Genomic DNA, 57,671 nt, shown 5'->3' with positions numbered 1-57,671 from the left:
GGGTTCAGCCGTCCTCATGGGAGGCCACCCCGGCGCCGGCAAGAGCACTCTGCTGCTGCAGGCGGTATGCCATCTGGCGGCCAGCGTGCCGGCACTGTACGTGACCGGTGAGGAGTCTCTGCAGCAGGTTGCCATGCGCGCCAAGCGCCTGGGGCTGCCCACCCGAGATCTGAAGATGCTGTCCGAAACCAGCGTCGAGCGAATCATCCAGGTGGCGGAAGCCGAGCAGCCGCGGATTCTGGTGGTGGACAGTATCCAGGTAATGCACGTGGCGGACATCGAATCCGCGCCGGGCTCCGTCTCCCAGGTGCGCGAGAGTGCCGCGTTCCTGACCCGTTTTGCCAAACAGACCGGCACCATCCTGCTGCTGGTTGGGCACGTCACCAAGGACGGCAGCCTGGCCGGTCCCAAGGTACTGGAGCACATGATCGACTGCTCGGTGCTGCTGGAAGGCTCCAGCGACAGCCGTTACCGAACCCTGCGGGGCATCAAGAACCGGTTCGGCGCAGTCAACGAGCTGGGCGTGTTCGCGATGCTGGAGCAGGGGCTGAAGGAGGTCCGGAATCCCAGCGCCATCTTCCTCAACCGTGGTGAGGAGGCGGCACCGGGCAGCGTGGTCATGGTGGTTTGGGAAGGCACCCGCCCCATGCTGGTGGAAATTCAGGCCCTGGTGGACATGGCCCAGGGCGGCTATCCCCGGCGCGTGGCCGTGGGGCTGGACCAGAACCGGCTGGCGATGCTGCTGGCGGTACTGCACCGGCACGGCGGCCTGCATGTTTCCGATCAGGACGTGTTCGTCAACGTGGTGGCCGGAGTCAAGGTGGGCGAGACCAGTGCCGATCTGGCCCTACTCGCCGCGGTCGTATCCTCCTTCCGGGACCGGGCACTGCCTCAGGATCTGGTGATCTTCGGCGAGGTTGGACTGTCCGGCGAGATCCGACCCGTGCCGAACGGCCAGGAACGCATCTACGAGGCCGCCAAGCACGGTTTCACACGGGCTCTGGTCCCCAAGGCTAACGTGCCGCGTAAACCGGTCGACGGCATGCAGGTGATTCCAGTCACCCGGCTGGCGGATGCACTGGCGGCACTGGAGTCGCTCTGACCCGGGCCGCGACGGGCTATTCCAGCAAGTGGGCGAATTCGCGCTCCAGCAGTGTGGGATCGCCCAGATTCAGCTCCACCAAGCGCTTCAAGTGGGAGGCGCTTTCCAAGTCGATATATCGACACTGGAACCCCAGGCGATGCGGTTCCACATGGCGCAGCTCCACCGCCATGACGATTCCCGTTTGCCGCTCGTCCAGATGAACCACCACCTCGCAGGGTTTGTGCAGGGGCACGTCCCAGTCCTCCGGCCGTCGCACCAGCACACCTTTCAGGCAGATGTCGAGCACTTCGGTCGTCCAGACCCGATCCTCGCAATGGAGCTCGCAGGGGGCATCGAATTCAATGCGGTGAAATCGACGTTTGTCGGTGGCTGGGGATGGCACGGCGGACCTCCGGTCGTTCGCTCTTGTTTGTCTATGACTATAGACCGCACCGGAGGCCCGGCCAAGGGGCCAGCTCAGCCGTGATACTCCGGGCTCAACGCCACCACCGCCTCGATGAAGGCCCGCGCGTGCTCCGGATCAACATCCGGCGTGATGCCATGCCCGAGATTGAAAACATGGCCGGAGCCCGCGCCGTAACGCCTCAGGATGTCCGCCACTTCCTGACGGATCCGGGCCGGAGGCGCGTACAGCATGGCCGGATCCATGTTGCCCTGCAGGGCCACCCGGTCGCCCACGCGGGCGCGGGCCTGGCCAATATCGGTGGTCCAGTCCAGCCCGACCGCGTCGCATCCGGAATCGGCGATGGCCTCCAGCCACTGGCCGCCGTTCTTGGTGAACAAGATCACCGGTACCGCCCGGCCTTCATGGTGCCGGATCAGACCGTCGACAATCTTGCGCATGTAGCGCAGGGAGAATTCCTCGTAGGCCCAACTGCTCAGCACCCCGCCCCAGGTGTCGAAGATCTGGACCGCCTGGGCACCGGCTCGGATCTGGGCATTCAGGTAGTCGGTCACGGCGTCCGCCAGATGATCGAGCAGCCGGTGCATGACCTCAGGCTGACCGTACATCAGTTTCTTGGCTTCCCGGAAGTCTTTGGAGGAGCCGCCTTCCACCATGTAGGTCGCCAGGGTCCAGGGGCTGCCGGAAAAGCCGATCAGGGGCACCCGGCCGGCCAGCGCGGCGCGAATGGTGGCCACGGCCTTCATGACGTAGTCCAGGTCCACCGCGGCATCCAGCTTGGGCAGAGCGGCCACATCGGTTCCGGAACGAATCACATGACGGAATTTCGGCCCTTCGCCGGTTTCAAAGTACAGCCCCAGCCCCAGTGCGTCGGGAATGGTCAGGATGTCCGAGAACAGGATGGCCGCATCCAACGGAAAGCGCTCCAGCGGCTGGAGCGTGACCTCGCAGGCCAGCTCCGCATCCTTGCACAGGCTCAGAAAGTCCCCCGCCCGCGCCCGGGTCGCTCGGTATTCCGGCAGGTAGCGGCCGGCCTGGCGCATCATCCACACCGGGGTACGGTCCACGGGCTGGCGCATCAGGGCACGCAGGAAGCGGTCGTTTTTCAGCTCGGTCATAACAGTTCCAGCAGTCGGCTCTTTGGAAATCGAAGGGGAGAATGATACCGCGTTCACACAAATAAAAAAGGCGGCGTTCCATCGGAAAGCCGCCTGCCTGACACCGGTCAAAAGGTGCCGGGGTCAGACTTCCAGAAAGTCCAGGATTCCCTGGGCCGCCTGCCGGCCCTCCCAGATGGCGGTAACCACCAGGTCGGAGCCTCGCACCATGTCACCGCCCGCAAAGATCTTCGGATTGGCGGTCTGGAACGGGAACGCCCCCCCTTCCGGCGCGATGACCCGACCGGAATCGTCGGTCTCGACCCCCACCTCGTCAAACCAGTCGGCCGGGCTTGGCCGGAAGCCGAACGCGACAAGAACCGCATCGGCCGGGATCACCTCTTCGCTTCCCGGCACCACCTGGGGACGACGGCGACCGTTCTCGTCCGGCTCGCCCAGTTCGGTGGTGACCACTTTCACCCCTTCCACTTGGTCCTCGCCGATGATGGCGATGGGCTGGCGGTTGAACAGGAACTTGACGCCCTCCTCCTTGGCGTTGGCCACCTCACGCCGGGAGCCCGGCATATTTGCCTCGTCCCGGCGATAAGCACAGGTGACACTCTCAGCCTGCTGCCGGATGGACGTCCGGTTGCAGTCCATCGCCGTATCACCACCGCCCAGCACCACCACCCGCTTGCCCTTCATATCAATGAATTCGGACTCCTTCTTCTGGAACCCCAGGCGACGGTTGACGTTGGAAATCAGGAACGGCAGGGCGTCGTATACACCCGGCAGGTTCTCCCCCGGGAACCCCCCCTTCATGTAGGTATAGGTACCCATGCCCATGAACACGGCATCGAATTCGTTGAGGATGGTCTGGAGCTGAACATCCTTGCCCACCTCGGTATTCAGCCGGAACTCAACGCCCATCTCCTCGAACACCTTGCGACGGCGAACCATCACGGATTTTTCCAGCTTGAACTCGGGAATGCCGAAGGTCAGCAGCCCACCGATTTCTGGGTAGCGGTCGAAGACCACCGGTTTGACGCCGTTGCGCACCAGGATGTCGGCACACCCCAGACCCGCCGGCCCCGCGCCGATCACCGCCACTTTCTTGTCGGTCCACTTCACCTTGGACATGTCCGGCTTCCAGCCCAGAGCAAAGGCCGTGTCGGTGATGTACTTTTCCACCGAACCGATGGTAACGGCGCCGTAGCCATCGTTCAGGGTACAGGCCCCCTCGCACAGGCGGTCCTGCGGACACACCCGGCCACAGACTTCCGGCAGGGAGTTGGTCTGGTGGCACAGTTCCACGGCCTTCAACACGTTGCCCTCGGACACCAGCTTCAGCCAGTTGGGGATGTAGTTGTGTACCGGGCACTTCCACTCGCAGTAGGGGTTACCGCAGGCCAGGCAGCGATGCGCCTGGGAAGCGGCATGGGTTTCCGTGAACGGGTGGTAGATTTCCGCAAATTCTTTCTTGCGTTTCTTGGCGGGGACCTTTTTCGGGTCGACCCGGCCTACCTCGACAAACTGAAAGTCATTGTTGAGACGTTCTTTCATAGTGATCTCTCATCAGCACGATTTCGACGGAAGCCGGATCTTGCGCCCGGCCCCCAAACCCAGTGAATGGCCAGCTTACTCCGGGCGCGCCCGGGTGCTTGCCAGCAGGCTCCGCAGGTTCGCCGCCTTGGGTTTCACCAGCCAGAAACGGCCGATGTAGTCGTCGAAATCTTCCAGAATGTGTTCTGCCCAGACACTTCCGGTTTCCGAGATGTGTTCACGGATGATACCTCGCAGATGGTTGCGGTAGGCTTCCATATCCTCCCGGGAAATGCGCTGGATCTCGACCAGTTCGTGGTTGTACTTGTCCACGAAGGTGTTGTCGAGGTCGAGCACGTAGGCAAAGCCGCCGGTCATGCCGGCACCGAAGTTGTAACCGGTGTGACCCAACACCGTAACCAGCCCGCCGGTCATGTACTCACAGCAGTGGTCGCCGGCCCCCTCCACGACAGCATGGGCGCCCGAGTTACGAACTGCGAAGCGCTCACCGGCGGTACCGGCTGCAAACAGCTTGCCGCCGGTCGCGCCATACAGGCAGGTGTTGCCCATGATGGCAGTCTCCTGGGTTTTGAAACTGCTGCCCCGGGGCGGGCGCAGGACCAGCTTGCCGCCCGTCATGCCCTTGCCGACGTAGTCGTTGGCGTCGCCTTCAAGAATCAGGTTCAGGCCTCCAACGTTCCAGACCCCGAAGCTCTGGCCAGCGGTCCCAGTCAGATCAAGGGTGATGGGCGCATCGGCCATGCCTTGGTTGCCGTGCCGCGCGGCGATCTCACCCGACAGCCGGGCGCCGATGGAGCGGTCACAGTTGGTCACGCGGTAGCTCCAGGCGCCACCGGTCTTTTCGATGATGGCGGTCAGGGTGTCCTTGACCATCCGCTCCGCCAAGGCGCCCTGGTCAAACGGCCGGTTGCGCTCCTCCTGGCAGGTTTGCGGCTTGTCCGCCGGAATCTGGTCATTGTGCAGCAGGCGGGACAGATCCAGCTTGCGTTGCCGCGGAGTATCCCCCGGCAGCCGCTCCAGTAGGTCGACCCGCCCCACCAGCTCTTCCAGGCTGCGCACGCCCAGTTTGGCCAGCCACTCCCGGGTTTCCTGAGCAACGAAACGGAAGAAGTTCATGGCCGCCTCGACCGTACCCTTAAAGTGCTCCTCGCGCAGGTAGTCGTTCTGGGTGGCGACACCGGTGGCACAGTTGTTGAGGTGGCAGATACGCAGGAACTTGCAGCCCAGCGCCACCATCGGCGTCGTACCGAAGCCAAAGCTCTCGGCCCCGAGAATCGCCGCTTTCACCACATCCAGGCCCGTTTTAATACCACCGTCGGTTTGCAGGCGGATCTTGCCACGGAGATCGTTGGCACGCAGCGCCTGCTGGGTTTCGGTCAGTCCCAGCTCCCAGGGGGAACCGGCGTAGCGGATGGACGTCAGCGGACTGGCCGCGGTCCCGCCGTCGTAGCCCGACACGGTGATCAGGTCAGCGTAGGCCTTGGCGACCCCCGCAGCGATGGTACCCACCCCAGGCTCGGACACCAGCTTGACGGAGACCAGTGCCTCCGGGTTGACCTGTTTCAGGTCGAAGATCAACTGCGCCAGGTCCTCGATGGAGTAGATGTCATGGTGCGGCGGAGGCGAGATCAGGGTGACCCCCGGCACCGAGTAACGCAGACGCGCGATCAGATCATTGACTTTGCCGCCAGGCAACTGGCCGCCTTCCCCGGGCTTGGCGCCCTGGGCGATCTTGATCTGCATGACATCGGCGCTGCGCAGGTACTCCGCGGTCACACCGAACCGACCGGAGGCCACTTGTTTGATCTTGGAGCGTTTGTTGGTGCCGTAACGGGCCGGATCCTCACCGCCCTCGCCAGAGTTGGAGCGGCCACCAAGGGTGTTCATCGCCACCGCCAAGGCCTCGTGCGCTTCCGGCGACAGCGCGCCCAGGGACATGGCGGCGGAGTCGAAGCGGGGGAAAATACTCTCCACCGGCTCCACCTCGGCCAAGTCGATCGGTTTGATATCGGAGCGGAAAGTCAACAGATCCCTCAGGGTCGCCACCGGCCGCTCGTTGACTAGGGCCGCGTATTCCTTGTACTTACCGTAGTCACCACTGGCTACGGCCTCCTGCAACCGGCCCACGACGTCCGGGTTGAAGGCATGGTACTCCTGGCCGTGGACGTACTTGAGCAAGCCCCCCGGGGAAATGGGTTTGCGCGGTTTCCAGGCCACGTCCGCCAGTTTTTCCTGATCTTCCTGAAAGTCGATGAAGCCGGCGCCCTGAATGCGGCTCGGGACCCCCTTGAAGCACAAATCCACCACCTCGTCCGCCAGACCAATCGCCTCGAACAGCTGGGCGCCGCGATAGGAGGTGATGGTGGAAATCCCCATCTTCGACAGGATCTTCAACAGCCCCTTGTTGATGCCCTTGCGGTAGTTGTTCTTGGCCTCGATCGGATCCATCAGCAGCTCGCCGGTGCGGATCATGTCATTCATGACCTGATAGGCCAGGTACGGGTAGACAGCCGTGGCGCCAAAGCCGAACAGCACTGCGAAGTGGTGGGGGTCCCGCGCCCAACCGGTCTCAACGATGATGTTGGAATCACAACGCAGCCCCCGGCTGACCAGATGATGGTGCACGGCACCGGTCGCCATCAGCGCGTTGACCGGCAGCTCGCCTTCCACCAGATCCTTGTCGGTCAGCACCAGCAGGACCTTACCCTCACGCACCGCCCGCTCCGCCCGGTCGCAAACATCGCGAATGGCCTGTTCCAGACCCTGCTCGGGCCGGTAGCTCATGGCAATCCTGGCCACCTCGAATCCCGGACGGTCATTGTTGGCAATCTTCAAGAATTTGGCCGGCGACAGCACCGGCGTGCTCAGAATGATTCGGTTGGCGTGCTCCGGTGTTTCCTCGAAGACGTTACGCTCGGCGCCCAGGCAGGTTTCCAGGGACATGACAATGGATTCCCGCAGCGGGTCGATGGGCGGGTTGGTCACCTGGGCGAACTTCTGGCGGAAGTAGTCCGCCACGTGCCGGACTTTGCTGGACAGCACCGCCATGGGGGTGTCGTCCCCCATGGACCCCACAGCCTCCTGGCCCTGCTCCGCCAGCGGACGCAGCACCTGGTCCCGCTCTTCGTAGGAGATGTTGAACATCTTCTGGTGCACCAGCAGCTCATCCGCGTCCATCAGCTTGAACTCAGGCGTTTCCTGGTTCAACGTGGTCTCGACCCGAAGCGCGTTCTCTTTGAGCCAGCGCTTGTAGGGTTGGGCTTTCTTCAGCCGCTGATCGATGTCCCGGGTATGGAGGACTTCCCCCTTTTCGGTATCCACCGCCAAAATCTGGCCGGGGCCGACCCGCCCCTTGGCGACCACGTCATCCGGTTGGTAGCCGTAGGTACCGATCTCGGATGCCAGGGTAATGAAGTCGTCCCGGGTGATGACCCAGCGGGCCGGACGCAGGCCGTTGCGGTCCAGCATGCACACGGCGTAGCGTCCGTCGGAAAGCACCAAGCCAGCGGGACCATCCCAGGGTTCCATGTGCATGGAGTTGTACTCGTAGAAGGCCCGCAACTCCGGGTCCATGGTATCCACGTTCTGCCATGCCGGAGGAATCATCATGCGCACCGCGCGGAACAGGTCGACACCGCCTGCCAGCAGGATCTCCAGCATGTTGTCCATGCTGGAGGAGTCGGAACCGGTCAGGTTGACCAGCGGCTGGAGGGTTTGCAGGTCCGGCAGATCCGGCGAGCTGAACTTCGCCGCACGGGCGATGGCCCAGTTGCGGTTACCCTCAATCGTGTTGATCTCGCCATTGTGCGCGAGGAAACGGAACGGCTGAGCCAGCGGCCACCGAGGCATGGTGTTGGTGGAAAAACGCTGGTGGAAGACGCAGATGGCTGTCTTCAGGTCCGGGTCCCCCAGATCCTTGTAGAAGTTGGCCAGATCGGCCGGCATCATCAGGCCCTTGTAGGCCAGGGTCCGGTGCGACAGGCTGCACACATAAAACTCGGGGTCGTCGGCCAGGTCCCGCTCGGCGTAGCGGCGAGCGAGGAACAGGCTGATACCGAAGGCGTTCTCATCCTTGCCGGCCGGCTCAACGAACACCTGTTCGATCCGGGGCATGCAGTCGCGAGCCATGGGCCCAAGACAGCCGTCGTCGACCGGTACTTCCCGCCAGCCCAGGACATCCAGGCCCTGCTCGGACAGGCGACGCTCCAACGCGGCACGCCCGGCATCGGCCTTGGCCGGGTCCTGAGACAAAAAAACCTGGCCGACCGCAAACAGGTCGCCAGGTTCCTTGCCAAAAGCCGACTTCGAGGCTTTCCTGAGAAAAGCCTCTGGACTCTGGATCAGCAGGCCACAGCCATCGCCAGTCTTGCCGTCTGCAGCGATACCACCGCGATGGGTCATGCAGGTCAGCGACTCGATGGCAGTTTGCAACAGCTTGTGACTGGCCTCGCCCTTCATATGGGCAATCAGGCCAAAGCCACAGTTGTCCCTGAACTCATCAGGATGATACAAGCCTGTCATCATAACCGTTCTCTCGCGAATAAATGCTTTCCAATCAGCGAGCTACCGCACTAAAGCGGTGCGCAAAATCCGCTGACTCCGAAAAAGGGGGGAAGCGATTTTACACACGTAAAACTACGTATACAAATTTTTGTCGATCCTGATCCCGAAATTGCACCATTTCAGTGCGCATTGAAGCTGGCCAGAGAGCGGACCCACGGGTCCGACACTCCGAACCGGGAGGACAGCTGCCGAGCCGCCGCCTGCGCCGCCTCCCGGCTGGGATAACGGCCATACAACACCATGAACCAGGGCTCTCCCTGACGCTCTCCCAGGGTATACCGAAGGGCGCCTCCGTCGCCCTGCCCTCGCTCCAGCATGTTGAGCGCCGTCCGCTCCAGCCGGCCGGCCACCAGCTGGATGGTCCAGCCGTCCTCCTGACTCAAGCTGGCGAGGGGAACAAACGCCTCAGGCCGGGCTGGCGTGAACGCCAGCGACGCCACTGCGGCAGGCGACTCGGGCCCAGAGGCAGCCACGGGTGCAGGCGCAGGTTCAGGTGCAGGTTCAGGCGCAGCCACGGGTGCAGGTGCAGGTTCAGGTTCAGGTTCAGGTTCAGGTTCAGGTTCAGGTTCAGGTTCTGCGAGAGGTTCCCGCTCCGGCACCGGAGGAACCAATGCCGGTGCTGGCCGCAGGTGTGCGGGCTCCGGATCGCTCCGCTCTCCATCAACGGCGTCCCCGGGCATTTCGGGCGAAGGCTCGGCCAATGCCCCGGGCCCGATGGTGACACTCTTGCGGACAGGCGCCGCCGGCGCGGTGTCCCGGGCCTGCTGATCAGAGACCGAGTGTTCGTATTGTGCCGACACAAACCACCACGAAACCGCCAACAAGGTCAACGCAATCCCGGGCCACAACAGCGCACCAACGTTCAGGCCACGCCCGACCCGGGCGACCCGAGGCTCAACCAGCCCCAGCCAGACTGCGGGGGCGGCTCGTCGGATGCCGGTAAAGCTGCCCCCACTCAGAGCATAAATCTGAGCAAGACGCCTGGGAGTCAACAGCTGGCCCACCGGACCGCCGGCCCTCTGGACACGAGGCTCAAGGTACGCCGCAATATCTTGGGTACTCAACGCAGGAAGGTGAATGGGGTGCAGTCCGGCGGCATCCTCCTCCACCCCGAGCATGGAAACCAGGGCATCCGTTCCGGCAAAGACCGGAACCGCCGCACGAGCCGGATCCGAGGCCAGAAACCCCGCCAACAGCAGCCGTAGGACCTCCGGCGCAGCACGGTCGGCATCATCGATCAGGAGCACCATTCGCTGCCCTTTTCGCGTCCGCCCCTCCGACCACCGGAAAAAAGCATACACCGTTTCCCGGGGCGAGCCGCCCTGATCCGTCGGCGAGCGGGAAATCGCGGCCAAGTCCCGTGCCAGGGGCAAGGCACTGGTCAGCGCGGCGGCGGGGATCCGATGAAAATCAAGCCGGGCGGACTCCGCCCGCACCAGCTCCGACAGGATACGGGTCTTTCCCATGCCGGGAGCCCCCAGCAGCAGCAACGCCAAATCACCAAAACCACACAGGTGGCGCAGCGTTTCCAGCGCGTGCTGACGTGCCGCGTCAGGGTAAAAAGGCGCCTCCATTTCCAAGGGATCGGCACGCAAGCCATACCGCTGTTGCAAACGAGGGAACAGGCCACCGTCGTCCCGGGCATTCAACCCCTTATCCATGCCGCCCCCTGGCCCATACGGTCAGCACCTGCTAGGCATCTTCACAAAAGGCCGACAGGGTGGCCGCCAGATTTTCCGGCCGGATGTCCGCGGTCACCACCGCTGCCCCGAGCGCCTTGAGCAGCACCAAGCGCAGCTGGCCATCGACGTTTTTCTTGTCCACGGCCATCCGTGTCATGAAGTCATCGGGGGTCATGCCCGCAGGCGGCCGCTCAGGCAGCCCGGCACGGCGCACCAGCGCCACCACCCGCTCAAGATCCCCGGACGAGATCATGCCCTCCCGGAGTGAAAGGTCGGTGGCCATGACCATACCCGTACCGACAGCCTCGCCGTGTAACCAGTTGCCATACCCCGCGAAAGCCTCGATGGCATGGCCGAACGTATGCCCCAAGTTCAGGATGGCCCGGAGCCCTCCTTCCCGCTCGTCCTTGGCGACGACTTCGGCCTTGCAGGCACAGGAGCGATGGATGGCCTCGGACAGGGCCTCAGGCTCAAGTGCCACCAAACGGTCGACGGCACCCTCGAGCCAGTCCAGGAAGTCACGCGCCCGAATCAAGCCGTATTTGATCACTTCCGCCAGGCCGGCAGACACCTCCCGTGGCGGCAGGCTCCGCAGCGAGTCCGTATCAATCAGCACGGCCCGAGGCTGATGAAACGCGCCGATCATGTTCTTGCCCAGAGGGTGGTTGATACCGGTCTTGCCCCCTACGGACGAGTCGACCTGGGACAGGAGGGTGGTCGGTATTTGGATGAACGAGACACCTCGCTGGTAACAGGCCGCGGCAAAGCCAGTCATGTCGCCGACCACTCCGCCCCCAAGGGCCACCAGCGTCGTTTTTCGGGTATGGCGCTGTTCCAGCAGCCCGTCAAAGATCCGGTTCAGTGTTTGCCAGTCCTTGAACTTTTCCCCATCCGGTAGCACGATCGAGTCCACCACCTTGCCCGGAAAACACCGAATGGCCTGTTCCAGATAGAGGGGCGCCACGGTCTCATTGGTTACGATCATCACCTGCGAGCCCGTGACGTACGGTGACAGGTCATACTCACCCAGCAGGCCTGGGCCAATCAGTATGGGGTAACTCCGATCACCCAGTTCCACGGTCAGTTCACGAATATTCTCAGCCATGTTGACGACTTTCCTTTCGAAGCTGGCGCCTGTGCCGGGGCGTTCTGGGGTTGATCCGGTTCACCAGTTGCCTGACCACGAGGCGAGGACTTTTACGATCGGTCTGCATGACAACATCCGCAAGCTGCTGATAGATCGGATCCCGGATTGCAAACAGCTTGCGCAACACCGCTTCCGGGTTGTCATTCTGAAGCAGCGGACGATTACGGTCCTTGCGCGTCCGTTCTACCTGCTGTTCCAGGGAGGTTCTCAGATACACCACCATGGCGTCCTGTTTCAGCAATGGGAGGTTTTCCTCCCGCATCACGGCCCCCCCTCCCGTGGCCAGTACGGTACGAGGTTCCTGGGACAACTCCCTCAACATCGCGGTTTCACGCTGCCGGAAGCCGTCTTCCCCCTCGACGTCGAAAATCCAGGGAATGTTGGCACCGCATCGCTCCTCAATGATCCGGTCGGTATCCAGAAAACGATACCCCAACTCGCGGGCAAGCATACGCCCGATGGTGCTTTTCCCCGCGCCCATGGGGCCAACCAGGACAATGCGTTTGGGCAAGGACATAGTTTCCGCTCAACAGGTGTCAGGCGGTTGAGAATATCACAAAAAAAGCCGCCGGTTTGAGCCGGCGGCTTGCTGCTGCAGCCTCACGAGAATGGCTACTTGAGAAGGTCGTTCTTGACGATTTTAGGCGTAATGAAAATCAGCAGCTCGCTACGCTCGTCGATATAGTCGGTGCGCTTGAACAGGCGTCCCAGGTAGGGGATATCTCCCAGGAACGGCGTCTTGGTGATCTGAGTGGATACCTGAGACTGGAATATCCCTCCCAGAACCACAGTCTCTCCATTGCCAACCAGTACCTGTGTCGCGACTTCATTGGTATTGATTGAAGGGACCCCCGCCGTCTCCTCACCACGAGAATCCTGATTGACCACCAAGTCCATGATGATCTTGTCATCCGGAGTAATCTGCGGCGTCACCTCCAGAGACAGGACCGCCTCCTTGAATGACACCGAGGTGGCACCGCTGGAGGACGCTTCCTGATAAGGGATCTCTTCGCCGGACTTGATGGTCGCCGTCTGACGATCCGCCGTTACCACGCGCGGCTGGGATACCAGCTCAGCCTTGCCATCGCTCTCCAACGCCGAGATTTCCAGATCGACTAGAAAATCATCACTGCCCCAACCGATGGCAAAGCTGGAGGTGCCTTCGTCCGTCACCCCAAGGTCAACGGCCAAGGCATCCGGGAAGCTGATGGTGGTGCTCGTGCCCGCCGCGGCCTGACGCGCTTCCTCCAGCGTGGACAAGGAGCCACCGACAGAAAAAACGTTATCGCCGCTCACGTTATAAGCAGCCCCCCCCCAGCGCACCCCGAGATTCTCCGCCACGTTGGTCTGAGCGCGAACAATACGGGCCTCGATGGAGACCTGCCGCACCGGAACATCCCAAGTGGAGACCAGACGTCGGATCTGCTCCAGCTTATCCGCGGTTTCTCGCACGCTGATGGTGTTGGTGCGCACGTCGGACGAGACGAATCCCCGGTCGGAGATCAACTCCTCGTCCGCCTTGATCAGTTCGACGATGTCAGCCGCTTTGGCGTAGTTGATCTGAATAATGTCCAGGCGCACCGGAGCCAGCTCGGCAATCTGCTTGTTGGTTTCCAGCTCAAGCTTCTCGCGGGCGGCAATTTCGTCAGCCGGCGCCACCAGCAGGACATTCCCGATCTGGCGCTTGTCCAGCCCCTTGGTCTTGAGAATGAGGTCCAGAGCCTGATCCCAGGGCACATTTTGCAGGCGCAGGGTAATGCTGCCGCTGACGGTGTCGCTGGCAACCAGGTTCAGACCGGTGAAGTCCGCTATCAACTGCAGCACGGAGCGCACTTCAATATCCTGGAAATTCAGGGACAGTTTCTCACCGGTATACGGGAACTTTTCTTCCCGCCTAGCTTCCGCTTCTTCCTCACTCAGCCGCTCTACGCTGACCGTAAACTGACTGCCGGACTGATAGGCAATGTAGTCATAGCTGCCCTCAGGGCGAATCTCGACAATCGCCTTACCGTCTTCGACGAAGGTGTCGACGCGGGTTACCGGCGTAGCGAAGTCGGTTACATCCAGACGGCGCCGCAGATTTTCGGGGACCGTCAACTCTGGCATGGTCAGACGAATCTTGCCGCCCAGTTCAGACAGGTCCACCGGCGTGCTGGCGGAGCCCAGGTCAATTACCACTCGCCCCTCGCCGTCCTTGCCGCGACGGAAATCGACCCCGGCCAGGGTTTTGCCCGTCTCAGCCACCGGCGCCGCAGTGGAGGCCGGAGCCCCGGAGGAGGCAGCGGCCAGTTCAGCTGCGGAGTCGCCACCAATCACCATGACCAGTTCATTGCCGCTGCGGGCCGTGCTGTAGGGCACCAGCTCGACAAGGTTGAAGATCAGGCGGGTACGATCCTTGGTTTCTACCACCGTCATGCTCTGGGCATTGCCGTTACCGAGCGGGATGCTCCGGCTGTTCAGGCCGCTGGTGGTATCCCGCAGATCGACAGCGATCCGGGCCGGGCGGTCGATGGTATAGCCCGTCGGCTCGGGCGGCTGGCCATCGAACTTGAGCGTAACTTCCAGGCGCTCCCCCGGCAACGAGGACAGGGACACGTCCTCCAGAGTGACCGCGCTGGCCAGACCGGACCACAGTCCGAAAGCAATCACGCCGACGTATACATTGAGTTTTTTGAACATCGCTAGCCTCGACCCCAAACCGTTTTCTTCGTACATAGTTCGTCCAGTCATCATTACGCCGCTCCTTAGCCTTGTTCTTCGTCCAGGGACAGGGAACGGGGACGCTCGACCCATCCGCCCGAGCCATTCGGAACGATCTCGATCAATTCAACCCGGGTCTCGCTGACTCCGACAATACGGCCGTAGTTCTGCCCCATGTAATTCCCGGTACGTACCCGGTGGATGCCACCGGAACTGTCCCGAATCAGGGCATAGAGGTCCCCGGAGGGACCCTGGAGGGTGCCCACCATGCGCAGGTCTTTCAGGTCGAAGTTCTCAAGCGCTTCCCGGGGCCGGTCCAGATCCGGCTGCACATTGTTTTCCTGAGGCTGTTCAGCCATGGTCAGCTGAACCTCCACCGGCGGTTCGAACGGTGAGCGACGATCGGCCGCCGAATAGGTAAACGCCTCATACGCCTTGAACTCAGGCAGCGGTTCGACGTGCCCACGGGGCTTGGCGCGGGTCTCATCCATGAAACGGTCCAGATCCGCAAAGCCACGGTCCTGGGAACACCCAGCCAACAGAGACACAAGAATGACACTCAGCCAGGCCCTACGTGCATGTTTTCCCGCCATGCTCACTCTCCAGCCCGGTAGCGGTAGGTACGAGCAACAACCTGCATTTCAAGCCGTTCTCCATCTCCGCCTGTTGGTTTGATGGTTAAATCGTGTAGCGTCACAATCCGTGGCAGACTTGCCACACTACTGACGAAACTTGCCAGCTCGTGGTACGAGCCGGTAACCCGGATATTGATCGGCAGTTCCGCATAGAAGTCACGTTTCTGCTCCGGCAGCAGGGCAATCTCCTGAAGCGCCAGACCACTGCCCAGAGCGGTGTTGGTGATGTCCTCCAGCAAGCCGGGAACCTCGGTTTCACTGGGCAACTGACGCACCAGCGCGCCAAAGGTTTCCTCCATTTCCGCCATTTGCGCTTTGAAAACCTCGAGGTTCGCCACCTGATAGGCTTTTTCCTCGTACTTTTTGCGCAACTCCTGTTCCGTTTTCTGAACGCGCTCCAGCCGGGCGTACTGATCTTTCACCACGAACCAGTAGCCGCCGCCCAGAATCAGCCCAAAGATCAACAGGACGACGATGAACTTGATCGGCGCGGGCCAGATACCGGCATTGTTGATATCCAGATCATTGATATCAAACTCATTCAGGCTTTTGAGAGAGTCCGAAAGGCTCATTTTGCGTCCTCCCCTTGGGGCTCGGGGGTTTTCTGCATAACAGACAAATTGAATTGGCTGTAACCGGCGCGACTCTTGTCAGCGGCGGACACATTGGACAGACTCGGCTCTGAGAACCAGTCGGAACGCTCAAACGACCTCATCAGCTCGGAAATCCGGTTGTTGGACTCTGCCATACCGACGATACTGATCTTGTCACCGGCTTTCTTCAGGTCGGTGTAGTACAGTCCGTCTGGCAACGTCCGCACCAGTTCGTCGAACACCCGAACAATCACCGGCCGCTTGCCCTGAAGGTCCTGAATCACCTTCATCCGGGCCAGCAGCTCGTCCCGCCGGCGCTTGAGGTCCTCGATTTCCTTGGCCTGGGCGTCCAGTTTCTTGGTCGCGGTTTCGATATAAGCGTTCCTGGACTGCTGATAGGCAATGCGGCGATCCATGTCCGATTTCCAGAGGAACACGAGGCCGGCAGCAACAATCGCAGCCCCGACGATCATGACGACGAACTGTTTCTGCTTCTCCGCCCGGAGCTCTTCCCGCCAGGGCCTGAGGTTAATCTTTGCCATCAGTCGAAGCTCCTCATCGCCAAGCCACACGCAATCATGAGCGAAGGCGCATCGTTGCTAAGCGCCGATGCATTCACGCGGGAGCCGACTGACATATCCGCAAACGGGTTCGCCACCAAGGTGGGCGTCCCGGTCTTTTCCTCCACCATTTCCGTCAATCCCTGAATGGAAGCCGTGCCACCGGCCAGTACCACGTAGTCGACGGCGTTGTACTGGCTGGCCCCGAAGAAGAATTGCAGAGCCCGGGCCACCTGCTGTACCACCGCCTCGCGGAACGGGGTCAGCACCTCTGCCTCGTAATCGTCGGGCAAGCCGCCCTGCTTCTTGGCCAAGCCGGCCTCTTCCAGAGAAAGACCGTAGCGACGCTGGATTTCCTCGGTCAGCTGCTTGCCCCCAAAAATCTGTTCGCGGGTATAGACGGTCTTGCCCCCGGCCAGGACACTGAGCGTGGTCATGGTGGCGCCCACGTCCACGATGGCGACCACCAGCTCCTCGCCCTGGGAGTCGAGTTGAGGCTCAATCAGCGTGTAGGCCCGCTCCAGGGCGTAGGCTTCAACATCGACAATCTTGGCGGTCAGGCCCGCGATTTCCAGGGCATCTTCCCGGATATCCACGTTTTCCTTGCGGCAGGCCGCCAACAACACGTCGACTTGGTCGGGGTTGGTTTCGGAGGGCCCCTGAACCTCGAAGTCGATGGCCACTTCGTCGAGGGGATATGGGATGTACTGGTCGGCCTCGAGGGCGATCTGGTCTTCCATCTCGAACTCGTTCAGGCCACCATCCATCTGGATGACCTTGGTAATCACCGCGGAACCCGAGACGGCAACGGCGGCTTGCTTGACACTGGTACGAGACTTGGAGGCCACGCGCTTGAGCACTTCGCCCACCGCTTCCACATCCGTGATGTTTTTCTCTATGACAGCGTTGGGCGGCAGAGGCTCAACGGCATAGCTCTCGACCTTGTAGCGACTGCCCTGCTTCGACAGCTCGAGGAGTTTGACGGAGCTGGAGCTTATATCCACCCCCAGCACCGCACTGGATTTCTTTCCAAACAATCCGAACACGCGCTCACCCTATACCTGGTTACCAGCACCCGGTCACGTTACATATGTGTTTTTTATGTAAGAGAATTTCTTCTGCTTTCCGTCTACAATGCCAGTTCTTCTTCGGTTGGGAAGCCTTGCAGATCGGTAAAGTGGCTCATCCTTCCTAAAGCAATTTCTCAAATGATAGACCTATATCCAACAGTTGTCAGAAAAAAATGTCTCATTTGTTGCGTACATCTCGCCTTTTCGCCTGGTTCTTTTTCACCGGCCTGAGCCTGGCTGTCATTACCGTCTCCGGCTTTTACCTTTACCTGCGCCCCGGGCTTCCACCGGTGGAGCAGCTGCTGGACATCAAGTTGCAGACCCCTCTTCGGGTATATAGCAAAGACAACAGATTAATAGCAGAATTCGGCGAAAAGAGAAGGACACCAATCACAATCGAACAGATCCCAACAATTCAGTTACAAGCCTTCCTGGCCGCCGAGGACGCCCGCTTCTACGAGCACTTTGGCGTTGACATCAAAGGCCTGGTGCGGGCTGCCGTCGAGCTGATCTCCACCGGTTCAATCCAGTCCGGCGGCAGCACCATCACCATGCAGGTTGCAAAAAATTACTTTTTGTCACGCGACCGGACGTTTATTCGGAAGTTCAACGAGATACTCCTGGCACTTCAGATTGAGCGTGAGCTGGACAAGGACAAGATCCTTGAGCTCTACCTGAACAAGATTTACCTGGGCAACCGGGCCTATGGCATTGCGGCGGCCGCCCAGGTTTACTACAACAAACCGGTGAACGAGCTGTCACTGGCACAAATGGCGATGCTGGCAGGCCTGCCCAAGGCCCCCTCCGCCTACAACCCGCTGGCCAACCCGCAACGTGCACTGGTTCGCCGCAACTGGATCCTGGGCCGCATGAAGGAGCTCGGATACATCACCCCGGACGCCTACGAACTGGCGGTGAACGCGCCCCTAACCGCCAGTTACAATGCCATCGAGAGCGAAGTGGACGCCGACTACGTTGCGGAAATGGCACGCACGGAAATGGTCCGCCGCTTCGGCGAGGATGCCTACACCGACGGCTACTCGGTTCGCCTGACCGTCGAGAGCGACAAACAGCAGGCCGCCACGAAGGCCCTTCGGGCTGGCCTCGAGGCCTATGACCAGCGACACGGGTACCGAGGCCCCATCGGCCAGTTGAGCGAGGATGACCTGCGCGGGGCCGACCTGGAACGGCTGATCAAAAATTACCCGCGAATCGAATCCCTGATCCCCGCCATCGTCACCGCCGTCGACGACCCCCAAGGCGAAGCCCGAGTCTACGCCCGCGACTTAGGCCCTGCCGTTCTGCCCTTTGAAACCATGACCTGGGCCCGGCGCTACAAAACCGAAGACCTCAAGGGCCCGACCCCGGACAAGCCTTCGGACGTGGTCGCGACCGGCGACGTCGTCTACGTAAAATTCCAATCTCCGGCCGACCCCCAGACCCTCGAGAGCAACAGGCCCGGCCTGCCGATCGTCGCCCTGAGCCAGCTGCCCCGCATCGAGGGCGCGCTGATTTCCCTGGACGCCAAGACCGGCGCCATCCAGGCACTTGCCGGCGGTTACAGCTTCAGCCAGAGCAAATACAACCGCGCCACCCAGGCAAAACGGCAGCTGGGCTCGACCTTCAAGCCCTTCCTCTATCTGACGGCACTGGAAAACGGCATGACGCCGGCAACCATCTACAACGACGCTCCCATCGTGGTAGACACATCGGAGCTGGGCGCCGCCTGGCGCCCCCAGAACTCGTCCGGCCAGTTCGGGGGACCGACCCGATTGCGTGAGGCCCTTTACCGGTCAAAGAACCTGGTTTCCATCCGGCTGCTGCGGGACCTTGGCATCCAGACCGCCCTGGACATGCTGGCACAACTGAAAATCCCCACCGATAACATGCCCAAGGACCTGTCCTTAGCCCTGGGCAGTGGCCTGCTGACTCCCATGGAACTGGCCCGCGCCCAGGCCGTGATTGCAAACGGCGGGTACGATGTCGAGCCCTACCTCATTGAGGAGATCACCGACATCCACGGCGATACTCTTTACCAAGCTCCGGAAACGCGCCTGTGCGACACCGACTGCGCCCCTCCGGCGACGCCCCCCGTGGCCGAGACACCGGTCCCGGAGATCGGAGAAACCGGCAGGGCGGCAGCGGCCGACGCCCCGCCTCCCCCCCGGATCATGCATCGACTCGCCGACGAGCGCTCGGTCTACATCCTCCACTCCATGATGCAGGATGTCATTCGACGGGGAACCGGCCGCCGCGCCCGGGTCCTGGGGCGCGATGACCTCGCGGGCAAGACCGGAACCACCAACGAACAGAAAGATACCTGGTTCGCCGGCTTCAACCACGATATCGCCACCACTGTCTGGGTCGGCTTCGATCAACCCGCCCCCCTGGGCCGGGGCGAGTATGGCGCCAGCACGGCGCTTCCGGTCTGGATCGACTACATGAAGGTCGCCTTGCAGGGGCGCCCTCCCGCCTTCATGCCCCGCCCCAATGGCATTGTCAACGTGCGGATCAACCCAGAGACCGGGGAACGCGCACGCCCAGGGGAAGAGGGTGTTTTCGAACTGTTCAAGGCAGAGCAAGCGCCGCCACTGCTCTCAGATGACGGTAACGGCAACGGCGGCACGGGCGGCGGCGATCTATCCCGCCAGCTATTCTGAGTCGAGACAAAAAAACCGGCGGGATCACCGCCGGTTTTTTTCTTACGGGGATCGCAAAATCGTCAGATGATGATGTCATCCAGCGATTTCAGCGGATAGTGCGCCGGATACGGATTGCGCGCGACGCCGGAATCCACCGCGGCCCGGGCAACCGCCGCCGGAACCACCTCCAGCAGGCGCACATCCATCGGCTTCGGAATGATGTAATCCCGGCCAAACTCAAACTTGTCGACACCGTAAGCCTCGCAAATCTCCTGAGGCACCGGCTCCTTGGCCAGTTTGCGAATGGCGTGAACCGCCGCGACCTTCATTTCTTCGTTAATCGCCGTGGCACGGACGTCCAGTGCCCCCCGGAAAATGAACGGGAAACCGAGCACGTTGTTCACCTGATTTGGGTAATCGGAACGGCCAGTCGCCATGATCAGGTCGTCACGGACCGAATTGGCCAGCTCAGGACTGATTTCCGGATCCGGGTTGGAACAGGCAAAGACAATCGGATTCGGCGCCATTTTCTTCAACTGCTCGGCCGACAGCAGATTCGGGCCGGACAGTCCAACAAACACGTCCGCACCGTCAATAGCATCATCCAGCGTGCGCTTGTCCGTCTCGCTGGCGAACATGGCCTTGTACTGATTCAGATCGTCCCGGCCAGAGTGGATCACACCCTTGCGGTCGAGCATGAAGATGTTTTCGGAACGGATGCCACAGCTGATCAGCAGTTTCATACAGGCGATGGCCGCCGCACCGGCTCCCAGACAGACAACGGTCGCTTCTTCGATCTTCTTACCCTGCAACTCAAGGGCATTCAGCATACCGGCCGCGGTCACAATGGCTGTGCCATGCTGGTCATCATGAAACACCGGCACACTGCACTTTTCAATCAGAGCACGCTCGATCTCGAAGCACTCGGGGGCCTTAATGTCTTCCAGATTGATGCCACCAAAGGTATCGGCGATGCGCTCAACGGTCTCAATGAAGGCCTGCGGGCTCTCGGAGTTGACCTCGATATCAAACACATCAATTCCGGCAAAGCGCTTGAACAGCACACCCTTGCCTTCCATGACCGGCTTGCTCGCCAGCGGGCCCAAGTTACCCAGACCCAGAATCGCGGAACCGTCAGAGATCACGGCCACAAGGTTGCCCTTGGCAGTGTACTTGTACGCATTCTCCGGGTCTTTTGCGATTTCGCGGACCGGTTCGGCAACCCCGGGGCTGTACGCCAGGGAAAGGTCGCGGGAAGTCCGGGTCGGCTTGGTGATTTCAACACTCAGCTTACCAGGCCGCGGCTTGGCGTGATATTCAAGGGCTGCTTCTTTCAGATCTTGAGACATTGCCACTGTTCCGTTTGTCACGTTTATAGGTAAACACCGCCAGGTCTCCCCCAACGGAGCGCGCCATTATGGCCCGCCCGACCCAAAACGACAAGTGGCAGGAGAGCAATTTGTGATCAGTCAATACGGCTAATTGCTTATGTACACGCCAGATACATAAGTTGAGACAGACACAAAAAAGCGCCATACGGCGCTTTTTTTCTGGGGCCAAAGCTCAATTCAAGCTTTCTTGCCGCCGATACGACCACCAAAGCGCTTATTGAAGCGATCAATGCGGCCCCCCGTATCCATCACCTTCTGCTTGCCGGTGTAGAACGGATGACATTGGGAACAGACGTCCAGCTGCAGGTCGTGACCAACGGTGGAGCGGGTCTTGATAACGTTACCGCAGGAACAAGTTGCGGTAATCTCTACATACTTCGGATGGATACCTTCTTTCATGGCGAACCTCAATCGGTCATGCCGCTACCCAGTCACAGCTCTTATTTTCCGCGCCGGGCACCGCATGTTTGAATCCAGACACAAGGCAAGGCAGAATCACGCCCTGCCCAAAATAGACCGCGAATCATACTGACTATACTGGTCACAGGCAAGCCCCGTCGGGCAGGCCCAGGCGTTCACGCCAACCGGCCGGCTCCGCCGGCCGGCAGCCAGCCTCTCACCCTGGAGTCCCGAGTGCCGCGAACCGCCCGAATTGCCCTGAACCGCCCCCTACGGAGACTGTTCGACTACCGGATTCCCGAAGACCTGACACTGGAGCCCGGGCAACGCGTACGCGTTCCCTTCGGACACCAGACGCTTACCGGCCTGGTCGTCGACACCGACACTCCGCCACCGGACGGTATCGAACTCAGGTCCATCGAGCGGGCCCTGGAACCCTGGCCCGTGCTGCCTACCGAAACCTTTCACCTGCTCAACTGGGCCAGCCGCTACTATCAACACCCGCTGGGAGAATGCCTATTCATGGCGTTGCCGCCGGCCCTGCGCCGGGGACAGCCAGCCAAGGAGAAGCACGAGTCATACTGGCAACCTGCTCCCGACGGTGAAGGGCAGGCACTGCCTGCCAATGCCCACCGACAACAGGCACTGCTGGCCTGGCTTCAGGAGCAACCCGCTCCGGCCAGTACCACGAGCATACGGGCAGCCGGCTTCACGACCAGCCAACTCAAGAGCCTGGCTGACAAGCAGCGGATCCGCCCGGCCGCTGCTCCAGCCTTCGCCGGCATCGCCGATGAACCCGAGCTGACACCCACCCTCACTCCCGCACAGTCAGCCGCGGCCGAGCAGCTCCCGACCCCGGCCGAGGGCTTCAACACCGCCCTGCTGTACGGTGTCACCGGCAGCGGCAAAACCGAGCTTTACATCCACCACCTGAAAACCCATCTTCCCAAAGACCGACAGGCCCTGGTTCTGGTCCCCGAAATCAACCTGACCCCCCAGACCGTGGCCCGGTTCCGGCAATATTTTGGCGACCGCATCGGGGTCTGGCACTCAGCCCTGAATGACGCAGAACGGCTTGCGGTCTGGCTCCGGGTGCGCCGGGGAGAGCCGCTGATTCTGGTCGGCACGCGTTCTGCGGCCCTCCTGCCCTTCACCAGCCTGGCGACCGTCATCGTGGACGAGGAGCACGACGGCTCCTACAAACAGGGGGACGGTTTCCGCTATTCCGGCCGGGACCTTGCCGTCTACCGAGCCAGACTGAACCGATGCCCCGCGATTCTGGGTTCCGCCACGCCATCGCTGGAGTCCTATCACAACGCCAAGCAAGGCCGATACCGCCTGATCCGCCTGGAGCAACGAGCCCAAAACACCACGCCCCCCAGCCTGCACCTACTGGACATTCGCAGCCGCCCCCTAGAAGGAGGGCTCTCCCGCCCTGCGATCCAGGCGATACGGCGCACCCTCGAGAACGGCGAGCAGGCCCTGGTGTTCGTCAATCGCCGGGGCTATGCCCCAGTCATGATGTGTTTTGACTGCGGCTACGTCGAGGAATGTCCCAGGTGCGACACCCGCCTGACCTATCACCGCCAGGACCGGGCCATGCGCTGCCACCATTGCAACTACCAGGCTGCGGCACGGGACCACTGCCCCAGTTGCCAGAGCGAAAACTTCAAACCCGTTGGCCAGGGAACGGAACGGGCCGAGGACACGCTCGCCGAGACCTTCCCCGACTACCCCGTCGTTCGGGTCGACCGGGACAGCACCCAGCGCAAGGGCAGCATCCAAGGTATTCTGCAACGCGTCAACAGCGGCCACCCCTGTATTCTGGTTGGCACACAGATGCTCGCCAAGGGGCACGATTTTCCAAACGTCACACTGGTGGTCGTCATCAACGCCGACGGCGGCCTGTTCAGTACCGACTTCCGCGCACCTGAACGACTGATGCAAACTCTGCTACAGGTCAGCGGCCGCGCCGGCAGGGCCCAGAAACCGGGACGCGTGCTCATCCAGACCTGCCACAGCGACGCCGCCTTGCTGCAGCAGCTCTGCCAGCATGACTACCTGACCATCGCGGACCAGTTGCTGGCCGAACGGCAAACCGGCGGTTTTCCCCCCTTCCGGCATATGGCGATCTTGCGGGCCGAGGCCGATACCATGGAGCAAAGCCTCACGCTTTTGAACACCGTCAAAGCGGATGCATCCTTCCCGAGCGAACTCACTGTCTGGGGGCCACTGCCAGCCCTCATCGCCAGGAAGGCCGACCGGCACCGCGCCCAACTGGTATTCCTGAGTGATCGCCGCAGCTGCCTCAATCAGGCATTGTCACAACTATGCACAATGCTCGAGCTCCGAAAACCATCGACTCGCCTCCGCTGGTCGATCGATGTTGATCCTATCGAGACTGGGTGAGGACTGGGCAGTTACAATCTTTTTCAGAAAACAGAGGTGAATCAACTTTACTAAGCACTTCCTGTGCTATGATTTTTCAAAAAATACTCGGGATCTTTGATTCCAAATTTACCTCAAACCACGCGCTCTGAAGACTTCCTCATGAAAGGATCGGGACAGGGGCGCACAAGGCATAAGGCGGTGCTAACTCTAGGAGCCGTCATAACGCCATCTATGAGCTTTGGAGAAAAACACAATGTCAGGGAATATCCTAGCGCGTGCATCTGCCCTCTCTCTCATCCTAATACTGGCTGCGTGTGGCGGCGACGAGAACTCAGCCCCGCTGGTTGGAACGGGGGGAAGCACCAATTCCGGAGGAGACTCTTCTTCGGGAGACGACTCCAGCAGTGAGCAAGAAGTCGTTCTGGAGCTGGGGTCCGGCAGCGGCTCCAACTTCGTTAGCGGCCAAATCATTGCTTCGGCTACAAACCTATCCGCAGGAGGCACCACGCGACTGGACTTCAACGTTGTCAACGCGGCGGACGGAAATGCCATCTATAATGCCGAATCCACAACCGTCAACATCTCTTCCCTGTGCGAAAGCGCCGTTTTCGATACTCCGCTCACCACAAGCACTGGGATATTCTCCACTACCTATGAGGCCGGCTGTGCTGGACAGGACACTATTACTGCACGGTTGGCTAATGGCGCGACCGCGTCAGTAACCGTCGATGTCGCTGCACCAGAGGTGGGCGAACTCGAGTTTGTCAGCGTCGACCCAGATTCCATCGCATTGAGCGGCAGCTCCAACAGCTCCCGCCCTAGCGTTTCTAAAGTCACCTTCCGACTCACAGACAAAAACGGTAATCCGATCACCACAGAGGAAGACATATCATTCAGCCTGTCGACAACCGTGGGTGGTGTTTCCCTTTCCCAGTCTTCCACGGTCACGGACCAGGAGGGACTCGCCACCACTCGAGTCAATGCCGGAACCGTCGCTACTGTAGTTAGTGTCACTGCCACCTATACGCCAGATAGCGGCTCTGCTATTCAGACAACCTCTGCACCAATTTCTATCAGCGCATCCATTCCAGACCAGAACAGCTTTTCACTGTCAATTGAGGAAAACTTCCTCCCCAATGCCCGAAACTATGATGGCGTTAGCGTTCCAGTCACGATTCGCGCGGCGGACAGGAATAACAACCGAGTCAGCGATGCAGTTGTGAATTTCCTGACGAACGGTGGGTCAGTGCAGAGCGAATGCATCCTCCAGGACGGAGCCTGCTCCATCGAGTGGATCAGCCAAGACCCACGCCCCGCAGACAGCGTTGTACAAATTCTCGCCAGAACAGTTGGCGAAGAAAGTTTTACAGACGTAAACAGTGATGGCAAGTATGTATCGGGTACGGATACGTTCAATCCGAGTGACGACAGGGGCGAAGCCTTTTTAGACGCCAATCGCAATGAGGCATACGACGCCAACGAGGTTTATTTCGACTACAACAGCAATGGCAGCTACGATGCCGGGAACGGTATATATAACGGCAGCGCCTGTTCCGGCAGCAACTGTACGAGCGATTTGCTGGAAATCAGTGAAACTGGACGGATTTTCATGGCCAGCGACAACATCAGCATCACATTCACGACCCCCACTCCCCTCGACATCCCCGGCCAGGCCTGTGCCACCATTGCGGGAGTTTTTTATAACAACGGAGTGCTTGTTGAAGGCCCGCCCCCAGGGGGAACCCAGATTGATTTCTCCACGACCAATGGCAACATTGTAGCCCCATCCAGCTTCAGTTCTCCCACAAACTATCGGGAAACCCCTGTCGAGTTCTGTGTCCTGCTTGAAGCAGACAGCACATCATCCTCTGGCATACTGACGGTCGAAGTCACGCCTCCCTCCCCATTCAGTGGGAATCCGTTCTACGAGCAAATAACTGTCCAGGACTGATCTGCCCGCCGACTCAAATCCGGACCTGCCGATACGGCAGGCCCGGATTTGAGAATGCCCCCCCTTTCCGCGATAATAGCCGCCTCCTGTTTTCACCGGGCCAGCCCCGACACACCCCGTTTCGAGCAAACCAAGAGTCACCCGACACGATGAAAGAAACCGTTTCCGACCTGCTCCAGTCTGCGCTTGCAGCCCTGCAGTCCGAAGGTGTCCTGCCCGCGGATCAAGCTTTTACACCGCAAGTGGGCAACACCAAGGACAAGGCGCACGGTGATTATGCCTGCAATATCGCCCTGGTCGCAGCCAAGGCGGCCGGCTACCCGCCCCGGCAACTGGCCGAGGCACTGGTTGCCCGACTGCCGGCTAGTGACGCGGTGGCGAACGTTGAAATCGCGGGCCCGGGCTTCATCAACTTTTTCATGAGTACCGCCAGCGCCTTCAGTGTCGTGAAAACAGTCCTTGAGCAGGGCGAGCGATTCGGCCACAACGACAGTGGCCAGGGAGAAAAGGTCCAGGTGGAGTTCGTGTCCGCCAACCCGACCGGCCCCCTGCATGTCGGCCATGGGCGGGGCGCGGCAATTGGCGACAGCCTCTGCCGCCTGCTCGAGGCAAACGGCTATGACGTGACTCGCGAGTTCTATTACAACGACGCTGGCGCCCAGATCAACAACCTGGCGCTTTCCGTCCAGGCCCGAGCCAAGGGGCTGACGCCGGAGGATGAGGGCTGGCCCACCGACGGCTACCGTGGCGATTACATCCTTGACGTGGCCAACGCCTACCTCGCCCGGGAAACCGTCACCGCCGACGACCGCGAAGTCACCGGCCAAGGTGACCCGGATGACCTGGATGCCATCCGGGAGTTTGCCGTGGCTTATCTGCGCCGGGAGCAAGACCTGGATCTTAAAGCCTTCGGCGTGCACTTCGATGTCTATTTCCTGGAATCCTCGCTGTATCGCGACGGCAAGGTCGAAGCCACCGTCCAGCGCCTGACGGAAAATGGCTATACCTACGAGAAAGATGGCGCCGTCTGGCTGCGAACCACGGAGTTCGGGGATGACAAGGACCGGGTCATGCGCAAGAAGGACGGAGGCTACACCTACTTCCTGCCCGACGTCGCTTATCACCTGGACAAATGGCAGCGGGGCTTCACCCGCGTGATCAACGAGCAGGGGGCGGACCATCACTCCACGGTGACCCGGGTACGCGCCGGACTGCAGGCCCTAAAAGCCGGCATTCCAGAGGGGTGGCCAGACTATGTCCTGCACCAGATGGTCACCGTGACCCGGTCCGGCCAGGAGGTGAAGATTTCCAAGCGGGCGGGAAGCTACGTCACCCTCCGCGACTTGATCGACGAAGTCGGCCGGGATGCCACCCGGTTTTTCTTGGCCGCGCGCCGGGTTGATTCCCAGCTGACCTTCGACATTGACCTGGCCCGCTCCCAAACCAACGAGAACCCGGTTTACTACATTCAGTACGCTCACGCGAGGATTTGCAGCGTTCTGCGCAAACTGGCCGCCGAAGGAGTGGAGCGTGACCGTAACGAGTGCCGGGGCGACCTGTCACGGCTGACACTCGACGAGGAAAAGGAGCTGGCCAATCAGCTGGCCCGCTTCCCGGAACTGGTGGCCAATGCCGCCGCCCAGCGGGAGCCCCACCATGTGGCCCACTATCTCCGCGAGTTGGCCGGCCAGTTCCATACCTATTACAACGCCCACAAGGTTCTGACCGAGGACACCGAGCTGCGTGATGCCCGGGTCAGCCTGTACCTGGCGGTCAGGCAGGTGCTGGCCAACGGTCTGGCGCTGCTCGGCGTCAACGCGCCGGAGGAAATGTAAGGTACTCCGATGGCCCGCGACTACGCCAGGAAAAACCGTCCCAGCGCCCCCCGGCCATCGGCCGCCCGGCGACCGGCCCCGCAGGCCAGGACCAAGCCTGCGCCCGGGCGGCACCAGCACGGCAGCCTGTCCCTGAAATGGATTGCCTCGCTGGCGGCCGTGGGCGGCTTTATCGGCTTCATTTTCTACCTGCACTCCCTGCCGACCGCCCCCAAACCGGAGCCGGTCCCCGCCCGGATTCAGGCGCCTGAGGCGAAAGCGGTCGCCCCTGCCCAGGCGCAGGAGAAAAAACCGCAGTTCCGGTTTTACGAGATGCTGCCAGAGTCGGAAGTGGTACCACCGGATGTCCAGGAGTACAGTCCCTCCCCCAAGGCTCAGGACTTCCAGTACCTGGTCCAGTCGGGCTCCTTCCGCAGCCGAGAGGACGCCGAACGCCAGCGAGCCCAGATCGCGTTTCAGGGTCTGAGAGCGAGTATCCAGCGCATTGACCTGGACAACGGAAGCACCTGGTACCGAGTCAACGTGGGGCCATTCGACTCCCGCAGCCAGATGAATTCAGCCATCGACAAGCTGGTGTCCCTGAATATCCAGCCGCTGATCCGCAAGGTTCCCAAGAACGGCTAGCCAACGACTCCCGGGCCAAGGCGGGGGGCCGTTTCGACCCTTGAAAACCCACATCACGCCTCCATAACAGCTGGATAACTCACTCGAACAGGCAAGTGGAGCCCAGATGACTACCATTCTATCCGTCAGGCGAGACGACGAAGTCGCCATGGGTGGCGACGGCCAGGTTTCCCTGGGAAATACCGTAATGAAGGGTAACGCCCGCAAAGTACGGCGGCTATACAATGGCCAGGTGATCGCAGGCTTTGCCGGCGGCACGGCGGATGCCTTTACCTTGTTTGAACGGTTCGAGGCTCAACTGGAAAAGCACCAGGGCAACCTCACCCGGGCGGCGGTCGAGCTGGCCAAGGACTGGCGAACGGACCGAGCACTCAGGAAGCTCGAGGCCCTTCTGGCGGTGGCGGACAAGACCGCATCGCTGATTATCACGGGTAACGGAGACGTCATCGAGCCGGAGCAGGGCCTGATCGCCATCGGCTCAGGCGGCCCCTTCGCCCAGGCCTCCGCCCGGGCGCTGCTGGAAAACACCGACCTGTCAGCCCGAGAGATTGTGGAAAAAGGCCTGGAGATAGCTGCCGATATCTGCATCTACACCAACCACAACCTCACCATCGAAGTCCTACCCAAGACCGACTGACCCGGAGCAACCATGTCCGCAATGACACCCCGTGAAATTGTCCACGAACTCAATAAGCACATCGTGGGCCAGGAAGAAGCCAAGCGGGCCGTGGCCATCGCGCTGCGCAACCGCTGGCGGCGCATGCAGCTGGACAGCCGCCTGCGGGACGAAGTGACGCCCAAGAACATCCTGATGATCGGCCCGACCGGCGTCGGCAAAACCGAGATCGCGCGGCGTCTGGCAAAGCTGGCGGATGCCCCGTTCCTCAAGGTTGAGGCCACCAAGTTCACCGAAGTCGGCTACGTGGGCCGCGACGTGGAGTCCATCATCCGGGACCTTGCCGACATGGCGGTCAAGATGATGCGCGAGAAGGAAATGAAGCGTCACGAAAACCGGGCACTGGACGCGGCGGAGGATCGCATCCTCGACGCGCTGCTGCCGCCTCCCCGAGATTTCACTGAAGACAGCCAGCGCGGCGGCCAGGACTCCTCCACCCGCCAGCTGTTCCGCAAGAAGCTTCGGGAAGGCGAACTGGATGACAAAGAGATCGAAATCGAGGTGCGCAGCGCCGGGCCGGGCGTTGAAATCATGGCGCCGCCAGGCATGGAGGAAATGACCAGCCAGCTGCAAAGCATTTTCTCTAGTCTATCCTCGGACAAGCGCAAGACCCGCAAGATGAAAGTGTCCGAAGCTCTGCGACTGGTCAAGGACGAGGAAGCCGCCAAGCTGGTCAATGAAGAGGAAATCAAGCAGAAGGCCATCCAGGCGGTGGAACAGAATGGCATCGTATTCATCGACGAGATCGACAAGGTCGCCAAGCGCTCCGAAAACACCGCCTCGGATGTATCCCGGGAAGGGGTCCAGAGAGACCTTCTGCCCCTGATTGAGGGCAGTACCGTCAGCACCAAGTACGGCGCGGTCCGGACCGATCACATCCTGTTCATCGCCTCCGGTGCCTTCCATCTGTCCAAGCCCTCGGACCTGATTCCGGAACTCCAGGGCCGGCTGCCGATCCGGGTGGAACTGCAGGCGCTCACGCCGGAGGACTTCAAGCGCATCCTGACCGAGCCGGATGCCTCCCTGGTTCAGCAGTATCAGGCGTTGATGGCGACCGAAGGCGTCAATCTGAGCTTTACCGACGAGGCCATCGCCCGCATCGCCGAAGTCGCCTGGAAGGTGAATGAAAGCACCGAGAATATCGGAGCGCGGCGGCTGCACACCGTGCTCGAACGGCTATTGGAAAGCCTGTCCTTTGACGCCGGCGACCGGATCACCGACCGCTTCGAGGTCACGGCGGACTATGTGGACGAAAAGCTCGGAGAACTGTCGGAGGACGAGGACCTGTCCCGCTACATCCTCTGACCGCCAACCGCACCGGCCCGCCAAGGAGCGGGTCGGTGCGCCCCTACTGGGCTCTGGAGAACAGCTGTGAGACGTTACCCAGGCCCGCCCCCTTCCGACGTCTGTCTGACGGGCGTTTCCTGTCCTTTGCCTTGGCCACGTACAGCGGCAACAGCTCCCCGTATAGACTGGTGCTGATGGTACGCTGCTCGTCTTCCAGACGGTCGCGCCGGAGCGTGATGCCATACTTCGCCAGCTTGGGCTCCAACTCGTCGGCCCGGAGCAGCAGGTCGCGCCGCGTCATCTGATAGGCATGTTCACAGACCATGCGCCGGCTCTGGAAACTGAACACATTGGAAAAGAACAGCTTGGCATCGTCCCGGGTGGGTTCGAACAGGAGAATGTCCTTGTCCGGGTAGTCACGGGCATACTGAGCAATGCCGGATTGCATCCGCGAGTACACCATGGTACGGAACATTTGGGAGAGGAGATTCGGCATCCCCGAGCGGGTCAGCTCGCCAGGCTTCATGGAACCGGCGCGTACCGCAGCACTGGCATCTATCGGCACCTGAGGGTTCACGGCAAAGACCAGGTCCGCGCCATCCTCGAAAGCCACCGACGCATGCAAGCCCTTGCGCAGGGTACCGTCCACATAGTAACGCCCGTCGATTTCCACCGGGACGTACAGTCCCGGAGACGCCGTGGTGGCCTGAATGGCCCTGGAAATGGGTACATGGTCAAACCCCGGGGCACCGAAGCACACAGCCTCGGTGCTTTCCACGTCCGCCGCCACCACGTACAGGCTGTGCTTCAGCTCCCGAAAGTCGTTGGTACGACCGAGCATGGTGAAAGCCCGACTCAGGTAGTCGTGCAGCCCCTCGTTGTCGAACAACCCCGCCGGCGCGGCCTGGGCCAGGATCGTCAGGGCCTCCAGAAAACTCTGGTCATAGGGGTTGTTGACGAAGCGCCCGATGGCAGTGGATACCAGGCCGGGAATTGCCAACAAACGTTGGCCGATTTCCCTGAACGCGGGACGGTAGAAGACCTCAGGATGGAACGGGTGGACCTCGGCCTCGTTACGCACGAAGATCCGGCACAGCTGGGCCGTCGTCATCTGGTTGGCCAGGTTGGCGGCCACAAAGGCGCCGGCGTTGACGCCCACATACACCGACAACCGATTGAAGTCGAGGCCATCGAGCGCCTCATCCAGCGCTCGCAGGGCGCCGATCTCGTAGATTCCGCCCAGGGGACCGCCCCCGCCCAGGGCGAGCCCGATGCGGGGTTGGCGCGGCGTCGAGGAGGCCGCCATCAGGACGCCGCCTGCTCGGAAAGCGCCAGGGAGGAGGTCTTGCCGGGTCTCAGGTAACGGCCAAAACCCGCGTTTCTCAACGCCAAGTCCACACAACTCTTGATCACATGAGGGGAGTCCAGCATTAACACGTCCTCCAGCAGCTGCATCGCCCATTCCCGGCTGACGCTGCGAATCACCGACTTCACCTTCGGCAGGCTGGCCGCGTTCATGGACAGCGAGTCGTACCCCATGGCCATCAGCAACAACGCACCACCAGGGTCGCCCGCCAGCTCGCCGCAAATGCCTGCGGGCTTACCCACAGCATGCGCGTCCTGGGCGATTCGCACAAGGGCCTGCAGCACCGCCGGGTGGTAGGAATGGTACAGCTGAGCCACCCGCGGGTTGTTGCGGTCCACTGCCAGCAGGTACTGAGTCAGGTCGTTGGAGCCCACCGACAGGAAGTCGACACGGTCCGCCAGCTCCCGGATCTGATACACTGCGGCAGGCACCTCCACCATCACACCCACCTTGGGCATGTGGATGTCGTACCCCTCCTCCCGGACCTCGTGATACACCCGGTAGATCAGGTGCAGCGACTCCTCGACCTCGGAGACGTTGCTGATCATCGGCAGCATGATCTGCAGGTTGTTCAGCCCCTCGCTGGCCTTGAGCATGGCACGCACCTGGACCAGAAAGATCTCCGGGTGATCCAAAGTGACCCGGATGCCCCGCCACCCCAGGAAGGGGTTCTCCTCATTGATGGGGAAATAGGCCAGCGCCTTGTCGCCCCCCACATCCAGGGTTCGCATGGTGACCGGATTGGGCGCGAAGGCTTCGAGCTGCTCGCGGTAATACTCCCGCTGCTCCTGCTCAGAGGGGAACCGATCCTTGATCATGAACGGCACTTCGGTCCGGTACAGGCCGATACCTTCCGCACCGTGCGAGAGGGAGCGCACCACGTCGGTCATCAGGCCCGTGTTCACCAGCAGCGACACCCGATGTCCGTCGGTGGTTTCACAGGGCTTGTCACGCAGCGCTTCCAGGCCTCGGACCAGCTCATCCTCCTCGTCACAGATTTCCTGGTAAAACGCGCGAAGGTCCGCGGACGGCGACGCGAAGATCTGCCCTTCGAAGCCGTCGACGATCAGCTCCTTGCCGTCCAATTGATTGACCGGAATGTCCACCAGCCCCATCACCGTCGGCACGCCCATAGCCCGCGCCAGTATCGCCACGTGGGAGTTGCTGGAGCCCTTGACCGAAACCAGCCCCACCAGCCGTCCCTTGGGCACTTCACCCAGCATGGCAGGCGTCAGCTCCTCGCTCACCAGCACCGTTTTCTCCGGATACACCAGGTGCCGCTGCTCCCCTTCCTGAAGGTGCGACAGCAGACGGCGCCCCAGGTCACGGACATCCACTGCCCGCTCCTGCAGATAGTGGTCGTCCATCATTTCGAAGTGGCGTACGTACTGCTGAACCACCTGCTTGAGCGCCCCCTGGGCCCAGATCCCCTCGCGGATCCGATTGACAACCTCCCCAGGCAGAGCCTCGTCTCCCAGCATGCGCAGATAGACATCGAACAGGGCCTGCTCCTCCGGCCGCAGCTGGCTCGCCAGCCGGTTGGCCACCCGCTCGATATCCTCCCGAACCGCTCGCACGGCGGACTGGAACAACGCAACTTCGCTCTCGATATCGTCGGTGGGTTTTTCCGGAACTGCGTCCAGGTCCGCGGCCGGATACACCACCACGCCGGTGCCAATGGCCACGCCGGGGGCTCCCGGCACCCCGTTGAAGGAGACGTCTCTGGCCTCGCGCCCGGTCAGCGACATGCCGCTGATGGCCCCGGTCGCCTCGCCGTGGGCGATAACGCCCGCCAGCTGGGCGGACACGGTCACCAGAAATGCTTCTTCACCTTCGTCGAAACACCGGCTTTCCCGCTGCTGGACCACCAGCACACCCAGCACGCGGCGGTGGTGGATGATGGGAACCCCGAGAAACGACCGGAAACGCTCCTCGCCGGTTTCCGGGAAATAGCGGTAACGAGGGTGGGACGGAGCGTCTTCCAGGTTGATCGGCTCCTCGCGGGAACCCACCAAGCCAACCAAGCCTTCGGAGTAACCCAGGCTGACGCGCCCCACGGCCTTGCGATACAAACCCTCGGTCGCCATCAGGATGTACCGGTTGGTCACCGGATCCTGCAAATAGACCGAACAGACTTCCGTGCCCATTGCCTTTTGCACCCGCGATACGATGATATCCAGCGCCTCCTGCAAATCGCGGGCGCTGTTTACCTCTTGTACAAGACTTCGCAGTATGCTCAGCATGGCAGGGTCAATCCGTTATCGTGAGTGTTCCCTAAGGCGCCGTTCCGGTTCCGACTTGCGCCACTGTTCCAGGTTGTGGAACAACCTGGGCGCGAGTTCCCGCAATGCGCGCCGGTAGACTTCTCGCTTGAATGAAACCACCTGGCCCAACGGATACCAGTAGCTGACCCACTGCCACCCATCGAATTCCGGTGAATCGGTTCCGTCCACGCACACCTGCGCGTCCGGCGACAACATCCTCAGCAGGAACCATTTCTGTTTTTGCCCCACACACACAGGGTGTGAGTTGTGGCGCACCATCCGCCTGGGCAGACGGTACCTCAGCCAGCCCCGGGTACAGCTGATGATCTCGACATCATCCGCCGTGAGGCCGATTTCCTCTCCAAGCTCCCGGTACAACGCTTCCTCGGGTGATTCGTTGGGCTTGATGCCGCCCTGCGGAAACTGCCAGGAGTCCTGTCCGATTCGCCGTGCCCAGAGAACTTCGCCCCTGTGGTTGGCCAGAATGATTCCGACGTTGGGTCTGAAACCGTCTTTATCAATCACGGCACAGTCCTCTCAAAAGTCGGTCGCCGGTCAAGTTTTGACCGGCAAAATTTGTCCAAATTGCTCTCATTCTTACAGAAACCCCAGGGTTGGGCAAACGCAGCCGATCCCGTCAGGTCGTGCTAGACTGGACGGCTAGCCAACCCCCTGTTACCCATGGAGGACAGCCCTTGACGCTCGCATTGTTTGATCTGGACAACACCCTGCTGGCTGGCGACAGTGACCACGCCTGGGGGGAGTTTCTGGTGGAAGAGGGCCTGGTCGACGCGGAGGCGTATCGCCAGGCCAACGACCGTTTCTATCAGGAGTACCTGAACGGCGAGCTGGACATCTTTCACTACCTGCGTTTCGCGCTGCAACCCCTGACCCGCCACGACCTGAACGACCTCCTGGCCTGGCGGGAACGCTTCGTCGAGCAGAAAATACGGCCCATGCTGCAGTCGCGGGCCCAGGCGCTGGTGGAGCGCCACCGGGAGCAGGGACATACCCTGATGATCATTACCGCCACCAACCGTTTTGTCACCGAACCCATCGCCAAGCTGATGGGCATCGAGCACCTCATCGCCACGGAGCCGGAAATGGTCAATGGCCGCTTCACGGGCGAAGTTGCCGGGGTTCCCAGCTTCCAGGAGGGCAAAGTGGTCCGGCTCAAGGACTGGCTGGCAAGCCACGGGCACACACTGGAAAACGCGTGGTTCTACAGTGACTCCCACAACGACTTGCCACTGCTGCGGGCGGTGACCCATCCAGTGGCGGTGGACCCGGACCCGACCCTGGAGCAGCAGGCCAAGGCCGCGGGCTGGCCGGTGATTTCGCTACGGGGCTGACGGGCCGGCGGCCCGTCCGTCAGAGGAAACCGGTCAGTGACCGGACAAAGCAGGCCTTGATGTAGTCCGTTTCCGGAATCCCGGGAATCACCGGGTGATCCGGAGCTTGGTGCCCCTGTTCCAGCAACTGTACAAAGCGGTCGATTTTTCGACCGCTGGCACGAAGGATGTCCACCAGCCGTTCTTGAGACAGGTGCATGGAGCAGGAAGCCGACACCAGCACGCCGTCCCGCTCCAGCAGCCGGAGTCCCAGCTGGTTGAGACGGGCATAAGCCTGTTCCCCGGCCTTCTGATCCCGGCGCCGGGGAATCAGCGCCGGCGGGTCCAGTACCACGACATCGAACTTCTGTTTGTCCTCGGCCAGTCCCTTGAGGACCTCGAAGGCGTCCCCAGCCAACGTCCGCACCGGCTCCAGGCCATTCAGGCGGGCGTTGTGATGCACGGCCTCCAGCGCCACCGCCGAGGCATCCACGCACGTCACCTCCGCCGCCCCGGCCATCGCCGCCTGCAATCCCCAGCCACCGACGTAACTGAACACGTCCAGCACCCGCTTGCCTGGAGCATAGGCCTGCAGGCGCCGGCGGTTCATCCGGTGATCGTAGAACCAGCCGGTTTTCTGAGCCCCTGCCAAGGCCACCTCGAAGCGGGCGCCGTTCTCTTCCACCAGGAGCCGGTCGGTCTCGGCGCCGTACGCCTGCTCGACGTATGTTTCCAGCCCTTCCACCCGGCGCATCTTGCCGTCGTTTTTCAGGATGATGGAGGTCGGCTGAACCAGCCGCTGCACAGCACGCACGACGGCGTCCTTCATCCGTTCCATGCCGGCACTGGAAATCTGTACCACCACGGTGTCGCCGAAACGGTCCACCACCAACCCGGAAAGGCCATCGCTGTCACCGAACACCCAACGGTAGAAAGGCCGGTCGAACAGCCGATCTCGTATTGCCAGCGCCACCTCCATCCGTTGCGTCAGTCGCTGGGGCGTCATGCCCTGCCCCGGATCCCGACTGATCAGGCGCCCGCAAATCAGCGCGTGGGGATTGACGAACACGGTGCCCAGGGGTTTGTCGTTACTGGCACGCACTTCCGCCTGATCGCCGGGTTCGAAGGCGGTCAGAGGCGACCGCCGGATATCGACTTCGTTGCTGTAAACCCAGAGGTGGCCGGCACGGAGACGGCGCTCCGCGCCCTTGCGCAGGTACAGGACAGGAAAGTTCATCGGGCGTATCAACCGAAACTGTGGAATGGGGCGCGGATTATCAACCGATCAGTCATGATCGGCAATGTGCTCGGCATAGGCGGCGGCGTCCATCAGACCGTCGAGCTCCCCCGGATCGGTCATGCGTACCCGGAACATCCAGCCCTCACCGTAGGGATCCTCGTTCACCCGCTCGGGCTCGTCCTCCAGGGCCTCATTGACCGCGATGACCTCGCCAGTAACCGGGCTGAACACGTCGGAGGCGGATTTGACCGATTCGGCCACGCCGGCCTCCTCGCCGCCGTTCACGGTGGCCCCAAGGTCGGGCACGCCAATGTAGACCACATCACCCAGTTGCTCCTGGGCAAAGTCGGTAATGCCAACCGTAGCGGTGCCGTCGTCCGATACCCGCACCCACTGGTGCGTCTCAATGTATTTCAGGTCTGCCGGGATTTCGCTCATGATGGGTTCCTCTGCGATTTCGGGCGCAGTGTAACGCAAGTTATGGGTCCCAGCGAACTGCGCGCGCCAGCGCCATGAACGCCTCCAGGTAATCGATGCCCTGGTCCTGTTCTCGCCGCCCCAGAAAGATCTGCTTGTCCAAGCCATGGGCCCCCAGCCGCACGGGCACGATGGGCAAAGACTGGCCGTATTCGGCCACCAGCCAACCCGGCAGTGCCGTTACGCCCCGTCCCGCCGCCACCATTTGCAACATGATGTCCGTGGTCTCAATCACCTTGTGCCGGGCCGGACCGGCCTGGGCCGGCAGGAAGAAACGGGTGAAGATGTCCAGCCGTTCCACCGGCACCGGATAGGTAATCAGAGTCTCCTGCGCCAGCGCCTCCGGCCCGACCCAGTCCTGCCCCGCCAGCGGGTGCTGCCGGGCAACGGCCAGCACCAACTCGTAATCGAACACAGGCTCAAACCTGAGCCCAGGACGGTCCAGCGGGTCCGGGGTAACCAGCAGGTCGATGTCGTGGCCGAACAGGGCACCGATCCCGCCAAACTGGAATTTCTGTTTGACGTCGACATCCACATCCGGCCATTGCGCCAAGTAAGGCTGGACCACCTTGAGCAGCCACTGGTAGCAGGGGTGACACTCCATGCCGATCCGCAGAATCCCCCGCTGCCCCCGGGCAATTTCCGACACCACCGTCTCCGCATGCTCCAGCTGGGGCAACACCCGGCGAGCCAGCGCCAACAGGTACTCGCCGGCCTGAGTCAGGCGCAGGCGCCGACCGTCCCGAATCCAGAGCCGGGTATTCAGAGATGCTTCCAGCTTGCGAATGGAGTGACTCAGCGCCGACTGCGTCAGATGCAGCGTCTCGGCGGCCGCCGTCAGCGAGCCGGCATCGTCGACGGCGCGCAGGATTTCCAGATGATTCCGATCGATCATTGCCGCACCATAAATGAATGAAAGTCATGGATCTCTGAAATAATACCATTTTTATTCATGATCAGAACTTTCTAACCTTGCCCGGACATCCAACAAGCCATTCAATTCAGGAGCACCGAATGACCACCACCCATTCACTGGGATACCCCCGCATCGGCGCCCAGCGGGAACTCAAGTTCGCCCTGGAGCACTACTGGCAAGGCCAGAGCTCCGAAACCGAGCTGCTTGCCACCGCCGAGCAGCTTCGGCGCCAACATTGGCAGGACCAGGCCGGCCTCGGGTTCCAGCCCGTCGGTGATTTTTCCCTCTACGATCAGGTCCTGGATATGAGCGTCACCCTTGGCAATCTGCCGCCACGCGTGCGGGAACGGGGCGGGGAACTGCTGGACCAGTACTTCCGGGCCGCCCGGGGCCGCAGCGCCACGGATCAGCCGGGCCAAGGCGTGGCCGCGGGTGAAATGACCAAGTGGTTCGACACCAACTATCACTACATCGTACCCGAGTTTACCCGTGACACCCGCTTCCAGCTGGACAGCCGCCGTCTGCTGGAGCAGTTTGCCGAGGCCCGGGCCCAGGGGCACCGGCCGAAGCCGGTGATCATCGGTCCGGTCACCTATCTGTGGCTGGGCAAGAGCAAGGATGACAGTGACCGGCTGGCGCTACTGGACCGACTGCTACCGGTATACGGCGAACTGCTGGATACCCTGGCGGAGGCCGGCGCCGAGTGGATCCAGGTGGATGAACCGGCTCTGGTAACCGAGCTGGACGAGGCCTGGCGGCACGCCTTCCAGCTGGCCTACCATCACCTCAAGTCCAGTCGACCCAAACTGCTGCTGACCACCTATTTCGGCCAGCTTCGGGACACTCTGCAACTGGCCTGCGAGCTGCCGGTGGCGGGCCTGCACCTGGACGCCGTCAGCGCCCAGCCGGAAGCCGGCCAGCTGGCCGATTGGCTGGCCCCGCACAAGGTTCTGTCCTTGGGCGTGGTCGATGGCCGAAATGTCTGGAAAACCGATCTGAACCGCGTACTCGACTGGCTTGAGCCCATCCACGCACGATTGGGGGAGCGCCTCTGGCTGGCCCCCTCCTGCTCGCTGCTGCACGTGCCCGTCGACCTGTCCCGGGAACAGAACCTGGCCACCGATGTCCGCACCTGGCTGGCGTTCGCCCGTCAGAAACTGGACGAGCTGGAACTCTTGGCCCGGGCTCTGGACCTGGGGCGCGAGGCCGTTCACGAAGCGCTGGCGGAGAACCGGCGCGCCATCGATAGCCGCCGGCATGCCCCCAGCACCCGCAACCCCGCCGTGCGCCAGGCCCTGGCCGGGCTGTCCCCCCGCGACGGCCAGCGTCAGAGCCCCTACGCCCAGCGCAAGCCGATACAACAACGCCGCCTGCACCTGCCCCTGTACCCGACCACCACCATCGGCTCCTTCCCCCAGACACCGGAGATCCGCCAGGCGCGCCGGCAGTACCGGGAAGGTACACTGGCCCCCGACCAGTACCGGAGCCTCATGGAGGCGGAAATCGCCCGCTGCATCCGCGAGCAGGAAGCCCTCGGACTGGACGTGCTGGTGCACGGCGAGGCCGAGCGCAACGACATGGTGGAGTATTTCGGCGAGCAGCTGGAGGGGTTTGCCTTCACCCAGGGAGGCTGGGTGCAGTCCTACGGTTCCCGGTGTGTCAAGCCGCCTATCCTGTTCGGGGACGTGTCGCGGCCCCGGCCAATGACCGTGGACTGGATCCGCTATGCCCAGTCACTGACCGACAAGCCGGTGAAAGGCATGCTGACCGGGCCGGTGACCATGCTGAACTGGTCCTTCGTGCGCGACGACCAGCCCCTGTCGGAAACCTGCTGGCAACTGGCCCTGGCCATCCGCGAGGAGGTACTGGATCTGGAACGGGCCGGCGTCACCATCATTCAGATTGACGAGGCGGCCCTGCGGGAAGGCCTGCCCCTGCGCCGGTCGGACTGGCCCAGCTACCTGGAGTGGGCGGTCGATGCCTTCCGGATCACGGCCAACGGTGTCCGGGACGAAACCCAGATCCACACCCACATGTGTTACTCGGAGTTCAACGACATCCTGGCGGACATCGCGCGCATGGACGCGGATGTCATCACCATCGAGACCTCCCGCTCCGACATGGAGCTGCTGGAAGCGTTTCAGAGCTTCGACTACCCGAACGACATCGGGCCCGGCGTCTACGACATCCACTCGCCGAACATCCCCGATGCCGACGACATCGTGGCTCTGATGCACAAGGCAGCTCAGCGGATTCCCCCGGAACGCCTCTGGGTCAACCCGGACTGCGGCCTGAAAACCCGCCGCTGGGAGGAAGTGATTCCCTCGCTCACAGCCATGGTGACGGCGGCGGCAAGGTTGCGCCAGGAAGCCCTGGCACCGGCCCGCGATCGCTGCGAGGCTGGGGTTCAGTAACCCGAGCTGTTCTGGTCCAGTTCAAACCGGAACCCGTCGGCGCGGCGGACCTCGGTAACGAGGCCGCCGTCCGGCGCCAGCTCCAACCATCGGTAACCGGGAGCCAGCGGCTCCACCGCAAACTCCCGGGAACCCCTGGCGAACTGGATGCAGGTGGAAGGCGTCGCCAGCAGCCGGACACCGTTACGCTCGCCATCGAACGCCTGGTGCACATGCCCCCACAAAACCACCCGAACCTGCGGATGACGATCGATCACCGCCCAGAATGCCTCCCGGTTGCGCAACCCGATCCGGTCCATCCAGCCCGACCCGATATCCACCGGGTGATGATGCAGCGCCACCAGGGCGGGCCGCTGCGGCTCCGCCGCCAGCGCGGTATCCAGAAACGTCAGTTCCCGAGCCACCAGCTCGCCGTGCACCTGACCGGCCACGGAGGAATCCAGCAACACGATGTTCCAGCCACCCCGTACCAGTTGCCGCCGATCGGCGCCATAGTGCGCGGCCGTTCGGGCCAGCGTCGCCGTGTCATCATGGTTGCCGGCCAGCCAGGCCATATCGCTGCCGAAACACGCCAAGCTGTCACCAAACACCCGATAGGCGGCCTCCGAGCCGTCCTGGGCCAGGTCACCGGTGGCCAGAATCAGGTCCGGCTGGCCATGGTGGCGGCGAGCCTCTCCGATGACCGCGGACAGGCTGTCCCGGGTGTTTACCCCCAGCAACGCGCCCTCGGCACGGGCCATCAGATGAGGGTCCGTGATCTGGAGCACACGCAATGAGGGGGCCTTATCCGGTCGGGTCATGGGATTCCTGTCTAGCCTGCTGCTGTCCAGTGAGAACGATAACCAGTGTACGACGAGACACCACGCGTGCCGTGGTCGGGAATGCCACCGGCATCACATTCCTGGGAGGAGTTTGACCGGAATTTGCAAGATTTGACAACTCGACCACACCGCCTCCCGGGGCTCACTCAAGGCCCTCACCGGCGGACCAGGCCGGCTGTTCCATCGGCAGATGGCCAAACCGCAGGCAAAAGTCCAGCCAGTCCGCCAGAAAGGCATTCACTTGCACCTTTTCATCCGGGTGGTGCATGAAACGGTTGGGGTAGTCGTTAGCGGGGGCGATCCGGCGGTCCCGGTAGCAGCTGATCACTTCCGCCATGGCGGCGTCGTGGTAGACCCGCACCGTCATCTCGGGGTTATTCAGCCAGCGCCCGGCGTTGTGGGTCTGCTCCAGCAACAGGGTTTCGGTGTAGCGGGCGGTCTGCAGCACCTGGATCCGCACCCGTCCCAGATACAGATGCTCCCGGTGCAGCTCGAACTCGCTGACCGGGCAACCGGCCACTTCCAGCTGCCGCAACCGGTGCAACCGCTGATAGTTGCCTTCACACAGGGCGCCCAGCTGGCGCAGGTCCGGAACATAGGGTTTGGGCCGGCGGATCCACTCGGTCATTGGCCGGCCTCCCGACGCAGCCGCGGCCGGTTCAGCTCCAGCCATTGCAGGGCGATGATGGCCGCAGCATTGTTGATCCGGCCGTCGTGCACCATGGCCATGGCCTCGCTTGCCGCCAGCACATGGGCGCGGATGTCTTCGTGTTCATGCTCCACGCCGAACAGACCTCCGGCATGCTCGCTGGATACCAGGCCGCAGTACAGATGAACCATTTCGGTGCTGCCCCCGGGCGACACCAGATACTCGCAGATCCGCTCCAGTTGCCGAAAGGTAAGGCCCGCTTCTTCCTGACCTTCCCGCCGGGCCACCTGTTCCGGGCTCTCGCCCTCCTCGTTCATGCCCGCCACCAATTCCAACAGCCAGGGCGACTGGTCACGCCCCAGGGCTCCAAGGCGAAACTGTTCCAGCAGGACCACCTCGTCCCGGACAGGGTCGTACGGCAGGACACACGTGGCGTCACCACGAACAAACAGTTCCCGGGTGAACACCGGCATCTCGCGGCCGTCGAAACGCGGGTGGGTCAACCAGAGTTTGTCCATCCGGAAAAAGCCCTGAAAAACCGTCTCGCGCTTTTTGATCTTGACGTCACTGGCGTCGAACTGGAACAGCCTGGTCATCGCACACCCCTTCGTGGAACCGACTCAGAACGATAGCCTCAGGCTCCGGGGGAATGCAAGCCGGCACCGGGGCGGCCGGCGTTGCGCGGGCCGCCCCGGCGGGCAAGATCAGACCTTGTCGTACAGTTTGCTGCCGCCCTCCAGAAATTCCCGGGATTTTTCCCGCAGGCCCACATCCACGGCCGAGGCTTCATCCACGCCTTTTTCCCGGGCATAGTCACGCACTTCCTGGGAGATCTGCATAGAGCAGAACTTGGGCCCGCACATGGAGCAGAAATGCGCCACCTTGGCCGACTCCTTGGGCAGGGTTTCATCGTGGAAGGCCCGGGCGGTGTCTGGATCCAGCCCGAGGTTGAACTGGTCTTCCCAGCGGAATTCAAAGCGCGCCTTGGACAGCGCATTGTCACGAATCTGAGCCCCCGGGTGCCCCTTGGCCAAATCCGCGGCATGGGCCGCAATCTTGTAGGTGATGATGCCGGTTTTGACGTCGTCCTTGTTCGGCAGTCCCAGGTGCTCCTTGGGCGTGACATAACAGAGCATGGCGCAGCCATACCAGCCGATCATGGCGGCGCCGATACCGGACGTGATGTGGTCGTAGCCGGGCGCGATATCGGTCACCAGCGGCCCGAGCGTATAGAACGGCGCCTCGTCACAACACGCCAGCTGCTTCTCCATGTTTTCCCTGATCAGGTGCATGGGCACATGTCCCGGACCCTCGATCATCACCTGGACATCGTGCTTCCAGGCAATCTTGGTCAACTCGCCCAGGGTCTCCAGCTCACCGAACTGGGCGGCATCGTTGGCATCCGCGATGGAGCCGGGCCGCAGTCCGTCGCCCAGACTAAAGGCAACGTCGTAGGCTTTCATGATCTCGCAGATGTCCTCGAAGTGCTCGTACAGGAAACTCTCGCGATGATGGGCGAGGCACCACTTGGCCATGATCGAGCCCCCCCGGGATACGATGCCGGTGACCCGGTTGGCCGTCAGCGGTACATGGTGCAGGCGCACGCCGGCGTGGATGGTGAAATAGTCCACGCCCTGCTCGGCCTGTTCGATCAGTGTGTCACGGAAGATCTCCCAGGTCAGGTCCTCCGCCACGCCCCCAACCTTCTCCAGGGCCTGATAGATGGGCACGGTACCGATCGGCACCGGTGAATTACGCACGATCCACTCCCGGGTTTCGTGGATGTTCTTGCCGGTGGACAGGTCCATGATGGTGTCGGCCCCCCAGCGAATGCCCCAGGTCAGCTTTTCCACTTCTTCCTCGATGGAAGAGGTGACTGCGGAGTTGCCGATGTTGCCGTTGATCTTCACCAGGAAGTTGCGGCCGATGATCATCGGTTCCGATTCCGGGTGGTTGATGTTGGCGGGAATGATGGCCCGGCCCCGGGCCACTTCGTCGCGGACGAATTCGGGCGTGATTTCCTTCGGCAGGCTGGCTCCGAACGACTGACCGGGGTGCTGCTGGTCCAGCAACCCCTGCTCCCGGGCCTCCTGCAGCTTCATGTTCTCCCGGATCGCCACGAACTCCATTTCCGGAGTAATGATGCCACGGCGGGCGTAGTGCATCTGGGTGACATTGCACCCGGGCTTGGCGCGCAGGGGCTTGCGGGCTTCGGTAAAGCGCAGGGGATCCAGCTGCGGGTCGCGCATGCGCCGGCGGGTGTACTCGGACGAGTAGTCCCCGAGCGTTTCCACATCCCCCCGCTCGGTGATCCAGCCAGCCCGCAACGGCGCCAGCCCCTTGCGCAGGTCAATGCGGGCTTCGGGGTCGGTATAGGGCCCGGAGGTATCGTAGACCACCACCGGGGGGTTGCGCTCACCGCCCATGGCTGTAGGGGTGTCCCCCACCCGGATCTCCCGCATGGGGACCTGGATGTCGGGCCGGCTGCCCTGCACGTAGATTTTTCTGGAGTTGGGCAGGGGTTCGACGGCGGCGGAGTCAACTTTCGCGGAATCACTGAGGAAGGAAGGCAGGTCTGTCATCATTCGCTCCCGGAACTTGGGCCGTATGGATCGGGTCGCGCATGACGGAGTCGGAACTTCCCGCGAGGTCGGCCGCCGGGGGCCAGGGTCGCGAGTTGTGCCGGGTCTTAATTTCCTACGCCGGTATTATCCGGATCAGGTCGCGGGTTCTGCAAAGCAATCTCAGCCGATCGGCCTTCTGGCCCGACCAGCACCCCGTCAAGACGCGTGCGTATTCGGTAATGCCTACATTTATGTGGCATTTGCAAGTGTAGAGCCGGGGCCAATTATTGTCCATAATGGCCGTCCATGAGCCTGCCGGATTCCTGTCGGACCCAGCCGATGACAGCCCGGCCGACGCCCCCCTTGAACTGGCGCTTTCGTGCACAGGTATTCAGGAGCAAGAATGAAAAAGCGATTGATTTCCGGACTGATCGGTCTCATGGCAGCGCATCCCGTGTGTGCCCTGGACCTCGTCGAAACCTACGAAAAGGCCCTGTCCTACGATTCCGGTATCGCCTCGGCCCAGGCCAGCTACGAGGCCCAGCAAGCCGCCAGTGAAGTCACCCGAAGTGCGCTGCTGCCGCAAGTCGGTGCCTACGCCGAAGCCGACCACTACGATGTCGACGGCGAACTGGTGGATGAAAGTTACAAGTCCACCGGCTATGGTGTTCAACTGACCCAACCGCTGTTCCAGGCGGACGCCTGGTTCCGCTATGACGCGAGCAAATTTCAGACCGAAGCCGCTCGGGCGCAATACAATCTGGCCCAGCAGCAGCTGATCCTGGATGTCGCCTCGGCCTACTTCAATGTGCTCCGGGCCCAAGACACGGTCACCACGGCCCGGGCCACCGAGGCCGCGATCCAGCGGCAGTATGAGCAGGCCCAGGAACGTTTTGATGTGGGGCTTATCGCCATCACCGAGGTGTACGAGGCCCGCGCCAGCTATGACGACAGTAAAAGCCAGCGCATCGCCGCGGAAAACCAACTCAACGTGGCCCGCGAACAGCTGGCCCGCCTGACTGGGGAATACCCCGAAGCCCTTGAGAACCTGAAACAGACATTCCCGTTGGGCCGGCCCGACCCCATGGATCCATCGGCCTGGGAAACCACCGCCCTGGCCCAGAACTGGTCGATCCAGGCGGCCCTGCAATCCCTCAATGCCAACAAGGCCAGTCTCAAGGTCGCCAAGGCCGGCCACTACCCCACTCTGGACCTGACCGCGTCCTATGGCGACACCCAGATCGACGGAGGCGGGCCGACCCAGGGTGACGCCACCCAGGGGCTGATCGGCCTGACTCTGAACGTTCCCATCTACACCGGCGGCGGCACCTCCGCCGGGGTGCGTCAGCAGCGCTCGCTGGTCACCGTGGCCGAACAGGACCTGAACACCGTCCGCCGGGACGTGCGCGTAAACACCCGCAGCCTGTTCCTGACCGTCAACAACAACATCGAGACCGCCTCCGCCCTGGAGAAAACCATTCTGTCCCGGCGCAGCGCCCTGGACGCCACCCGGGCAGGCTACGAGGTCGGTACACGCAACATCGTGGAAGTTCTGGATGCCGAGCGGGCGTACTATGTGGCGCTGAGGGACTACGCCAACGCCCGCTACGATTACGTCATCAACACCCTCAAACTCAAACAGGCCGCTGGCACCCTGAGTCCGCAGGATCTCATTGCCCTGAACAACTGGCTGAGCGAGACGGCACCCGGGATCGAAGCCCTGGCCACCGAGGACAACACTCTGGACGATCCCACCCAGTAATCTCTGCGCCCCGGGGGCACGGCCGCCTGGTCGTGCCCGTTGCGGGTCAGACCCGGCCCACCACCCCGGCCACCACCTTATCCAAGGCGCCCCGGTTTTTCTCCACCACCCGCAGCGCCCGCTGCCCGGCCGCCGCCCGCCGATCCGGATCGGAGCACAGGGCGATCAACTGCCTCGCCAGATCCTCGGCGCCCGACACCATCCCCACCGCGGCATCGTCCAGCAGTCGCTGATAGATCGTCTCGAAGTTGAATACGTGTGGCCCCGAAAACACCGGAATGCCCCAGGCCGCCGGTTCCAGCGGATTGTGCCCGCCCCGGTCAACCAGGGAGCCGCCGACAAAGGCCATGTCGCTGGCGCCATAGAGCATCATCAGTTCGCCCATGGTATCGCCAAGGTAGACCTGAGCGCCGGCCGGGTCCTGGTTCCGGCTCCGACGGGCCAGGGACAGCCCCTGATCGGAGACCTGGCCGGCAACCGAGTCAAAGCGTTCGGGGTGCCGGGGCACCAGAATCAGCAGGGCATCGGGGTGGGCCGCCAGCAGCCGCCGGTGCGCCGCCAGCACCGGGCTCTCCTCGCCGGCGTGTGTGCTGCCCGCCACCCACACTGGCCGGTCACCGAACCGGGCCCGAAGCTGCCCGGCGGCTTCCCGTACCCCGGCCGGGATATCCACGTCAAACTTGACACTGCCAGTGACGTCAACCCGGTCCGGTGCCACCCCAATGCGGCGAAACCGCTCGGCGTCGCTGTCTGCCTGTGCCGCCACCCAGCTGATGTCCCGCATCACCGGCAACGCCAACGGGCGAATGCGCTCGTAGCCCCGGGCGGAGCGTTCGGACAGACGGGCATTGACCAGAAACACCGGGACCCCTCGCACGCGGCTCTGGCGGATCATATTGGGCCAGATTTCGGTTTCCATGATCACCAGAATGCGGGGCTGAACACGGTTCAGAAAACGCCGCACCGCGCCCGGCGTATCGTAGGGCGCATAGGCATAGGTCACCTGGTCGCCGAACATGCGCTTCGCCTGGGCCAAGCCGGTGGCGGTCATCGCGGTCATCAGCACCGAGGCTTCCGGCAACCGCTCAAGCAACCGACGGACCATCGGGCCCGCGGCCACCGTTTCCCCAACGGAAACGGCATGAACCCAGACCACCGGCCCCTGGAGCCGAGGCGCCAGCCCCAACCGATGCCGCCAGTTCCGGCGCAGTTCGGGGGTCCGGCGACCCCGCCACCACAGGCGCAGAAAGATCAGCGGCAGGGCCAGACGGACAAGCTGGGAATAAAGAAACTGGAACACGCAGGACTCCCGGCAAAACAGTACGTTATCATAGCGAGAAACCAACCCGGGGCGGCATCTTGCCCGGGGACAGACGAGTTGTCGACAGAAGGTTCACGGTTTTGAAGAAGAAGCACCGCAAACTTCCCAGAAACACCGATTACGCAGCTTACCGACATCCTCGCTGGTGGCCAACCTGGGCCCTGATCGGCCTCATGTGGCTGGGGGCCCAGTTGCCGATCCGCTGGCAATGGCCATTGGGCCGGGCGGCCGGCTGGCTGGCCTGGAAATTCGCCCACGAGCGCCGGCGCATCACGGAGATCAACATCCGCCTGTGCTTCCCCGAACGCTCTGAGCGGGAGCAGGCCGCGCTGGTACGCAGGAGCTTTCTCGCCAACGGCATCGGCCTGATGGAGCTGGGGATCGCCTGGTTCCGCGACCCGGCCAAGCTGACCGGTATCACCCGGGTACACGGCATCGAGCACTACCGGCAGGCACTGGCGGAGGGGAAGGGCGTCCTGCTGCTGGGGGCCCACTACAGCACCCTCGACCTGGGCGGCAGCCTGGTCACCGAGTACATCGAAGCCGACGTCATGCAGCGGGACCACAACAACCCATTGATGAACGCCGTGATGACCCGGGCCCGAGAACGACGCTATGGCACGGTCCTGGGCGCACGGGACCTGCGCGGCCTGTTCCGGTGCCTGCGCCAGGGGCGCACGGTCTGGTACGCCACCGACCAGGACTACGGCCGCAAGGACATCGTGTTCGCCCCGTTCTTCGGCATCCCCGCCGGCACCATCACCGCCACCTCCCGCATCGCCGAGCGCAGCGGCTGCCGAGTGGTCCCGTTCAGCCATTTCCGGCACCCGGACCGGCCGGGCTATGACATCTACTTCCACCCGGCGCTGGAGAACTTCCCCAGCGGCGACGACCTGGCGGACGCCACCCGGATCAACCGCATCATCGAGCAGGAAATCCGCAAGGCACCGGATCAATACCTGTGGATGCACCGCCGGTTCAAAACCCGACCTAACCGGAACGACCCCGGCTTTTACGGGCGCAAGGCGAAGAAACGACGCCGCCGTTGAGGCCGCATACCCCGACCGATGTCGCTCCCGGAAATCCCTGACGCCCGGCCGCGTTCGCGCCCCGGGCGCTGTGCTAAACTGGCCCGCTGTTAAAAGACCTAGTGATCACCCATGAGCAAGCTGAAGTACTTTCTGGTTGCTGGCCTGCTGCGACTGGCCGGCTCGTTGCCGCTGGCCGTAGCCCAGACCATCGGCCGGTGGGCGGGCCTGCTTGCCTGGCGGCTGGGCGGCAACGCCCGCAAAGTGACCGATACCAATATCCGGCTGTGCCTGCCGGAACTGTCCGAACACCAGAGCCGGCAGCTTTCCCGGGAGTCTCTCATCCATACTGGCATGACCACTCTGGAGATCCCGCTGATGTGGGAGTGGCCGGTGGCAAAGTGCCTGGGCCTGATCCGGGAAACCGAAGGGTTGGAGCTGGTGGACGAAGCCCTGGCGTCTGGCCGGGGGCTGATCCTGCTGGCCCCCCACCTGGGCAACTGGGAGCTGGCGGGCCTGTTCTTCTCCTCCCGCTACCGAATGGCGGCCCTGTACAGCCCGCCCCACATCCGCGAGCTGGAGGATTACATGATTCGCGTGCGCGGGCGTCTGGGATCCGAGCTGGTGCGGGGGGACCGCAAGGGCCTGATCCGGCTGATGGCGATTCTGAAGGAGGGTGGCGTCGCGGGCATCCTTCCAGACCAGTCGCCCCGGAGTAAAACCAATGCCTACGCGCCGTTTTTCGGCATCGACGTGCTGACCATGACGCTGGTGAACAAACTCATGCGCAAGACGGGCGCCACCGCCCTGGTCACCTACGCCGAGCGCCTGCCCGGCGCCCAGGGGTTCCGGATTCGGGTAACCCGCGCCGAACCGGGGCTGGACCATGACGATCCGGTGGTTGCCGCCACCGCGCTCAACCGCTCCATCGAGGCGGTGGTCCGCCACTGCCCGGCACAGTATCAGTGGGAATACAAACGCTTGCGGCACCGGCCACCGGGCCAACCCAACCCCTACAATCAGGGGCGCACCTGCTGACCCCCACACCGGTATCAGGACGACGCAACCCATGGCAGAGCACGGAAATAAAGGCCAGGCACCGGTGGTTTGGCTGCTAACCGATAACAAGCCGGGCCACCGCAACCAGCTGCGGGGCTTGGCCGAACGACTTCAGGCCCGGGCCGGCGCCCACGGTGTCTGGATCAACGCCAGCGATCATCCGGTCTCCCTGATCCAGGCTCTGCTGGGCCGGGCCCCCGGCATCGATGCCCCCGCCCCGGACTTGATCATTGCGGCCGGGACGGGCACCCAGCGACTGCTGCTGGCATGCCGGCGGCTGGGAGCCCTGACGGTGGTCCTGATGCGCCCGTCCTTCCCGCTGGCTTGGTGCGACCTGGCGATCATCCCGGCCCACGACGAGCCCCCCCAACGCCCGGATATTCTGGTCACCCGGGGCGTCCTCAACGCGGTGGTCCCCCAGACCGTACCGGTCCACGATCCCCGGGGACTGATGCTGCTGGGAGGCCCCTCCCGGCACTACCGCTGGGACGATGCGCACGTCTATCAACAGGTGCTGACACTGACCGAGGAATACCCGGAATGGCACTGGACCGTCACCACGTCCCGACGCACCCCGGCCGAACTGGTTGACAGGCTCCGGGCACTGACCCGCCCCAATCTCCAATATCTTCACCACCAGCAGACGCCGCCGTCCTGGCTGCCCGAAACGCTGGCGGCGTCTCGGGTTGCCTGGGTCACACCGGACAGCGTTTCCATGGTATATGAAGCCATAACCACGGGCCTGCCCACGGGCCTGTTTGATCTTGCGCCGATCCAAGGCAGCCGGATTGCGCGCGGAGTACAGGGACTGCTGACCGATGGGATGGCGGCCCCCTGGTGCACACGCCGGGTGTTGATGGCAACCGAGCCGGGGCAGCGGCCCACCCTGTGGGAGGCCGACCGGGCCGCACAATGGCTACTGGAACAGTACAAGGAGCATCGATGAAAGTGCTGCAGGTTCTCCCCGCGCTCAACAGCGGCGGCGTCGAGCGCGGAACCGTGGAATTTGCCCGGGAACTGGTGAGGCGGGGCCACGAGTCCCTGGTGCTGTCGTCCGGCGGCCTGCTGGTAGCGCAGCTGGAGCAGGAAGGCTCCCGGCACATTACCCTGCCGGTGCACCGCAAATCGCTGGCGTCGTTCGGCCAGGTCCGCCCGGTGCGCGCCCTGATCCAGTCCCTGAAGCCGGATGTCATCCATATCCGCTCACGCCTGCCGGCCTGGATCGTGTGGCTGGCTTGGCGCAAGCTGCCGGCCCGGGAGCGGCCGGCCCTGGTGAGCACCTTTCATGGCATGTATTCGGTCAATGCCTACAGCGCGATCATGGCCCGCCCCCGGCACCTGATCGCCATCTCCCGCTGTGTGGAGCAGTACATCCTGGACAACTACCGGGTGGACCCGTCCCGCATCACCGTCATCCAGCGTGGCGTGGATACCCGGGCGTTCTCCCCCGGCGCCCCCGCGGCTGAGTGGGTCGCCGCACTTTACCGGGACTACCCCCAATTCAGGGACCGGAAGCTGGTGCTGATGCCCGGCCGACTGACCCGCTGGAAAGGTCAGGAGACGTTTCTGGAGATGATGGCGCGGCTGGTCAAACAGGCGCCCGGGGTGCACGGCGTGGTCGTGGGCGGTGCCGAACCCACAAAAGAAGCTTACCGGGCCGAACTTGAGGCCCGGGCCCAGGCCCTGGGGCTGGGTGCCCATGTCACCTTCACCGGCCACCGTTCCGACATCGCCCAGTTCTACCGTCTGGCGGATGTGGTCTGCCACATGTCCAGCAAACCGGAACCCTTTGGTCGCACCCTGACCGAAGCCCTGGCCGTGGGCACCCCGGTGGTGGCCTTCAACCGGGGCGGCGCGGCGGAGTCACTGTCGGCGTGCTTCCCCGACGGCCTGGTTCCCCCGGATGACCTGGGCGCGTTTGCAGGAAAGGTCCAGGCGCTGCTGGGGCAGTCTCCCCGAATCGAAATCCAGCCGGAATTCCGCCTGGAACACCAAGTCGAGGCGACCCTGGATGTCTACCGCCGTGCCCTCGGGGAACCCTAATGACCCCATCCTCGCCAATTGCTAAACTACGCCTTTTCCAGATCACAGGATGCGCCATTCCATGCGAGTACTGCACATTGCCTATCAACAGCTCCGACGCTACGGCAAAACACGGGTCAGCTGGGCGCAGAAGCTGACCAACGGCCTGATCCGGAACAACCACTTTGTTTCCGTATTCAGTGACCGCGATGTGGCCGCCTTTGAAGCGCCGTTCGGCATCCGTGATCTGGGCCGGAAAAAGGCCAATCAGAAACTGCTGGAAACCGTGGAAGCGGTTGAGCCGGATCTGGTCATTGCCGGCCACTGCGACATCATCAGCAACGACACCCTGGCCGAGATCCGCAAGCGCAATCCGTCGGTGACCATCGTCCACTGCAACAACGATCCCCTGTTTGTGCCCGACAACGTGGAACGGATCAAACACCGGGCGTCAGTCACAGATGCAGTATTCGTATCCACCGGCCGCCGCGAGCTGACCATGTTCGAGGGCCTCGGTGCCCGCGTCTACCATATGCCCAACCCGGTCGACCCGGCCATCGAGTGCATGAACAATGCCGAACGCACCGATCTGGATATCGACCTGCTGTTCTGCAGCAACAGCACGAACTTCACCAAGCGCCTGGAGCTGGTCAAATGGCTTAAGGACACGCTGGGTGATGAACTGAACTTCAAGACCTTCGGCAGCTTCGGTGAGCCGCCGGTCTGGGGGCGCGATTACGACCGGGCGCTGGCCCGCACCCGCATGGGCCTCAACCTGAACCGGCAGGAAGGGCACTATTGGTACTCCTCGGCCCGCATGGCACAGCTCGCCGGCAACGGCATTCTGCAGTTTACCCACAGCGGTCCCCGGTTCGACGAGCTGATGCCGCCGGAGAGCATTGTCTACTTCAACGACCGGGACGACCTGCTGGCCAAAATCCGGGAGTTCCACCACGACGACGCCAAGCGCCAAGCCTGGGCTGCCCGGGCACGGGATTTTTTCCATACGGAAATCAACGCCACCCTCTATGCCCAGTACATCGTCGAAGCGTCCCTGTTGCAGCCGTTCAGCCACGACTATGTCTGGGCCCGCGATATCAACCTGGACGGCAGCTTGAAATGACCCTGGTCCTAAAGACACAGAAACCCTTCGCCCAGGGCGGCAACCGGCTGTGTTTCGTACATCCGAACCACCCGGACCGCTGTATCAAGGTCCGGCGGCCAGACTTTTCGCTGGCCGATCGCCGCCGCAAGAAGGGTTTCCCGAAAAACTTAAAACCCCTGTCCAGCTTTGATGACAACCGGGAAGAATTCAGGGTCATGACCATTTTTGAGCGACGCTACGGTGACCGGATTTTTCAGCATGTCAGTCGCTGCTATGGATTCACCGATACGGACCTTGGCGCCGGACTGGTATCGGAACTGATCCGGGATGCCAATGGCTCCATTTCAGAAACGCTCAAGAAATATCTTTGGGACAACGGCTTGACCGAAGACTGCCAGAAAGCCATCAGCCAACTGGGCCATTTCTGGCAGAGAGAAGCCGTCCCGTCCCGGGACCTGCTGTTACACAATATCGTGGTACAAAAGGGCGCCGATGGTCAGATAATGCGACTGGTGGTCATTGATGGACTAGGCAACGCCGGCCTGATTCCGTTTCGCTGGCTACCGGGTGCTGTCCAGCATCACAAGGCAGGCAGAAAGGTCACCAATCTGCACAAGCGAATCAGAGATCTGCTGAACCAGCGTGGCCAGGGCGAGTTTCCCGGTTACCACGGGCTACTGCTACACGATGGACGCGCCCAAGGCGAAGATCTGTCTCCAGAAAACCAGGAATACATGGAGCAACCCGGAGACAAAGCTTCTTCATGAATCAGATTCACAATCCCCATTTACGTGTTGCCCAGGTGCTGGCCGGTGCGGCCCGGGGTGGCGCCGAAAACTTTTTTGTCCGCCTAGTCAGTGGCCTTCAAGCCAGCGGCCACCTGGGGCAGAAAGCCTTTATCCGGGCGCACCAGCATCGCATGGATGCCCTGGCATCCGCCGGTGTTCCCGTTGAAGGCTTCCGCTTTGGCGGTTCCCTGGACGTTTTCGGACGCCTGCGCTATCGCCGGGCTCTGCGCCGCTTCCGCCCGGATATCGTCATGACCTGGATGAACCGGGCCAGCATCAGTACCCCGCCCGGGGACTACACCCTGATCTGCCGCCTGGGCCATTACTACAACCTGAAGTACTACCGCCACGCTGACTACTGGGTCGGTATTTCCCGCGGCATCTGCGACCACCTCATCCAAGGAGGCATGCCTGCGGAGCGGGTCTTTCACATCCCCAACTTCGCCGATGAAACACCGGTAGCCCCCCTGCCCCGGGACAGTTTCAACACGCCCGCGGACCGGCCTTTGATCCTGGCCGCCGGACGCCTGCATGTGAACAAGGGATTCGACATCCTCCTTCAGGCCATGACCCGCGTCCCGGATGCCATTCTGTGGCTGGCCGGCAGTGGGCCGGAAGAAGAGTCACTGAAAACACTGTGCGCAGAGCTGAAACTGGAGGATCGTGTCCGCTTTCTGGGCTGGCGCAACGATGTCACCCGCCTGATGCGCACCGCAGATCTGTTTGTCTGCCCCTCCCGGCACGAGGGACTGGGCTCTATTGTGATGGAGTCCTGGGCTCACGAATGTCCCATTGTCGCCACCAATTCACAGGGGCCCGGGGAGCTGATTGACTCCGGCCAGACCGGTCTGGTTACACCGGTGGACGAACCGGAGCCCCTGGCCAAAGCCATTCAGACCCTGCTGGATCACCCACAACAGGCGCAGCAGCTGGTCACCAATGCCCGGGATCTGTACTGGAAAAAATACAGCCAGGCGGTTGTTGTTCAGCAGTATCTTGATTTCTACCACCAGGTTCATCGGAAATGACAGAAGCATCCACAAAAACGCGCTACTGGATCATCACTCTCACCCCGAACTCTGAGCGTACCCGTGCGCTTGTCAGCTCACTTGAGGATCAGGGCATTCATCCCCGAATCTTTCAGGCGGTGGATGGACGCAGATCTATGCCGGAGCTGGAACCAGGAGAGGAGATTGCCAGATTCCGCTCCCGGCTCAAACGTCTGTGCGACCTGACTTCAGCAGAAGTCGGCTGTTATCTCTCCCACCTGCGCCTGATCAAACAGGCGTTAGCGGCGGACGAACGAGCCATATGCATTCTGGAAGATGATGTCAGACTTGAGCCCAACTTTGCTCACATTATGGCCGAGATTGAACAGCTTCCGGAACATATTGAAATGGTTCGCCTTATGGGGCTCAAAATCCGCAAGCGAAAAATCATCCAGCCTCTGGGGAAGGGATGCCACCACTTGGTTCGTCCGGAAAGGGGGTGGTTGGGCACTCAGGCATACTTTATCAACCGAGCCGGTATGGATAAGGTTCTCCGCTATGGCAGCAGGATTCGTGAACCAATTGACAAATTCTATGACCATTTCTGGGAGCACGGCCTGAGAGTTTTTGGAGTCGAGCCGCACTTGGTTTTTGAGGACAACCAGAGTGCCTCCTCAATCCAGAAATCCAACGAAAAACGAGCCCGCGTCCCTCTCTATTATTACTGGTTACACCCCTTAGCCAAAGGTCTTTTCAGCCTAGGCCGCCATTGGCATTTAACCGTAAATCGCAACGAATATTACCCCGCCACCTTCCCAGAAAGATCCATGGGGCGCAGTGCCAGAATACGACGCTGAATGTTCTTCGGGTCAACTTCACTCTACAGTTCCCAGGCATCACCACCATAAGCCTTGCAATAATACGGTAGCACCTATGAAAATCATGCTCGTTTTCGGTACCCGCCCCGAAGCCATCAAGATGGCCCCCGTGATCAACCGCCTGCGGGACACGGATTGTGAAGTGCGTGTGTGCGTCACGGCGCAGCACCGCCAAATGCTGGACCAGGTCCTCGCCCTGTTTGACATCCCGGTAGACCATGATCTGAACCTGATGAGGCCGAATCAGGATCTCACCGATATCACCGCCGGTGTTCTGGTGGGCCTGAGAGAAGTTCTCACGCAGGAACGTCCGGACTGGGTGGGCGTGCACGGCGACACCACCACAACGATGGCCGCCAGCCTCGCCGCCTACTATCAGCAGATTCCGGTGTTTCACGTAGAAGCCGGACTGCGCACCGGCAACATCTACGCCCCCTGGCCGGAAGAAATGAACCGGCGCATCGTCGGCCGTCTGGCCAATCTGCATTTTGCCCCAACCCCCAACGCAGCGGACAACCTTGCCCGGGAAGGCGTTGCTCCCGAAACCATTCTCGTCACCGGCAATACCGTGATCGACGCCCTGCTTCATACGGTGGACACACTCAACCGGCAAGACGCATTGCGGCGAACATGCCGCACAGCCATCGGCCTCGACCAGATCCCGCCCCATCGCCATCTGCTGTTGGTAACCGGACACCGTCGGGAGAACTTCGGTACCGGCTTTCAGAGCATCTGCCAGGCCTTGCGGGAACTGGCGACACGCCACCCAGACCTGGCGATCGTGTATCCGGTACACCTCAACCCCAACGTCCGGCAACCCGTGCACGACTGGCTCTCGGGACTGGCCAATGTGCACCTGATCGAGCCCCTGGACTACTTGCCTTTCGTGTATCTGATGCAACAGGCCACCCTGGTTCTGACCGACTCCGGAGGCATTCAGGAGGAAGCACCGTCACTGGGCAAGCCGGTTCTGGTTATGCGGGAGACCACCGAGCGCCCAGAGGCGGTGGCGGCCGGAACCGTCCAACTGGTCGGCACGAATGCCGCGCGGATCGTGAGCGAAACCGAGCGTCTGATGCTTGACGCCGCAGCCTACGAGCGGATGTCCGTTGCCCATAACCCCTATGGAGACGGACACGCCGCGGACCGCATCGTCTCTCACCTCGTATCCATGTCGCAGTAACCATGGGAGGCCCCGATGAAAATTGTCATGCTGACAAATGAGTTTCCGCCCAGCATTGGCGGCGTTCAGACCCACGTACACGAGCTGGGCCGGGCGCTCGCCCAGCAGGGACACGACGTGCACGTGCTGACCCGCTGGAAAGACACGCGCACACAACGGGAAGAGAACCTGGATGGAATTCACGTTCACCGAGTCCGTTTGGCCAACAGCCACTGGCTCTATGACTGGCAGCTCAGGCGCCACATACAACGACTCCATCGCCAGTCACCGATCGATATCCTCCACGTTCACGGCATGAGGCCGCTGAAGGCCTGTGCGGGCCTGAACCTTCCCGTCGTGTTCACCAATCACACCTCGTCCTTTCTGAAAAGAGTGCACCAGGGGCAGAAAGTGCTCGACAAAATGGCCGCCCAGCTTCAGGTTGCCGACCTGGCACTGGCTCCCAGTGAAGAGCTTGCCGAGGCCACGCGCCGTTGCGGATACACCAAGCCGGTGACCTTCATCGCCAACGGTGTCGACGTCGAAAAATTCTCACCGGGCGAGTCCCAGCTGCGCACGCGGCTTGGCATTCCCAGGGACGCGTTCGTGGTCACCCTGGCCCGTCGGCTGTATGAAAAAAACGGCGTGCTCTACCTCGCACGGGCATTTGCACAGCTCGACCACCCTGGGCTTCACCTGATCGTCGCGGGTGACGGCAGTGAACGCCAAGCCTTCGAGCAGATCATCCGGGATGCGGGCAAGCAGGAACAGCTGCACATGCTTGGCGGCGTCGCCAACAGCGACATGCCTGATCTCTACCGGGCCAGCAACCTTTCCGTGCTGCCTTCCCTACTGGAAGCCACCAGCATTGCTGGCCTGGAAGCCATGGCGTGCGGTCTGCCCCTGGTAGGGACCCGTGTCGGCGGAATTCCCGCGATCCTGCGCCACGACGACAACGGCTTGCTGGTCGAGCCCAGGCGGCCGGACCAGCTTGCCCAGGCCATCCAAACACTGGCCGCCGATCCGAGTCTGTGCGCGCGGATGGGGGCACGAAGCCGTCAGCGGGCCGTCGAGGAATTTTCCTGGCAGGCCATCGCCGGCCGTACACTTCACGCCTACCAACAACTGCGGTAGCCGGATTGGCCGCAATCACCCCCAATGTCCCAAACCATGCCGAACAACATCATGACCATCAACACTG

At 62.1% G+C, this 57,671-nt stretch carries 47 protein-coding genes and 1 riboswitch (2 of these 48 cut by a window edge); of the genes, 22 read left to right on the top strand and 25 right to left on the bottom strand.

Features of this window, described 5'->3' with window-relative positions:
- Positions 1–1,102, top strand: the 3' portion of a protein-coding gene (gene radA / locus BTO32_RS04440; protein ID WP_076723250.1) for a DNA repair protein RadA. 275 nt of this gene lie to the left of the window's left edge; 1,102 of the gene's 1,377 nt are visible here — the last part of the coding sequence; its start codon lies off the left edge, out of view; it ends in the stop codon at positions 1,100–1,102.
- Between the two features lie 16 nt (positions 1,103–1,118).
- On the opposite strand, the gene BTO32_RS04435 is transcribed toward radA, so the two are convergent.
- The 12 genes from BTO32_RS04435 to BTO32_RS04380 form a co-directional block, all read right to left on the bottom strand.
- Positions 1,119–1,487, bottom strand: a complete 369-nt coding sequence (locus BTO32_RS04435; RefSeq protein ID WP_076723249.1) for a PilZ domain-containing protein — start codon at positions 1,485–1,487, stop codon at positions 1,119–1,121.
- 74 nt (positions 1,488–1,561) lie between these two features.
- A complete protein-coding gene (gene hemE, locus BTO32_RS04430) occupies positions 1,562–2,626 on the bottom strand; it encodes a uroporphyrinogen decarboxylase (protein ID WP_076723247.1) in 1,065 nt (354 codons plus the stop codon).
- A 123-nt stretch (positions 2,627–2,749) separates the two neighbouring features.
- Positions 2,750–4,168, bottom strand: a complete 1,419-nt coding sequence (locus BTO32_RS04425) for an FAD-dependent oxidoreductase (RefSeq protein ID WP_076723246.1) — start codon at positions 4,166–4,168, stop codon at positions 2,750–2,752.
- Positions 4,169–4,243: 75 nt separating this feature from the next.
- Complete coding sequence (gene gltB / locus BTO32_RS04420; protein WP_076723245.1) at positions 4,244–8,692, bottom strand: glutamate synthase large subunit; 4,449 nt, start codon at positions 8,690–8,692, stop codon at positions 4,244–4,246.
- A gap of 158 nt (positions 8,693–8,850) precedes the next feature.
- Positions 8,851–10,392: an SPOR domain-containing protein gene (locus tag BTO32_RS04415; RefSeq protein WP_076723244.1), complete on the bottom strand. Its 1,542-nt coding sequence runs from the start codon at positions 10,390–10,392 to the stop codon at positions 8,851–8,853.
- Between the two features lie 31 nt (positions 10,393–10,423).
- On the bottom strand, positions 10,424–11,518 hold the full coding sequence (gene aroB / locus BTO32_RS04410; protein ID WP_076723243.1) for a 3-dehydroquinate synthase: 1,095 nt from the start codon (positions 11,516–11,518) through the stop codon (positions 10,424–10,426).
- A complete protein-coding gene (aroK, locus tag BTO32_RS04405; protein ID WP_076723242.1) occupies positions 11,511–12,077 on the bottom strand; it encodes a shikimate kinase AroK in 567 nt (188 codons plus the stop codon). The genes aroB and aroK overlap by 8 nt, the downstream gene beginning before the upstream one ends.
- A gap of 95 nt (positions 12,078–12,172) precedes the next feature.
- Complete coding sequence (locus tag BTO32_RS04400) at positions 12,173–14,239, bottom strand: type IV pilus secretin PilQ (RefSeq protein ID WP_175618636.1); 2,067 nt, start codon at positions 14,237–14,239, stop codon at positions 12,173–12,175.
- A gap of 65 nt (positions 14,240–14,304) precedes the next feature.
- On the bottom strand, positions 14,305–14,853 hold the full coding sequence (locus BTO32_RS04395; protein ID WP_076723241.1) for a pilus assembly protein PilP: 549 nt from the start codon (positions 14,851–14,853) through the stop codon (positions 14,305–14,307).
- Positions 14,854–14,855: 2 nt separating this feature from the next.
- Positions 14,856–15,467: a type IV pilus inner membrane component PilO gene (locus tag BTO32_RS04390; RefSeq protein WP_076723240.1), complete on the bottom strand. Its 612-nt coding sequence runs from the start codon at positions 15,465–15,467 to the stop codon at positions 14,856–14,858.
- Positions 15,464–16,030, bottom strand: coding sequence for a PilN domain-containing protein (locus BTO32_RS04385; protein WP_076723239.1), 567 nt, complete (start codon positions 16,028–16,030; stop codon positions 15,464–15,466). Before BTO32_RS04385 ends, BTO32_RS04390 begins: the two co-directional genes overlap by 4 nt.
- Positions 16,030–17,094: a pilus assembly protein PilM gene (locus BTO32_RS04380; protein WP_076723238.1), complete on the bottom strand. Its 1,065-nt coding sequence runs from the start codon at positions 17,092–17,094 to the stop codon at positions 16,030–16,032. The genes BTO32_RS04385 and BTO32_RS04380 overlap by 1 nt, the downstream gene beginning before the upstream one ends.
- Before the next feature lie 197 nt (positions 17,095–17,291).
- Here BTO32_RS04380 and BTO32_RS04375 point away from each other — a divergent pair, with 197 nt between their 5' ends.
- A complete protein-coding gene (locus tag BTO32_RS04375) occupies positions 17,292–19,778 on the top strand; it encodes a penicillin-binding protein 1A (RefSeq protein ID WP_076723237.1) in 2,487 nt (828 codons plus the stop codon).
- A gap of 62 nt (positions 19,779–19,840) precedes the next feature.
- Here the strand turns inward: BTO32_RS04375 and BTO32_RS04370 are convergent, their stop codons facing one another.
- Both BTO32_RS04370 and rpmE read right to left on the bottom strand, forming a co-directional pair.
- The gene (locus BTO32_RS04370; RefSeq protein ID WP_076723236.1) at positions 19,841–21,109 is read right to left on the bottom strand and encodes a malic enzyme-like NAD(P)-binding protein; all 1,269 of its coding nucleotides are present in this window, start codon (positions 21,107–21,109) and stop codon (positions 19,841–19,843) included.
- 219 nt (positions 21,110–21,328) lie between these two features.
- Complete coding sequence (gene rpmE, locus BTO32_RS04365) at positions 21,329–21,550, bottom strand: 50S ribosomal protein L31 (protein WP_076723235.1); 222 nt, start codon at positions 21,548–21,550, stop codon at positions 21,329–21,331.
- Between the two features lie 234 nt (positions 21,551–21,784).
- On the opposite strand from rpmE, the gene BTO32_RS04360 reads away from it, so the two are divergent.
- The 6 genes from BTO32_RS04360 (at position 21,785) to hslU (ending at position 30,332) form a co-directional block, all read left to right on the top strand.
- The gene (locus tag BTO32_RS04360) at positions 21,785–23,959 is read left to right on the top strand and encodes a primosomal protein N' (protein WP_076723234.1); all 2,175 of its coding nucleotides are present in this window, start codon (positions 21,785–21,787) and stop codon (positions 23,957–23,959) included.
- Between the two features lie 235 nt (positions 23,960–24,194).
- Complete coding sequence (locus tag BTO32_RS04355) at positions 24,195–25,892, top strand: Ig-like domain-containing protein (protein WP_076723233.1); 1,698 nt, start codon at positions 24,195–24,197, stop codon at positions 25,890–25,892.
- 149 nt (positions 25,893–26,041) lie between these two features.
- The gene (gene argS, locus BTO32_RS04350) at positions 26,042–27,727 is read left to right on the top strand and encodes an arginine--tRNA ligase (protein ID WP_076723232.1); all 1,686 of its coding nucleotides are present in this window, start codon (positions 26,042–26,044) and stop codon (positions 27,725–27,727) included.
- Positions 27,728–27,736: 9 nt separating this feature from the next.
- Positions 27,737–28,351 carry an SPOR domain-containing protein gene (locus BTO32_RS04345; RefSeq protein WP_076723231.1) on the top strand — a complete coding sequence of 205 codons (615 nt, stop codon included), beginning with the start codon at positions 27,737–27,739 and terminating at the stop codon, positions 28,349–28,351.
- A gap of 106 nt (positions 28,352–28,457) precedes the next feature.
- Positions 28,458–28,988 carry an ATP-dependent protease subunit HslV gene (hslV, locus tag BTO32_RS04340; protein ID WP_076723230.1) on the top strand — a complete coding sequence of 177 codons (531 nt, stop codon included), beginning with the start codon at positions 28,458–28,460 and terminating at the stop codon, positions 28,986–28,988.
- A gap of 12 nt (positions 28,989–29,000) precedes the next feature.
- Positions 29,001–30,332: an ATP-dependent protease ATPase subunit HslU gene (gene hslU, locus BTO32_RS04335; protein WP_076723229.1), complete on the top strand. Its 1,332-nt coding sequence runs from the start codon at positions 29,001–29,003 to the stop codon at positions 30,330–30,332.
- A gap of 43 nt (positions 30,333–30,375) precedes the next feature.
- On the opposite strand, the gene BTO32_RS04330 is transcribed toward hslU, so the two are convergent.
- The 3 genes from BTO32_RS04330 to BTO32_RS04320 are packed head-to-tail and all read right to left on the bottom strand — an operon-like array spanning position 30,376 to position 34,469.
- Positions 30,376–31,620 (bottom strand): patatin-like phospholipase family protein, encoded by a 1,245-nt coding sequence (locus tag BTO32_RS04330; RefSeq protein WP_076723228.1) that lies wholly within the window; start codon positions 31,618–31,620, stop codon positions 30,376–30,378.
- Positions 31,620–33,923, bottom strand: coding sequence for a phosphoenolpyruvate--protein phosphotransferase (gene ptsP, locus BTO32_RS04325; RefSeq protein ID WP_076723227.1), 2,304 nt, complete (start codon positions 33,921–33,923; stop codon positions 31,620–31,622). The genes BTO32_RS04330 and ptsP overlap by 1 nt, the downstream gene beginning before the upstream one ends.
- 15 nt (positions 33,924–33,938) lie before the next feature.
- Entirely contained in the window at positions 33,939–34,469 is a 531-nt protein-coding gene (locus BTO32_RS04320) for an RNA pyrophosphohydrolase (protein ID WP_076723226.1), read from the bottom strand.
- A gap of 170 nt (positions 34,470–34,639) precedes the next feature.
- Here BTO32_RS04320 and BTO32_RS04315 point away from each other — a divergent pair, with 170 nt between their 5' ends.
- Entirely contained in the window at positions 34,640–35,296 is a 657-nt protein-coding gene (locus BTO32_RS04315; protein ID WP_076723225.1) for a histidinol-phosphatase, read from the top strand.
- Between the two features lie 19 nt (positions 35,297–35,315).
- Here the strand turns inward: BTO32_RS04315 and BTO32_RS04310 are convergent, their stop codons facing one another.
- The 3 genes from BTO32_RS04310 to BTO32_RS04300 are packed head-to-tail and all read right to left on the bottom strand — an operon-like array spanning position 35,316 to position 37,887.
- Positions 35,316–36,512, bottom strand: coding sequence for a class I SAM-dependent rRNA methyltransferase (locus BTO32_RS04310; protein ID WP_076723224.1), 1,197 nt, complete (start codon positions 36,510–36,512; stop codon positions 35,316–35,318).
- Positions 36,513–36,560: 48 nt separating this feature from the next.
- Positions 36,561–36,953 carry a glycine cleavage system protein GcvH gene (gene gcvH / locus BTO32_RS04305; RefSeq protein ID WP_076723223.1) on the bottom strand — a complete coding sequence of 131 codons (393 nt, stop codon included), beginning with the start codon at positions 36,951–36,953 and terminating at the stop codon, positions 36,561–36,563.
- A 40-nt stretch (positions 36,954–36,993) separates the two neighbouring features.
- Positions 36,994–37,887: a LysR family transcriptional regulator gene (locus BTO32_RS04300; protein ID WP_076723222.1), complete on the bottom strand. Its 894-nt coding sequence runs from the start codon at positions 37,885–37,887 to the stop codon at positions 36,994–36,996.
- A 119-nt stretch (positions 37,888–38,006) separates the two neighbouring features.
- Between BTO32_RS04300 and metE the strand changes: the two genes are divergently transcribed.
- Positions 38,007–40,322 (top strand): 5-methyltetrahydropteroyltriglutamate--homocysteine S-methyltransferase, encoded by a 2,316-nt coding sequence (gene metE / locus BTO32_RS04295; protein ID WP_076723221.1) that lies wholly within the window; start codon positions 38,007–38,009, stop codon positions 40,320–40,322.
- Here metE and cpdA read toward each other — a convergent pair.
- From cpdA to thiC, 4 genes are all read right to left on the bottom strand, one after another.
- Positions 40,316–41,122 carry a 3',5'-cyclic-AMP phosphodiesterase gene (cpdA, locus tag BTO32_RS04290; protein ID WP_076723220.1) on the bottom strand — a complete coding sequence of 269 codons (807 nt, stop codon included), beginning with the start codon at positions 41,120–41,122 and terminating at the stop codon, positions 40,316–40,318. The two genes, metE and cpdA, sit on opposite strands and share 7 nt — an antisense overlap.
- Positions 41,123–41,285: 163 nt before the next feature.
- Positions 41,286–41,771 (bottom strand): DUF1249 domain-containing protein, encoded by a 486-nt coding sequence (locus BTO32_RS04285; protein ID WP_076723219.1) that lies wholly within the window; start codon positions 41,769–41,771, stop codon positions 41,286–41,288.
- Positions 41,768–42,388: an NUDIX domain-containing protein gene (locus tag BTO32_RS04280; RefSeq protein WP_076723218.1), complete on the bottom strand. Its 621-nt coding sequence runs from the start codon at positions 42,386–42,388 to the stop codon at positions 41,768–41,770. The genes BTO32_RS04285 and BTO32_RS04280 overlap by 4 nt, the downstream gene beginning before the upstream one ends.
- A gap of 108 nt (positions 42,389–42,496) precedes the next feature.
- Positions 42,497–44,374, bottom strand: a complete 1,878-nt coding sequence (gene thiC, locus BTO32_RS04275) for a phosphomethylpyrimidine synthase ThiC (protein ID WP_076723217.1) — start codon at positions 44,372–44,374, stop codon at positions 42,497–42,499.
- A gap of 94 nt (positions 44,375–44,468) precedes the next feature.
- A riboswitch (TPP riboswitch) is annotated at positions 44,469–44,582 on the bottom strand.
- 177 nt (positions 44,583–44,759) lie between these two features.
- Between thiC and BTO32_RS04270 the strand changes: the two genes are divergently transcribed.
- Positions 44,760–46,118, top strand: coding sequence for a TolC family outer membrane protein (locus tag BTO32_RS04270; protein WP_076723216.1), 1,359 nt, complete (start codon positions 44,760–44,762; stop codon positions 46,116–46,118).
- Positions 46,119–46,164: 46 nt separating this feature from the next.
- Here BTO32_RS04270 and waaA read toward each other — a convergent pair whose 3' ends face one another.
- Positions 46,165–47,418, bottom strand: coding sequence for a lipid IV(A) 3-deoxy-D-manno-octulosonic acid transferase (gene waaA, locus BTO32_RS04265; protein WP_076723215.1), 1,254 nt, complete (start codon positions 47,416–47,418; stop codon positions 46,165–46,167).
- A 101-nt stretch (positions 47,419–47,519) separates the two neighbouring features.
- Between waaA and lpxL the strand changes: the two genes are divergently transcribed.
- From lpxL to BTO32_RS04210, 11 genes are all read left to right on the top strand, one after another.
- Positions 47,520–48,488, top strand: coding sequence for an LpxL/LpxP family Kdo(2)-lipid IV(A) lauroyl/palmitoleoyl acyltransferase (lpxL, locus tag BTO32_RS04260; protein WP_076723214.1), 969 nt, complete (start codon positions 47,520–47,522; stop codon positions 48,486–48,488).
- A 111-nt stretch (positions 48,489–48,599) separates the two neighbouring features.
- Positions 48,600–49,505: a lysophospholipid acyltransferase family protein gene (locus BTO32_RS04255; protein ID WP_076723213.1), complete on the top strand. Its 906-nt coding sequence runs from the start codon at positions 48,600–48,602 to the stop codon at positions 49,503–49,505.
- A 31-nt stretch (positions 49,506–49,536) separates the two neighbouring features.
- Positions 49,537–50,472, top strand: a complete 936-nt coding sequence (locus BTO32_RS04250; RefSeq protein WP_076723212.1) for a mitochondrial fission ELM1 family protein — start codon at positions 49,537–49,539, stop codon at positions 50,470–50,472.
- Complete coding sequence (locus tag BTO32_RS04245) at positions 50,469–51,569, top strand: glycosyltransferase family 4 protein (RefSeq protein ID WP_076723211.1); 1,101 nt, start codon at positions 50,469–50,471, stop codon at positions 51,567–51,569. The genes BTO32_RS04250 and BTO32_RS04245 overlap by 4 nt, the downstream gene beginning before the upstream one ends.
- A 61-nt stretch (positions 51,570–51,630) precedes the next feature.
- Entirely contained in the window at positions 51,631–52,671 is a 1,041-nt protein-coding gene (locus BTO32_RS04240; protein ID WP_076723210.1) for a glycosyltransferase family protein, read from the top strand.
- Complete coding sequence (locus tag BTO32_RS04235) at positions 52,668–53,420, top strand: YrbL family protein (protein ID WP_076723209.1); 753 nt, start codon at positions 52,668–52,670, stop codon at positions 53,418–53,420. The genes BTO32_RS04240 and BTO32_RS04235 overlap by 4 nt, the downstream gene beginning before the upstream one ends.
- Positions 53,417–54,469, top strand: coding sequence for a glycosyltransferase (locus BTO32_RS04230; RefSeq protein ID WP_076723208.1), 1,053 nt, complete (start codon positions 53,417–53,419; stop codon positions 54,467–54,469). Before BTO32_RS04235 ends, BTO32_RS04230 begins: the two co-directional genes overlap by 4 nt.
- Entirely contained in the window at positions 54,466–55,287 is an 822-nt protein-coding gene (locus BTO32_RS04225) for a glycosyltransferase family 25 protein (RefSeq protein ID WP_076723207.1), read from the top strand. The genes BTO32_RS04230 and BTO32_RS04225 overlap by 4 nt, the downstream gene beginning before the upstream one ends.
- A gap of 76 nt (positions 55,288–55,363) precedes the next feature.
- Positions 55,364–56,491, top strand: coding sequence for a non-hydrolyzing UDP-N-acetylglucosamine 2-epimerase (wecB, locus tag BTO32_RS04220; RefSeq protein WP_076723206.1), 1,128 nt, complete (start codon positions 55,364–55,366; stop codon positions 56,489–56,491).
- Between the two features lie 15 nt (positions 56,492–56,506).
- Entirely contained in the window at positions 56,507–57,604 is a 1,098-nt protein-coding gene (locus tag BTO32_RS04215; RefSeq protein WP_076723205.1) for a glycosyltransferase family 4 protein, read from the top strand.
- Between the two features lie 36 nt (positions 57,605–57,640).
- Positions 57,641–57,671, top strand: the 5' portion of a protein-coding gene (locus BTO32_RS04210; protein ID WP_175618635.1) for an O-antigen ligase family protein. Its footprint extends 1,331 nt past the window's final position; 31 of the gene's 1,362 nt are visible here — the first part of the coding sequence; its start codon is at positions 57,641–57,643; the stop codon falls past the right edge of the window.

This window comes from Marinobacter lutaoensis, from assembly GCF_001981305.1.
In the GTDB taxonomy this organism is placed as follows: Bacteria; Pseudomonadota; Gammaproteobacteria; order Pseudomonadales; family Oleiphilaceae; genus Marinobacter; species Marinobacter lutaoensis.
The sequence above is the reverse complement of the archived record's forward strand: the minus strand, read 5'-3'. Positions and strand labels throughout refer to the sequence as shown.

Excerpts from the sequence above, each read along its gene's own strand:
- hemE (WP_076723247.1), bottom strand. The coding sequence starts at position 2,626 with ATGACCGAGCTGAAAAACGACCGCTTCCTGCGTGCCCTGATGCGCCAG.
- BTO32_RS04425 (WP_076723246.1), bottom strand. The coding sequence starts at position 4,168 with ATGAAAGAACGTCTCAACAATGACTTTCAGTTTGTCGAGGTAGGCCGG.
- gltB (WP_076723245.1), bottom strand. The coding sequence starts at position 8,692 with ATGATGACAGGCTTGTATCATCCTGATGAGTTCAGGGACAACTGTGGC.
- BTO32_RS04415 (WP_076723244.1), bottom strand. The coding sequence starts at position 10,392 with ATGGATAAGGGGTTGAATGCCCGGGACGACGGTGGCCTGTTCCCTCGT.
- aroB (WP_076723243.1), bottom strand. The coding sequence starts at position 11,518 with ATGGCTGAGAATATTCGTGAACTGACCGTGGAACTGGGTGATCGGAGT.
- aroK (WP_076723242.1), bottom strand. The coding sequence starts at position 12,077 with ATGTCCTTGCCCAAACGCATTGTCCTGGTTGGCCCCATGGGCGCGGGG.
- BTO32_RS04400 (WP_175618636.1), bottom strand. The coding sequence starts at position 14,239 with ATGTTCAAAAAACTCAATGTATACGTCGGCGTGATTGCTTTCGGACTG.
- BTO32_RS04395 (WP_076723241.1), bottom strand. The coding sequence starts at position 14,853 with ATGGCGGGAAAACATGCACGTAGGGCCTGGCTGAGTGTCATTCTTGTG.
- BTO32_RS04390 (WP_076723240.1), bottom strand. The coding sequence starts at position 15,467 with ATGAGCCTTTCGGACTCTCTCAAAAGCCTGAATGAGTTTGATATCAAT.
- BTO32_RS04385 (WP_076723239.1), bottom strand. The coding sequence starts at position 16,030 with ATGGCAAAGATTAACCTCAGGCCCTGGCGGGAAGAGCTCCGGGCGGAG.
- BTO32_RS04375 (WP_076723237.1), top strand. The coding sequence starts at position 17,292 with ATGTCTCATTTGTTGCGTACATCTCGCCTTTTCGCCTGGTTCTTTTTC.
- BTO32_RS04370 (WP_076723236.1), bottom strand. The coding sequence starts at position 21,109 with ATGTCTCAAGATCTGAAAGAAGCAGCCCTTGAATATCACGCCAAGCCG.
- rpmE (WP_076723235.1), bottom strand. The coding sequence starts at position 21,550 with ATGAAAGAAGGTATCCATCCGAAGTATGTAGAGATTACCGCAACTTGT.
- BTO32_RS04355 (WP_076723233.1), top strand. The coding sequence starts at position 24,195 with ATGTCAGGGAATATCCTAGCGCGTGCATCTGCCCTCTCTCTCATCCTA.
- argS (WP_076723232.1), top strand. The coding sequence starts at position 26,042 with ATGAAAGAAACCGTTTCCGACCTGCTCCAGTCTGCGCTTGCAGCCCTG.
- BTO32_RS04345 (WP_076723231.1), top strand. The coding sequence starts at position 27,737 with ATGGCCCGCGACTACGCCAGGAAAAACCGTCCCAGCGCCCCCCGGCCA.
- hslV (WP_076723230.1), top strand. The coding sequence starts at position 28,458 with ATGACTACCATTCTATCCGTCAGGCGAGACGACGAAGTCGCCATGGGT.
- hslU (WP_076723229.1), top strand. The coding sequence starts at position 29,001 with ATGTCCGCAATGACACCCCGTGAAATTGTCCACGAACTCAATAAGCAC.
- BTO32_RS04330 (WP_076723228.1), bottom strand. The coding sequence starts at position 31,620 with ATGGCGGCCTCCTCGACGCCGCGCCAACCCCGCATCGGGCTCGCCCTG.
- ptsP (WP_076723227.1), bottom strand. The coding sequence starts at position 33,923 with ATGCTGAGCATACTGCGAAGTCTTGTACAAGAGGTAAACAGCGCCCGC.
- BTO32_RS04310 (WP_076723224.1), bottom strand. The coding sequence starts at position 36,512 with ATGAACTTTCCTGTCCTGTACCTGCGCAAGGGCGCGGAGCGCCGTCTC.
- gcvH (WP_076723223.1), bottom strand. The coding sequence starts at position 36,953 with ATGAGCGAAATCCCGGCAGACCTGAAATACATTGAGACGCACCAGTGG.
- BTO32_RS04300 (WP_076723222.1), bottom strand. The coding sequence starts at position 37,887 with ATGATCGATCGGAATCATCTGGAAATCCTGCGCGCCGTCGACGATGCC.
- metE (WP_076723221.1), top strand. The coding sequence starts at position 38,007 with ATGACCACCACCCATTCACTGGGATACCCCCGCATCGGCGCCCAGCGG.
- cpdA (WP_076723220.1), bottom strand. The coding sequence starts at position 41,122 with ATGACCCGACCGGATAAGGCCCCCTCATTGCGTGTGCTCCAGATCACG.
- BTO32_RS04285 (WP_076723219.1), bottom strand. The coding sequence starts at position 41,771 with ATGACCGAGTGGATCCGCCGGCCCAAACCCTATGTTCCGGACCTGCGC.
- BTO32_RS04280 (WP_076723218.1), bottom strand. The coding sequence starts at position 42,388 with ATGACCAGGCTGTTCCAGTTCGACGCCAGTGACGTCAAGATCAAAAAG.
- thiC (WP_076723217.1), bottom strand. The coding sequence starts at position 44,374 with ATGACAGACCTGCCTTCCTTCCTCAGTGATTCCGCGAAAGTTGACTCC.
- BTO32_RS04270 (WP_076723216.1), top strand. The coding sequence starts at position 44,760 with ATGAAAAAGCGATTGATTTCCGGACTGATCGGTCTCATGGCAGCGCAT.
- BTO32_RS04255 (WP_076723213.1), top strand. The coding sequence starts at position 48,600 with ATGAGCAAGCTGAAGTACTTTCTGGTTGCTGGCCTGCTGCGACTGGCC.
- BTO32_RS04250 (WP_076723212.1), top strand. The coding sequence starts at position 49,537 with ATGGCAGAGCACGGAAATAAAGGCCAGGCACCGGTGGTTTGGCTGCTA.
- BTO32_RS04245 (WP_076723211.1), top strand. The coding sequence starts at position 50,469 with ATGAAAGTGCTGCAGGTTCTCCCCGCGCTCAACAGCGGCGGCGTCGAG.
- BTO32_RS04240 (WP_076723210.1), top strand. The coding sequence starts at position 51,631 with ATGCGAGTACTGCACATTGCCTATCAACAGCTCCGACGCTACGGCAAA.
- BTO32_RS04235 (WP_076723209.1), top strand. The coding sequence starts at position 52,668 with ATGACCCTGGTCCTAAAGACACAGAAACCCTTCGCCCAGGGCGGCAAC.
- BTO32_RS04230 (WP_076723208.1), top strand. The coding sequence starts at position 53,417 with ATGAATCAGATTCACAATCCCCATTTACGTGTTGCCCAGGTGCTGGCC.
- BTO32_RS04225 (WP_076723207.1), top strand. The coding sequence starts at position 54,466 with ATGACAGAAGCATCCACAAAAACGCGCTACTGGATCATCACTCTCACC.
- wecB (WP_076723206.1), top strand. The coding sequence starts at position 55,364 with ATGAAAATCATGCTCGTTTTCGGTACCCGCCCCGAAGCCATCAAGATG.
- BTO32_RS04215 (WP_076723205.1), top strand. The coding sequence starts at position 56,507 with ATGAAAATTGTCATGCTGACAAATGAGTTTCCGCCCAGCATTGGCGGC.